Origin of the sequence: Halomonas sp. MES3-P3E (genome assembly GCF_002836035.1) — a bacterium.
In the GTDB taxonomy this organism is placed as follows: domain Bacteria; phylum Pseudomonadota; class Gammaproteobacteria; order Pseudomonadales; family Halomonadaceae; genus Vreelandella; species Vreelandella arctica.
Genome location: NZ_PJBT01000002.1, coordinates 56009 through 112786, shown reverse-complemented (window position 1 = coordinate 112786; position 56778 = coordinate 56009). Strand labels below are relative to the sequence as shown.

49 protein-coding genes and 2 pseudogenes (1 of these 51 running past the window's edge) are annotated in these 56778 nt (G+C 51.1%); 14 read left to right on the top strand and 37 right to left on the bottom strand.

Features of this window, described 5'->3' with window-relative positions:
* Positions 1–496 precede the first annotated feature (496 nt).
* From rfbB to CXF87_RS01015, 7 genes and pseudogenes are all read left to right on the top strand, one after another.
* Positions 497–1566: pseudogene (gene rfbB, locus CXF87_RS01040) on the top strand (dTDP-glucose 4,6-dehydratase).
* Positions 1563–2432, top strand: a pseudogene (rfbA, locus tag CXF87_RS01035) (glucose-1-phosphate thymidylyltransferase RfbA). The pseudogenes rfbB and rfbA overlap by 4 nt, the downstream one beginning before the upstream one ends.
* A gap of 41 nt (positions 2433–2473) precedes the next feature.
* Positions 2474–3568 carry a DegT/DnrJ/EryC1/StrS family aminotransferase gene (locus tag CXF87_RS01030; protein WP_101145122.1) on the top strand — a complete coding sequence of 365 codons (1095 nt, stop codon included), beginning with the start codon at positions 2474–2476 and terminating at the stop codon, positions 3566–3568.
* Between the two features lie 178 nt (positions 3569–3746).
* A complete protein-coding gene (locus tag CXF87_RS21705) occupies positions 3747–4049 on the top strand; it encodes a hypothetical protein (RefSeq protein WP_198555971.1) in 303 nt (100 codons plus the stop codon).
* Complete coding sequence (locus tag CXF87_RS22360) at positions 4046–4249, top strand: transposase (protein WP_198555970.1); 204 nt, start codon at positions 4046–4048, stop codon at positions 4247–4249. The genes CXF87_RS21705 and CXF87_RS22360 overlap by 4 nt, the downstream gene beginning before the upstream one ends.
* 13 nt (positions 4250–4262) lie before the next feature.
* On the top strand, positions 4263–5591 hold the full coding sequence (locus tag CXF87_RS01020; protein ID WP_101145121.1) for a polysaccharide pyruvyl transferase family protein: 1329 nt from the start codon (positions 4263–4265) through the stop codon (positions 5589–5591).
* Between the two features lie 2 nt (positions 5592–5593).
* Positions 5594–6334: a WbqC family protein gene (locus CXF87_RS01015; RefSeq protein WP_101145120.1), complete on the top strand. Its 741-nt coding sequence runs from the start codon at positions 5594–5596 to the stop codon at positions 6332–6334.
* A 271-nt stretch (positions 6335–6605) separates the two neighbouring features.
* Here CXF87_RS01015 and CXF87_RS01010 read toward each other — a convergent pair whose 3' ends face one another.
* Positions 6606–7094, bottom strand: coding sequence for a GNAT family N-acetyltransferase (locus CXF87_RS01010; protein WP_101145119.1), 489 nt, complete (start codon positions 7092–7094; stop codon positions 6606–6608).
* A 190-nt stretch (positions 7095–7284) separates the two neighbouring features.
* Between CXF87_RS01010 and CXF87_RS01005 the strand changes: the two genes are divergently transcribed.
* A complete protein-coding gene (locus CXF87_RS01005) occupies positions 7285–7527 on the top strand; it encodes a hypothetical protein (RefSeq protein ID WP_198555969.1) in 243 nt (80 codons plus the stop codon).
* Between the two features lie 544 nt (positions 7528–8071).
* Here CXF87_RS01005 and CXF87_RS01000 read toward each other — a convergent pair.
* The 14 genes from CXF87_RS01000 to CXF87_RS00935 all read right to left on the bottom strand — a co-directional run bounded on the left by CXF87_RS01000 (position 8072) and on the right by CXF87_RS00935 (position 30192).
* Entirely contained in the window at positions 8072–12829 is a 4758-nt protein-coding gene (locus CXF87_RS01000; protein WP_101145118.1) for an O-linked N-acetylglucosamine transferase family protein, read from the bottom strand.
* Positions 12830–13063: 234 nt separating this feature from the next.
* Entirely contained in the window at positions 13064–14242 is a 1179-nt protein-coding gene (locus CXF87_RS00995; RefSeq protein ID WP_101145117.1) for a FliC/FljB family flagellin, read from the bottom strand.
* 229 nt (positions 14243–14471) lie between these two features.
* A complete protein-coding gene (locus CXF87_RS00990; protein ID WP_157826448.1) occupies positions 14472–16529 on the bottom strand; it encodes a helicase C-terminal domain-containing protein in 2058 nt (685 codons plus the stop codon).
* A 137-nt stretch (positions 16530–16666) separates the two neighbouring features.
* Positions 16667–17260, bottom strand: a complete 594-nt coding sequence (locus tag CXF87_RS00985; protein WP_101145115.1) for a hypothetical protein — start codon at positions 17258–17260, stop codon at positions 16667–16669.
* A gap of 32 nt (positions 17261–17292) precedes the next feature.
* Positions 17293–18030, bottom strand: coding sequence for a hypothetical protein (locus tag CXF87_RS00980; RefSeq protein WP_157826447.1), 738 nt, complete (start codon positions 18028–18030; stop codon positions 17293–17295).
* 275 nt (positions 18031–18305) lie between these two features.
* A complete protein-coding gene (locus CXF87_RS00975; protein ID WP_101145113.1) occupies positions 18306–18971 on the bottom strand; it encodes a hypothetical protein in 666 nt (221 codons plus the stop codon).
* A 2-nt stretch (positions 18972–18973) separates the two neighbouring features.
* Positions 18974–20053 (bottom strand): hypothetical protein, encoded by a 1080-nt coding sequence (locus CXF87_RS00970; RefSeq protein WP_101145112.1) that lies wholly within the window; start codon positions 20051–20053, stop codon positions 18974–18976.
* 100 nt (positions 20054–20153) lie between these two features.
* Positions 20154–21578, bottom strand: a complete 1425-nt coding sequence (locus tag CXF87_RS00965) for an ATP-binding protein (RefSeq protein ID WP_198555968.1) — start codon at positions 21576–21578, stop codon at positions 20154–20156.
* 184 nt (positions 21579–21762) lie between these two features.
* Positions 21763–23835, bottom strand: a complete 2073-nt coding sequence (locus CXF87_RS00960; RefSeq protein WP_101145110.1) for a Mu transposase C-terminal domain-containing protein — start codon at positions 23833–23835, stop codon at positions 21763–21765.
* On the bottom strand, positions 23825–24637 hold the full coding sequence (locus tag CXF87_RS00955) for a TnsA endonuclease N-terminal domain-containing protein (protein ID WP_101145109.1): 813 nt from the start codon (positions 24635–24637) through the stop codon (positions 23825–23827). The genes CXF87_RS00960 and CXF87_RS00955 overlap by 11 nt, the downstream gene beginning before the upstream one ends.
* Positions 24638–24771: 134 nt before the next feature.
* Positions 24772–26613 (bottom strand): glutamine--fructose-6-phosphate transaminase (isomerizing), encoded by a 1842-nt coding sequence (gene glmS, locus CXF87_RS00950; RefSeq protein ID WP_101145108.1) that lies wholly within the window; start codon positions 26611–26613, stop codon positions 24772–24774.
* A gap of 195 nt (positions 26614–26808) precedes the next feature.
* Positions 26809–28179: a bifunctional UDP-N-acetylglucosamine diphosphorylase/glucosamine-1-phosphate N-acetyltransferase GlmU gene (gene glmU, locus CXF87_RS00945; RefSeq protein ID WP_101145107.1), complete on the bottom strand. Its 1371-nt coding sequence runs from the start codon at positions 28177–28179 to the stop codon at positions 26809–26811.
* A 1-nt stretch (position 28180) separates the two neighbouring features.
* The gene (locus tag CXF87_RS00940) at positions 28181–29272 is read right to left on the bottom strand and encodes an FAD:protein FMN transferase (RefSeq protein WP_101145106.1); all 1092 of its coding nucleotides are present in this window, start codon (positions 29270–29272) and stop codon (positions 28181–28183) included.
* A gap of 119 nt (positions 29273–29391) precedes the next feature.
* Positions 29392–30192: an undecaprenyl-diphosphate phosphatase gene (locus CXF87_RS00935; protein WP_101145105.1), complete on the bottom strand. Its 801-nt coding sequence runs from the start codon at positions 30190–30192 to the stop codon at positions 29392–29394.
* Positions 30193–30408: 216 nt separating this feature from the next.
* Between CXF87_RS00935 and CXF87_RS00930 the strand changes: the two genes are divergently transcribed.
* Positions 30409–31602, top strand: coding sequence for a cation diffusion facilitator family transporter (locus tag CXF87_RS00930; RefSeq protein WP_008959068.1), 1194 nt, complete (start codon positions 30409–30411; stop codon positions 31600–31602).
* Positions 31603–31623: 21 nt separating this feature from the next.
* On the opposite strand, the gene mgtE is transcribed toward CXF87_RS00930, so the two are convergent.
* From mgtE to argC, 19 genes are all read right to left on the bottom strand, one after another.
* The gene (gene mgtE, locus CXF87_RS00925) at positions 31624–33000 is read right to left on the bottom strand and encodes a magnesium transporter (protein WP_101145104.1); all 1377 of its coding nucleotides are present in this window, start codon (positions 32998–33000) and stop codon (positions 31624–31626) included.
* A 162-nt stretch (positions 33001–33162) separates the two neighbouring features.
* The gene (locus CXF87_RS00920) at positions 33163–33591 is read right to left on the bottom strand and encodes a F0F1 ATP synthase subunit epsilon (RefSeq protein WP_101145103.1); all 429 of its coding nucleotides are present in this window, start codon (positions 33589–33591) and stop codon (positions 33163–33165) included.
* Between the two features lie 24 nt (positions 33592–33615).
* Positions 33616–34995, bottom strand: coding sequence for a F0F1 ATP synthase subunit beta (gene atpD, locus CXF87_RS00915; RefSeq protein ID WP_101145102.1), 1380 nt, complete (start codon positions 34993–34995; stop codon positions 33616–33618).
* A 74-nt stretch (positions 34996–35069) separates the two neighbouring features.
* Complete coding sequence (atpG, locus tag CXF87_RS00910; RefSeq protein WP_101145101.1) at positions 35070–35957, bottom strand: F0F1 ATP synthase subunit gamma; 888 nt, start codon at positions 35955–35957, stop codon at positions 35070–35072.
* Positions 35958–36021: 64 nt separating this feature from the next.
* Positions 36022–37566 carry a F0F1 ATP synthase subunit alpha gene (gene atpA, locus CXF87_RS00905; RefSeq protein ID WP_101145100.1) on the bottom strand — a complete coding sequence of 515 codons (1545 nt, stop codon included), beginning with the start codon at positions 37564–37566 and terminating at the stop codon, positions 36022–36024.
* A gap of 16 nt (positions 37567–37582) precedes the next feature.
* Positions 37583–38119 carry a F0F1 ATP synthase subunit delta gene (locus CXF87_RS00900; RefSeq protein WP_101145099.1) on the bottom strand — a complete coding sequence of 179 codons (537 nt, stop codon included), beginning with the start codon at positions 38117–38119 and terminating at the stop codon, positions 37583–37585.
* 11 nt (positions 38120–38130) lie between these two features.
* Positions 38131–38601 (bottom strand): F0F1 ATP synthase subunit B, encoded by a 471-nt coding sequence (locus CXF87_RS00895; protein WP_022521052.1) that lies wholly within the window; start codon positions 38599–38601, stop codon positions 38131–38133.
* 76 nt (positions 38602–38677) lie between these two features.
* Entirely contained in the window at positions 38678–38905 is a 228-nt protein-coding gene (gene atpE, locus CXF87_RS00890) for a F0F1 ATP synthase subunit C (protein WP_022521051.1), read from the bottom strand.
* Positions 38906–38981: 76 nt separating this feature from the next.
* Complete coding sequence (gene atpB / locus CXF87_RS00885; RefSeq protein ID WP_101145098.1) at positions 38982–39809, bottom strand: F0F1 ATP synthase subunit A; 828 nt, start codon at positions 39807–39809, stop codon at positions 38982–38984.
* 33 nt (positions 39810–39842) lie between these two features.
* Positions 39843–40235, bottom strand: coding sequence for an ATP synthase subunit I (locus CXF87_RS00880; RefSeq protein ID WP_101145097.1), 393 nt, complete (start codon positions 40233–40235; stop codon positions 39843–39845).
* Positions 40236–40486: 251 nt separating this feature from the next.
* On the bottom strand, positions 40487–41416 hold the full coding sequence (locus tag CXF87_RS00875) for a ParB/RepB/Spo0J family partition protein (RefSeq protein ID WP_101145096.1): 930 nt from the start codon (positions 41414–41416) through the stop codon (positions 40487–40489).
* 61 nt (positions 41417–41477) lie between these two features.
* Positions 41478–42245, bottom strand: coding sequence for a ParA family protein (locus tag CXF87_RS00870; protein WP_101145095.1), 768 nt, complete (start codon positions 42243–42245; stop codon positions 41478–41480).
* Positions 42246–42272: 27 nt separating this feature from the next.
* Positions 42273–42932, bottom strand: coding sequence for a 16S rRNA (guanine(527)-N(7))-methyltransferase RsmG (rsmG, locus tag CXF87_RS00865; protein ID WP_101145094.1), 660 nt, complete (start codon positions 42930–42932; stop codon positions 42273–42275).
* Positions 42929–44833 (bottom strand): tRNA uridine-5-carboxymethylaminomethyl(34) synthesis enzyme MnmG, encoded by a 1905-nt coding sequence (gene mnmG / locus CXF87_RS00860; protein WP_101145093.1) that lies wholly within the window; start codon positions 44831–44833, stop codon positions 42929–42931. Before mnmG ends, rsmG begins: the two co-directional genes overlap by 4 nt.
* A gap of 591 nt (positions 44834–45424) precedes the next feature.
* Positions 45425–46183 (bottom strand): amino acid ABC transporter ATP-binding protein, encoded by a 759-nt coding sequence (locus CXF87_RS00855; RefSeq protein WP_008959083.1) that lies wholly within the window; start codon positions 46181–46183, stop codon positions 45425–45427.
* A gap of 23 nt (positions 46184–46206) precedes the next feature.
* Positions 46207–46878: an amino acid ABC transporter permease gene (locus CXF87_RS00850; protein WP_007112208.1), complete on the bottom strand. Its 672-nt coding sequence runs from the start codon at positions 46876–46878 to the stop codon at positions 46207–46209.
* Between the two features lie 118 nt (positions 46879–46996).
* Entirely contained in the window at positions 46997–47773 is a 777-nt protein-coding gene (locus CXF87_RS00845; protein WP_008959084.1) for a transporter substrate-binding domain-containing protein, read from the bottom strand.
* Positions 47774–47921: 148 nt separating this feature from the next.
* Positions 47922–48275 (bottom strand): iron-sulfur cluster insertion protein ErpA, encoded by a 354-nt coding sequence (erpA, locus tag CXF87_RS00840; RefSeq protein WP_008959085.1) that lies wholly within the window; start codon positions 48273–48275, stop codon positions 47922–47924.
* A gap of 126 nt (positions 48276–48401) precedes the next feature.
* Complete coding sequence (argC, locus tag CXF87_RS00835; RefSeq protein WP_101145092.1) at positions 48402–49436, bottom strand: N-acetyl-gamma-glutamyl-phosphate reductase; 1035 nt, start codon at positions 49434–49436, stop codon at positions 48402–48404.
* Between the two features lie 192 nt (positions 49437–49628).
* Between argC and CXF87_RS00830 the strand changes: the two genes are divergently transcribed.
* The 5 genes from CXF87_RS00830 to CXF87_RS00810 all read left to right on the top strand — a co-directional run bounded on the left by CXF87_RS00830 (position 49629) and on the right by CXF87_RS00810 (position 54488).
* The gene (locus CXF87_RS00830) at positions 49629–51470 is read left to right on the top strand and encodes a chloride channel protein (protein ID WP_101145091.1); all 1842 of its coding nucleotides are present in this window, start codon (positions 49629–49631) and stop codon (positions 51468–51470) included.
* Between the two features lie 18 nt (positions 51471–51488).
* Positions 51489–51920 (top strand): protoporphyrinogen oxidase HemJ, encoded by a 432-nt coding sequence (gene hemJ / locus CXF87_RS00825; RefSeq protein ID WP_101145090.1) that lies wholly within the window; start codon positions 51489–51491, stop codon positions 51918–51920.
* Complete coding sequence (thiD, locus tag CXF87_RS00820; RefSeq protein ID WP_101145089.1) at positions 51920–52729, top strand: bifunctional hydroxymethylpyrimidine kinase/phosphomethylpyrimidine kinase; 810 nt, start codon at positions 51920–51922, stop codon at positions 52727–52729. Before hemJ ends, thiD begins: the two co-directional genes overlap by 1 nt.
* A gap of 36 nt (positions 52730–52765) precedes the next feature.
* Positions 52766–54046 carry a glutamate-1-semialdehyde 2,1-aminomutase gene (gene hemL, locus CXF87_RS00815; protein WP_101145088.1) on the top strand — a complete coding sequence of 427 codons (1281 nt, stop codon included), beginning with the start codon at positions 52766–52768 and terminating at the stop codon, positions 54044–54046.
* 172 nt (positions 54047–54218) lie between these two features.
* Positions 54219–54488 (top strand): hypothetical protein, encoded by a 270-nt coding sequence (locus CXF87_RS00810; protein WP_232774480.1) that lies wholly within the window; start codon positions 54219–54221, stop codon positions 54486–54488.
* A gap of 70 nt (positions 54489–54558) precedes the next feature.
* On the opposite strand, the gene CXF87_RS00805 is transcribed toward CXF87_RS00810, so the two are convergent.
* The 3 genes from CXF87_RS00805 to CXF87_RS00795 all read right to left on the bottom strand — a co-directional run.
* Entirely contained in the window at positions 54559–55821 is a 1263-nt protein-coding gene (locus tag CXF87_RS00805; RefSeq protein ID WP_101145087.1) for a hypothetical protein, read from the bottom strand.
* A 60-nt stretch (positions 55822–55881) separates the two neighbouring features.
* Positions 55882–56418 carry a hypothetical protein gene (locus CXF87_RS00800; protein WP_101145086.1) on the bottom strand — a complete coding sequence of 179 codons (537 nt, stop codon included), beginning with the start codon at positions 56416–56418 and terminating at the stop codon, positions 55882–55884.
* 256 nt (positions 56419–56674) lie between these two features.
* Positions 56675–56778 carry the end of a CsgG/HfaB family protein gene (locus CXF87_RS00795; protein ID WP_101145085.1) on the bottom strand. 727 nt of this gene lie beyond the right edge of the window, so 104 of the gene's 831 nt are visible here — the last part of the coding sequence; its start codon lies off the right edge, out of view — the gene reads right to left on this strand; it ends in the stop codon at positions 56675–56677.

The following is a 56778-nucleotide window of genomic DNA, read 5'->3' as shown; positions in this document are numbered from 1 at the left end:
ATGTCTGAACGCCGGAAAGTGGTTAAAAAGTAGCCGATGTAAGTCGAGCCAGTAGGTGTTTAGCGGTGTTACAGCCTGAGTGCGGTACTGGCTGAGGTACTATGAGAAATCCAGGTTAGAAGTGCTTGAGTTTTTCCTGAGTATCGTCAACAAATGCCTGTAGCTCATCGATCACGTGTTACTGTTCATCGTTTTTCATACCGCCTCATCCATAAAAAAACCGACCTACAAAAGAAGTGAGACGGTGACTTTTTCCCCGCAATAAAAGTCGGCTACTGCAAACCCTGCTTTTGGAACTCTCTCAAAGACTGAGATTACCACTGATCTCCTCTGCTAACGTGTTGCTAATCACGCCGACGGTATTTCCGTTTTGATGTACTGTCGTGCAAGCTCGCTTTTCTCGCGATTAACTATAAAGTTTTACGGCAAGCTCATCCCACTTGAATGGCTTTTTTGCCATTTTAACAACACTTAAGCACCAGGGCACCTAAACAACATGGCCACATTGTTTGTAACTGGCGGCGCGGGGTTCATCGGTAGTGCCGTTGTGCGCTACATGCTGGAAAACACCGACTAACGCTTAATCAACATTGACAAGCTGACCTACGCAGCCAACCTCAGTGCGCTGGGCGATGCACTGAATAACGAGCGCCACCACTTGGCAAAGGTAGACATCTGTGACCAAACTGGGCTCAATGAACTGTTTGCTCAATACCAGCCTGATGCGGTTATGCACCTAACAGCTGAGAGCCATGTGGGCCGCTCTATTTGCGGCCCAGCCGACTTTATAGAAACAAATATTGTTGACACTTACACATTGTTAGAAGTAAGCAGCCACTACTGGCAAACATTAATGAGCAGCAAGCGGAATCGGTTTCGCTTCCACCATATCTCGACTGATGAGGCTTATGGTGATTTGGCGCCTGTCGACCCAGCTTTTACTGAAACAACGCCTTATGCACCAAGTTCGCCTTATTCCGCGAGCAAGGCGAGTTCAGACCATCTAGTCAAAGCTTGGCACCGCACCTATGGTTTACCCATACTGATTACGAATTGCTCAAATAACTACGGGCCATGGCAGCATCAAGAGAAACTGATTCCGTTAATGATTAACCGCGCGCTGGCGGGAAAAACCTTGCCAGTTTATGGCGATGGGCAACAACGACGAGACTGGCTGCATGTTGACGACCATGCTCGCGCGCTGCATCGAGTACTGACCCAAGGGCGCATAGGAAACACATACAACAATGGCGGCAACAACGAAAACAGCAACATTGAAGTTGTTCGAGAGTTATGCAGATTACTTGATGAGATAGCACCCCGTGCTGATGGCTCCTATTCAGAGCAAATCAGCTACGTAACAGACCGCCCGGGCACGATCAACGCTACGCTATCGATAACAGCAAAATCACACATGAACTTGGATGGAACCCATCGGAAAGCTTCAGCAGCGGGTTGTGCAAGACTGTTGTATGGGCCCTTGACATGAATAAGCACTCACCACTTAAAGAAGCAATCGCAGATGCCGATAACGATATTACAACGCATCCCGAAAGGCAGTTATGAAAGGCATTATCCTTGCAGGTGGCAGCGGCTCTCGGCTTTACCCCATCACCCTGGGTTTCTCCAAGCAGTTGCTGCCCATCTACGACAAGCCCATGATCTACTACCCGCTTTCCGTGCTGATGCTGGCGGGCATTCGGGATATCTTGATCATTACGACACCTGACGATCAAGCCAGCTTTCAGCGATTATTGGGTGATGGCAACCGCTTTGGCATCCACCTGAGCTATGCCGTACAGCAAAGCCCAGATGGCTTAGCGCAGGCGTTTATCATTGGGGAACGATTTATTGGGCGTGATAACGTATGCCTAGTGCTGGGCGATAACATTTTCTTTGGGCATAGCTTTACCCCTAAATTGCGCCAAGCCGTAAAACGCACAACCGGCGCCACCGTGTTTGGCTACCAGGTCAAAGACCCTGAACGTTTCGGCGTTGTAGCTTTCGGCGCAGATAAACGTGCAGTATCAATTGAAGAAAAGCCTACAAAACCGCGTTCAAACTACGCCGTTACCGGCCTGTATTTTTACGATAATAATGTGATGGACGTCGCCAAACAGGTTACGCCATCCGAACGGGGCGAACTGGAAATCACCAGCATCAACCAAGCCTATTTAGATCGCGGCAATTTACACGTGGAACTCTTGGGCCGAGGCTTCGCGTGGCTGGATACCGGCACCCACGAAAGCCTGCTAGAAGCCGCCCAATTTGTAGAAACGATAGAAAAACGCCAAGGCTACAAAATTGCCTGCCTTGAAGAAATTGCCTTCAACCAAAGCTGGCTAAGCTAAGAAACATTGGTCAGGCTCAGCAAGCCGTTAGAAAAAAGCGGTTATAGTGCTTATTTACGGCAACTTGCATACGATTTATAGGCAGCCGATGCCGCACTATTTCGCTCAATAAAAGGCACACAATGATTCCTGTCACCAAGCCTTACCTGCCTAACCGTGAAAAACTCAACCGCTATATAGATGGCATTTATGAGCGCGCCTGGCTCACCAACAACGGTGAATTAGTGCAAGAGCTGACCAAGCGCTTAGAAGCGTACTTAGGGGTAGAAAACCTGCTGCTTGTTGCTAACGGCACTCTGGCCTTGCAGATTGCCTACCGAGCGTTAGGCATTAGTGGCCGTGATGAAGCCACTGAAGCCATCACCACGCCGTTTACGTTTGTGGCAACCGCCAGTTCGTTAAAGTGGGAAGGCGTAACACCCGTATTTGCAGATATTGACCCAAACACCTGGTGCCTTAACCCAGCCAACATCGAACCAGCGATAACCCCGAACACCCGCGCTATCGTGCCCGTACATGTATTTGGCAACGCCTGCGATGTAGAAGCCATGGGTGCCATCGCCCAAAAGCACCGCCTAAAAGTCATCTATGATGCCTCTCATGCCTTTGGTGTTAACTACAAAGGCGAAAGCCTGCTCAAACACGGCGATGCTGCCACGCTTAGCTTTCACGCCACCAAGCTTTTCCATACCGGCGAAGGTGGTGCGGTTGTATTCAAACGCAAGGAAGACCTAGAGCGCGCCAAGAAAATGATCAACTTTGGCATCACAGGGCCGGAAACAATTGAAGCACTAGGCATCAACGCAAAGATGAATGAGTTGCAGGCAGCCATGGGGCTTTGCGTGCTGGATGAAATGGAAGAAAACTTGAAAGCCCGTGCCGCCGTATGGCACCGCTACGAGCAAGCACTGAACCAGACCCTACAACTGCAAGCTAAACCAAAAGGGCTGGAATACAACTACGCTTACTTCCCAATAGTACTTGAAAGCGAAGAGCAGGCGGTGAGAGCAGCGGCCACACTGAAAGAAAACGGCGTGCTGGCGAGACGGTATTTTTACCCGTCGTTGGAATCGGTGGCGTGTTTGGGCGCAGAAGCAGGTCAGCCGGTATCCAAAGAGATCGCCAGCCGGATACTTTGCCTACCGATCTACTCAGAGCTTATAACTGATAGTATTGATAAAACCGTAGGTATCGTGAAAGAGGTGACTAACGGATGAAAAGATACTATGAGCTTGCAAATAATTCTGTATAACTGGCTACGCCATCACAGGTCATTATCGGCGATGGAGCTTGTCACGTGATTAATTTTTAATAAACACTTAAGGAAGCTCTGTAAAAGTCACGGTCATCAGCGATAATACGGCTATCTTCAACTGCATAGGGTTCAGTGCTGCTATGGATCAACTCACCTTCTCCGAAGCCGAGTACCAGAACAAGAAGAGAAAGGCACGCCGCGAACCCTTTCTGGATCGGATGAGCAAGCTGATCCCTTGGTCGCAACTGGAGAAAAAGGTAGTCCGTTACTACCCCAAGGACGAGAGTGGGCGGCCTCCGAATCTGTTGTCTGCCATGCTGTGTGGAGGCAGTATTGTCGATACCACAATCATCTTTGCGCCTAGTTCCACCAAAAATAAAAAAGGCGAGCGCGAGCCGGAAATGCACCAGGCTAAAAAAGGTGGCCCTAGCACTTCGGCATGAAAATGCACATAGGTGTCGACAATAATTTTGGGTTGACTCACAGCATTGAGACCACGGCTGCCAATGTCCATGACATTGTGGCTACCGATAAACTCCTTCACAACGAAGAGCAACGCGTCTTCGGTGATGCTGGTTACCTTGATATTCAAAAACGAGACGAGCACAAGCACCGCAACGCGGTCTCTGTAAAATTAAGTTAAACGAGGTATAATAATGCGAATATTGCTTACCGGCCTAGTATCTGTGCACTGGGGACGAATTGAGAATGGAAATATTGGGAACTATTATATTACTGAAACAACCGTACGTGAATTACATCGAGTTTTTCCCAATGTGGAGATTTACACGACATTTCAGATGACGCGTGAGTTCTGTGATTGTGAAAAAGTAAACGTACTACCACTGGAATTGTATTATTCATGGAGCCCTTCAGATTTAGATCTCTGCCACAAGGAGCTCGGAATCGCAGAAGTTTACAACAAAACTGGCTACATTCCTGCAACCACACCTTACATTGAAGAGGTTTTAAAAAGCGATCTGGTTCTGGATTTTAGTGGGGAGATGTGGGGCGATTATGCAGAACCGGTAGGAAAAGACAGATTTCTTGTCGACTTGCTGAAAATTCGAGTGGCTCAACTGCTAGGTAAACCTACAGTATTGCTGGCAGGCTCACAAGGTCCATTTAAAGACGTGGAGCATTTGAAACCATTGATATCTGATGTTGTAAAAAATTTTACAGCGATACTTAACAGGGAATCAACTTCTGTAAGTGTTCTAAAAAACAATGGGTTCGACGTCAGTAATGTAGAGAGCTTTACAGATGTTGCCTTTCTATTTAAACCTGCAAAATATTTTGAAATTGAAGATATTTTACTGCGTGACAATATTATCAGCAAAGGTCGGGAGACGGTTGGTTTTATTTTGTGTGGTTTTAACATGTTACGAGGCCCATATGATGCAGACGACAGAGAAGATACTGAATTCGAACAATTTGCGGAAATTGTGGAGCATATTATAGAAAAATTCGGTGCCCGTGTTTTTTTGATGTCACACCAAAACGGTTTTGTTAAGACCCCAGACTTCCGCAAAATTAATGGCAGAGACTACCCTTATGCAAAACAACTGTATCAGCTTGTTGAAAAACGGGGTAAAGTTCAGATGGATGACGTGATACTGGCTCAAGGCCCATACGGACCGAAAGAGACAAAAGCTATTATCGCTCAATTCGACATGTTTATTTCAGGGAGAATTCACGCATTTACTGCAGCAGTATCTGAGTATGTGCCCACCGTGATAATAAATAGAGGGCACGGCGGAGTCTCGCATAGAAATATTGGATTTGCTCGTTCGGTTGGACTAGAAGAATATATTTCTGACCCATCCTCAGCAGAAGACATGAAGAAGAAAGTTGAACACTGCTGGAACAACAGATCCGCTTTAAAAAAACAGCTTCAAAAAAAAATGCCTGAAGTAAAAGAAAACGCGAGATCTATATTTGACAGACTTCAGCAAATTTATAAACTTTCTCAGGATAATCAATAATAATGAAGATTGGCATCATGCAGCCTTATTTCTTCCCTTACCTGGGATACTTCAGCCTTATTAAAAATGTCGATCTTTTTATTACGTTAGATGAGGTTAAATATATTCGACATGGCTGGGTTGATCGAAATAGAATATTGCACCCTGAAAAGGGGTGGCAATATATAAAAATTCCCGTGCGTAAACATTCTAGTGAAAAAAAAATACGTGATGTATTTATTAATAATGATCATGACTGGAAAAAACGAATTCTTGGACAAATCCAGCATTACAAAAAAAAATCCCCTCACTACGAGGCGGTTAATGAACTGGTTAAAGACATTTTTAATGACGAGTTCGAATCAATTGCTGAGTTAAACAATAAATCCTTACGAAAAGTTTGTGATTATTTGGGAATACAGACAAGAATAAATGTTTTTTCAGATATGGAATTAACAATTGCAGAGCCTAAGGCACCAGGCGAGTGGGCTTTAAATATATGCGCTGCCTTGCCAGATTCTTTTCCAAAGCAATATTGGAATCCTGTAGACGGTCGCAATCTATTTGATACTGTCCAATATTCATCGAAAAAAATTGAAATTAAGTTCTTTGATTTTTCTATTAGGCCCTACCCACAAAGCAGGCATAGCTTTGAAGAGCGTTTATCAATAATTGATGTGATGATGTTCAATGAGACTGAAGAGATAGAAAACATGTTGAATGACTACAGATTGATTCCTAGTTCTACTGTACTTGCCCAGTAACGGTGGACACCTCAAGAATGTAATACGCTACGGTAAGGTGAACCATGGCAAAATCGGCGACATCAGTGAAGAAAAATCCTATACCCATTACTCAGATGCTTACCGGCAAGAAGCGTTCGCACTCGCTGATGCCATTGGTGTTGCCGCAACGCCTCGTTGAGCTGGACATACATTCGAGTTAGCTTTATCAGTGGCGTTCTAAGACTCAGCAGCAACAAATACGTCGGAGCGAGAGCGGCTAATGGCAGAAGAAAATGCTCGTCAGCGACAATTAGCCCAAGCCAATGAGGAGCCCCAAGTCAGGGTAAATGTCGCTCTTACATAAATCATTCATCAAAAGACTCTTTTCCATAATGTTAGCTGAAAAGAAAGTGAAACCATGCTTCTGATAAAACTTTACTGACCTGACATTGCCATTATAAACTTGCAATCTTAACAGCAACATTTTTTTGTTTCTACATTCATCACAAACTTTTTCTAATAGATAACCTGCAGCTCCAGATCCATAATACGCAGAAAGAATCCCAAGTGAAGAAATATAAGCAATACTTCTTTCTTTATCGTTACAATAAAAGGCTACATGAGCAATATCTACACCACCTCGAACTACAAATAAGTTGCACGCTTTTTTAGAAAGCTTACAAGAATAATCGTCCAAACATACTCGCTCACTCAAAGGTGGCACAAACTCTTCATCAATTAGTTTTAAAAATTTATGTATACGATCTTTATTTGAATCTTCGTAACATTGATAGCACATTGCGCAACCTCAGCTTTTTAAAATTCTTTTACTCCATCATCACGAAAGAATATTATAATTACCTGGCCCTAGTTTGTCATAAATTTTTCTACAATTAAGTAAACATATCCAATGATGATGGGTGTTGATGCTACATGAACGCTTCGAATCATATACTGACACATTAGTCACTCAGTTAGGGCATGCAAACATGAACCCACTGGAATCCGTTGCTAGCCAGATTGCGTCCATCAACCGTTCAGTAGAGCAGGGAATTGCCGCGTTGCCAGAACACAAAAAACTAGTAGCTCAGTATGAAGACTTCTGCCAGCGCCCGGAGCACTATTACAACGAGATTAATAGCCGGTTGATTGAGCAGGAGGGGGTGAGTGCTGGGCAGTGCCGGAATATACCGGGGAAGCGAGTTTCTCCAATACCAATCGCTGGCGGTTGAAGGAATACTCTATTGAGGAGGCGTCGTCAGGCTTATGAAAATAAGTCCAGAATAAAATTCTGTCATATTGACTAAAGAAAAATTAATTATACAATAAAAATGGTCATTTTAATGAACATTAACATATCAAAAAGGAGTAAAAATGAATATCAAAACTGCAACACAAGAATATCTTGAAAAGACATACTGCCATCTTAAAAATATTGTACTACCTAACAACTAAGATAATTGGAATAACTTCTCTATCTCAAATCATCCTGATGAAATCGTTCCCTGGGAGAGAATTCAAAATGAGATAGTCAACACTATGAAAGCTATCGAAGATGAACTCAAAGCGCGAGGCTTTGGCCTACCACGCTGCTAAAAAACGTTACCCGCTCTAAAGCGAGCGGGTATTTAATAACTTCGAAGAGCTACTTTATTTGCATAATAGTCAGCTACAGTCACTGTGAACTACTTAACGCTAACACCTCGATGCTTTTAGGCGTGACCTCCCCTCTAAATTAACGCCATGAATGCGATGAGATTTCACTAAATAAGTCTTTTATTCTACCCGCTCAGCATACTCCTTCCACACGCGCTGCAGATCCTCGTTTTTCACTCCTTCTTTTATTTTGAACACCCCGGCTGTATCTGCTCGCTCTAGGGGGTCAAGGAAATTCAGTACACAATGATAAATGGGGCGATCCCAAAAATCATGAATAAAAATCCGAGCTTTGTGGGGGTTTGCGTGTTGTCTCAATATATGTTGGATAGAGGCGATAGTGCAGGCTACACGAAAGCGCCCATCCACAAGGATTAGGTCGAAAGCAATTTCATGTTGGTGAATCGCATTGCTATACCGTGAAAACAGCTCGCGATAGTCCATTGAGGCAGGGTATCCCCATTCACGTGTAGGACCGATATTAACCGCCTCCACTTTGCACCGCTCACCCAGCTCTTGTCTTAAAGAGCTCACCCATTTAGCATCACTTTCTACACCCTTTACTGTTAGGCCTTGCTTTATTGCCCAAACAGTGGAACCACCAGAACCAAACTCAAAATATTGTGTTGCATGCTGAAGCTGCTGTTTAAAAATTGCTCTCTCGGCAGCAGACATATGTGGAGCATCAGGTATCTTTGAATTTTTCAGACTCTTCAACACTGTAGGTTTATTAACTAGCTTCTGGCTAGACCTGCTTTCTAAATAGTCTTTACAAATAGTCAAAAAAGAAACTATAGGTGTTTCCCTATTTATTTCATCTATAATAAATTTGGCAGAAGCTCCTACCCTTTCACTTTCTTTTTTGTTTTTAGAAACAATCCCACCTAGTCCATCATAATCATCATAAAAAAGAATACTTTCCTTATAGCCGAAAGTTTCTGATAGTTTTTTGTTTTTGTTAGATAAAATAGCACAGCCTGCTGCTGCTGCGTTTCTAACACGCTCATGAATAGAATCGTGATAAGTAGGGCTTACATTTAGAATGTAGCGTGACTTTTTATATAGCTCTTCAAGAGTCGCTGTATTTTTTGTCCCAATAAACTGAAGATTCCCTGAATTTGCAATTTCTTTGGGTAGGCGGCTTTTTACTTTTTCATTTGCCAAGACCACCACATTATAATCACCAGCAATTTTTGCTATTAAACTCATCGCCTGAAGTCGTTTTCGACCTCGAACGATATCATCTATTTTCCCTAGCAGCTTTATCAATACAATGTCACGCTGACTCCACGGAGTACATGGCTGCCATTCTGCCCCAAAAACCTCTCGGTAACATTCTTTATAAAAATCCATAAGGGACTTTGAAAAATCATTATATTCTTCTACAACTCTAGCTACGAGAGTGTGGTAATTTTGGTTTATTTTTTTGGCTTCAGCTAACACTAATAAGTAATTACTTTCTGCTGCACAAGCATAATCTAAATTCATGGGGACAAGAATATCTATTTCACGCTTAGAGTGATCAACAGGTTCTTTCATAATTAAGGTTGGCGCTGGCTCTGATTCCCGAGCGCTAACACTCTTAATATCTGGCCGTAAAAATTTAACTTCATCGACTAAAGATTGTGACCCATATAAAAGGCCGTTTTTTGAAGCATTCGCGATACGGTTCATCATAAAATCAGTATAAGGATGGTCTGATATACAGGCAATTAAGGGTGTGCCCAGCACATCAAACAGGTTTTTTTTATCAATGCCATTGATGGATACATCAGCGTCATAGTACCTGTTGCTACCATAAAAAACGGCTTTCCCGGAAGAGGCAAGCTGCAGTATTTTTTCAACTGGAACTGGCTTTTGGCCATTTGCCCACGATACGTTAATGCCTAAACTTTTCATTTGCTGCAATAACGTGGCTTGTACTTTTTGAACAATACCGTGATTAGCCATATCTCCTGTCCCTAAAAAGATAAGCTCTCGGTCGCCAAGTGCCTCATTAAGTTTTTCAGCAGCTTTTCTGGTTTCATTAGGAACATGTTCCATAGAAGCGCTGATATTTTCTTGCGTAAAGTAGCTGCTACCCCCCACAGTATCTTCTTCTGAAATAACAATTTCTTTCCAATAATTCTCCTCTATACCTAGCCCCATGCTTTTCAGTACGGAGTAGGCCGCATCTCTCATTTCATACACCGTATGCAGCAGGAAGGAGAGTTTGGTGCGTTGGCTATCGCTTAACTCAGCCATGCGCTCGTAACTAGGCAAGAATAAAGCATCAGCACTTGTTAGCTCAGTGGCTTGGCGCTGCTCTTCAGGTACGCTTTCTGGTAGGTGGCTGCGGTGCTGTTCATTGTTGAAGCGGTAGAAGCGGAAACCGTGGCGGCTCATCCAGTGTTGTACTTCTGCTAAGTTGGGCTGTCGCTTATGAGTTGGCTGAAAAGCGATACGTACTTGAATGGTCAGCGTATCTTTTAGCGCCTTTTCACCGTTTTCCAGAATGGCCATGGTATCGCTGAGGTCATCTAGAATCAGCCAGTCTAGGCTACCTAGCCCTTCAATGCTGTCGAGCGCAATCGAGTTGATTGGCAATTTTGCCAATACCTTAATGTCTTGGGCATTAGCGACAAACTGCTGCTCTGGGCTAAATGGCTCCAATGTGCTGCTTAAGGCAGGGTTAAAGCAGGCGTAAAGCGTAGCTGGCTTGCCATCGCCAAGAACCGCGTGTGGAAAAATCTGAATATCGTCGCTGCCCTGGTACTGGTCAGAATTCTGAATACGGCTAGCGAAATCAAACGCCACAACGCCGAAGGCGTTGAGCTGACGTAACCTATGAATACTACCTTCGCTAATTAACTTACCTCCGTTGTCAATCGCAATGACCTTGCCTTCGAGCTGCCATCTGAACTCATCTTGTTCTTCCGCCAGTGGCTCGGCTTGGAGGATCTCGACCGCCCGGTCTGCGTCTTCGAACTGGGCCTGTCCCTCCTTATCCAGAGTCAACGCGGCAGGCATTTTGCCTTCAATATAACGCTGCCAGATGGCACGCATCGCAGTAGTGAAATGCTTGGCAAAGCGCGGGGCGTCGCAAACTGGTGACTGTAGGAGGACATCACGAAGATGAGAGCGAATTGTGCTCAGGCTATCCAAGTCACTGGCAAGCTCAATGACACGTTCGCGATATTCATCCCAACTACTAACGACGAGTTCAGGCATGCCAGCATTGACAAGATGAGTAGCTGAGTGCCGACCGGCAAAGGTCGGGCCAGGCAGTGTGACTACAGGCACCCCCATGAAAAAAGCTTCACAAGTAGTCAATCCACCGGAGTAGGGCCAGGGGTCGAGGGCAATATCTACCCGATTGTAGGCCTCCATCAACTCTTTGTGTGGTGAAGGGCCTTCGATAATCAGCCGGGTGGCCGGTATATCGTGGCTGGCCATTATATCGCGCACCCGTTGGCAAAGTACTTCACTACTGTACTGAAACCCCTTCAGAAACAGCTGCGAGCCAGGTAGTTGGTGCATGATCTCGGCCCATTCCGCTAGAACAACCTCGTTTAGCTTGGAGGGATTGTTAAAGCAGCCCAGCGTAATATAACCATTGCGTAGTGCCGGTAGTGCCTGTAATTCGGCTTGAACATCGCTGGGATCGTAGCAGATATAGTCATCAGGTAAGCGAATCAGTTTTTCAGTGTAATAAGGGTCTTCACCCTCGGGTGATTCAACACTGTCTGTTAATAGATAATCTATTGCACTAAGCCCTGTCGTATTAATCAACCCGCCTACCCATTTTACCAATAATGGTGCAGGCTGCATGGCTATTACGCGCATGCGACTGCCAGTGTTGTGGCCTGCCAAGTCGATCAAAATATCAATTTCATCGTCGCGAATTTGTTGCGCTAATGCTTCATCGGATAGATGTGATATTTCTAGCCATTGAGTAGTTGTTTTGCGAATACGCACAGTCAGTGGATCGACAGCATTGTTGGTACTATAGGCGTAAAGCGCTATTTCCTGTGTAGCGAGTTTTTCCAGCGCGGCGGTGATCATCCTACCGACGGGGTGACGGCGAAAACCGTCAGAAATCATACCGATGCGCAGCCTTTTGTTTGGAGCGCGATTATGGGGCTGAGGGCGTAATTGCGCCTGTGCAGGCCCATAGCGCTTCTCCCACTCACGGCATACGTCTAAAATAGTGTTGCGGCTAATAGAGGGATTGTAGTGCAGGGCTGTCAGCCGGTTGGAATAAGGCTTCGAGTCAACAGTGGTACGTTCGATGGACTGACGATAGAATCGATCAGCTTCGTCCAATAAGCCTAAGTCGCGGCGTAGATTAGCTGCATTGTTCCAATGGCTATAACTTTCAGGCTGCTTGTTTAGAAGCTCATCGAATACTTCAATGGCATCCTGATAGCGATGCAATCGATAGAGAACATTCCCCCGGTGAGATAGCATTCCAAGGTGCCGGGGCTGTATCGTCAGCGCCTGATCAATATGGTCAAGAGCTTGTTCGTTCTCTGCGCGGCCAAACCGTATCTTGGATAAAGATAAATGGGCCTGAGCGAAGCCAAAATCGAGTTCAATTGCCTGAGCAAGCAGGGCAATCGCTTGGATATCATCACCTTGGTTATGCACTACTCGAGCCAACATTTCCAATGCTTCAGGATCCTGCGGCGCCAATTTCAAGGCATGCTCGATCGGCTCGCGAGCTTCATCCCAACGTTTCTGGTTTAACCAATGCACCCCTAATGCTTTCCAGCCAGCAGGGTCATTAGGCGCTCTTTCAACACGCTTGCTGGCTTGCTTGAGGCTCAGCTCGCCATGCGCGGGAGAAGCGGCTGCATTAAATGACTTGCGGGGCGGGTTGCGGCGTGCCTTACTCATAGTGTGTCGCTCAAATATTGACGAATAGACATTAGGTTAACGGAATGCTGGCCAAGTAAAGCATGCAAAAGGTAGCCTTTATAAGGTGTTTTGAGAGGCTAAGTACGGCGATATCCGCAGGTTAATTAGGTAATGACCGGTTGGTGTTAAACGGTTTTAATTAGCTTTGATAATCACCGCCCATAAAAAAACAGGGCTTTCGCCCTGCTTGTGAAGCATCTTGCTATTAAATAATTAACCCAGCAGAGAAAGAACGTTTTGCGGGATCTGGTTGGCCTGAGCCAGCACGGAAGTACCGGCTTGCTGCAGGATCTGCGAGCGAGTCATATTGGCCACTTCTGTTGCGTAGTCGGCATCTTCGATGCGCGAACGGGCAGCGGAGAGGTTAGTTTCGTTGGTTTGCAGGTTCGTAATGGCAGACTCGAAACGGTTCTGCACAGCACCCAGTTCAGAGCGCAAACTGTCGACCTGACTCAGAGCACTATCCAAGGCTGCAAGTGGCTCTTCAGTCTCTACTTTCGTAGCATCTTCCGTCAAGTGGGATGCTTCTTTACCAACAGTATAGCTAAGCTCAGGAGCAGCTGCACCGGTACCAGGTTCTACTTGCAGCTCAGCCTCGTAGTAGCTTGTATTGCCGTCAGCGTCAGTGCCCTTGATAAATACGTTGCCATCTTTGTCAGTGAAAAGTCCGCTAGTTGAGCCACCCTCCAGAGCTGTTCCCGTCAAATCAGCGTCAATAGCAATAGCGCCAGTATCAACAGTTGTGCTACCAACGCCCGTCGCACCACCAGCGGCTGCAGTGTATGTAGTTCCATCTACTTCAAAGGTCTCATCCACAGCAGCGGTCACTGCTGCGCCGGTTCCTGCAGCGGTAGCGAGCTTAGCATTGACATTAAAATCAGCCAGATTCAGCTCTGCAATATTAGTTGCTTTGAAGTTAATATCGATAGTTTGACCATCTTTGGCGCCAACCTGAATGGTCATTTTATCGACACCATCAGCCAGTACTGCGGTACCGTTGAAATCGGTTTCGCGCGAAATACGGTTGATTTCCTCCATGCGCTGACCGATTTCGTCCTGAATTGAGTTCAAGTCGTCCTGGCTGTTGGTACCGTTCTGAGCCTGTACCGTTAATTCACGAACACGCTGCAGGTTGTCGTTAATCTGGTTAAGACCGCCTTCAGCGGTTTGCGCCGCAGAAATACCATCGTTGGCATTACGCTGCGCCGTAGAAAGACCCGTAATAGAGGCAGACATACGGTTAGCGATGGCCTGACCGGCCGCATCATCCTTGGCACTGTTAATGCGCAGGCCAGAGGACAGCCTTTCCATGCTTGTGGTTAAGTCGTTTTGGGACTTGCTTAGGTTTTGCTGGCCGATCATCGATGTGATGTTGGTATTGATCACTGACATGGTGTGATTCTCCTTGCTTGGACACTGGCCGTTAGGCCCGGTATTCGGCCACTGTGTGTGCCGTTATATTGATTAACGGCTCAGCGAGGAGAATCTTTAGGCTTATCATCAAAAATAATGTAAAAAATAGTAAAGATAACGTGGTTGCTGATTATTTTGGGCATACCCGCGTGAGTTGCAGACAGTACATTGTGACGAGTGCGCTCCGAAATGAGCCGTTTACAGAAGCTTATAAAAGTGCGGCGAGATCCTGCGCGATGGATGGAGCAGCATCTTTCTCCCCACCGGGCTCCTCCGCCTGTTGGTAGTCTGAGTAAAAACGCGCGGGAATGGCCCCTAGAAGTACCTGTTGTGTGTACACCCCATGGCAGGCAGGCGACCCCGAAGGCCGGGGTATACGCGGCTCCAACAGGGTTATCAAAACATCATCATCTGGATGACGAATCGCCCGCCCCAGCCCTTGGCGCAGCTTATGCAGTGTACGCACAGTGCTTTTACGCATTAGCGTTCCCTTGGCGATATGGGCGGCTTCTGAAGGGCTGACATCGCGATGAATCAGCATCTGTTCAACGAGGTGCTGTTCCACCTGGCTGACCATGGGACGGGGGTTACGCAATACCACCACATGCTGCCAGTACGCTTGGTTCCCTTCACGGTTGGGCGATAGCCCCTCCCACCCGGCGGGGGTGAGTAAAATCGAATCATTTTCTAGGCGGGCAACCAGCTCGTTTAACCCTGCACCTGCATAGTGGGCAACCAGCCTGTGTGAATGAGCAGCTGGCCACTCGGCCTCTAGCGCGGTGACATCCGCATAACTAGCACATAGCACCAAGGTGCGCCCTGGCTGGTCAGTTATATAAGGAAGTACCTGCTGGCAATACTGTGGGGCAAGCTGGTAACGGCCATCCGCTTGTTGCAATAGCGGATGTGGCAACCCACGCGGTAAACGAAAACGTAAGGTGCCAAACTGCTGGGCCTGAAAGCTACGCTGTAGCCCGCTGCGTGGATGAGTGACTGGTAGCTGTAAGCGGCTACGCATATAGCGAAAATGCGGTGTTTCACCTGGCGCATGGTCAAGGTCTGACAGTGTCGCGGAGGTCATCAACGTGACCCGCTTTTTAGCACCGGCTTTTAAACTAGAGGCGGCGCTAGGGGCGTGGGCAACTACCCCTGGCAACCCGCGCACCGGGGAATAATCCAACACTAAGTAGCGGCTAGCTTCACGTAAGCGAAGGGCGATGCTCTCTACGCCCTGGCGTAAATGCTGCCACTCCTGCCATAGTGCTGGCGTATGGCTTGGCTCGCGCAAGCGCAGTTTTAATAACGCTTTCACAGCGCTTTGCAGGGCCTCGCCTTGGTAAGGCGTTAAACTGTGGGCACGGCCCGCCCGCTCACGGTCGGTCATGTTATCCAGCAAGGTTTGCCACTGCTTAGCAACGCGATGCTGCTTTAGCTGATTAAGTAAATAAGTGGTGGATTGCAACGATACGCGGTTACTTAGTAGTTCTTCAGCAATTTCCGGGTAGTGCTCGGCTTCATCCAGTAGTAAGGCATAGGGCGCTTCTGCATGAGTGATTTTCCCTTGGGTAACCAGGTCTACCGCTAACAGTGCGTGGTTAATAATGAGCACATCGCTTTGTTGTGCGGCCTGCTGCTGTGTCTCTAGGGTTTCCGGTAAGGGGTCGTTGGGCCGCAGGGCAATATCGGCTAACTGCCAGCCATCAGGTAACAGCGCAGCATCCAGATCAAGCAGGCAACCATCGCTTTTCAGCCCCCAACGCGCTAAACGGCGGTACGTGTCGGGTAATCGAGTGCTTTCCGCTGCGGCGTCTAAACTCGGCACACCCAAAAGAAGCGCTAATCGTTCAGGATTCAGGTAATTATCCCGGCCCATGCGCAGTGCAAAACTAAGTTGCGGCAACTGGGCATGAGTTAAGTAGTCACGCACGATAGCGAGGTTATCTGGCTGGAGCAGCTGCCGCTGCAATGCCCTGGAGTGGGTAGAGATCAATGCTCGGCGCGCTGCCTGCTTACCGCCCATTAGCTTGCCTTTGGCAACCCAATCGGCTAGGGCTAACTGGTAAGCGAGTGACTTCCCGATCCCGGTATCACCCTCTACAAAGTGCAGCTTTCCTTTCTGAGCTAGGCCATCCAAAAGTGCTTCGGCATACGCTATTTGCACCGGGTTACGCTGAAAGCCTGGGCGTTTAGGCAGTATGTCGCTGAGGTAGTGGAGTACCGGATGCATAGAGGCGTTATCTGGGTAGGAGAGCGAATGCCCCAGCAAAACTGGGGCACTGTTTCCGCAAAGGGAATTCCCGCAAAGGCGAGAGTTTCAAACGTTCCATCGAAGTCTGCAATTCATTGCAAACACTTCCGCTGAGGCGGAACGGCGTAATGATAGCAATAATTGTGAGCTACACCCTAACAGGGGCAAAGCATACCCATGCCGTAAGTACGTAGGCGAGACACCCCTTGAAACCATGCAGTGGCCGCCAGTGACGTATCAATTACGGTTGCTTCAGCGCAAACCCTGACTACTGGGTGTTGCACTGATGATTTATGCTGCTGAGGCCAACGCCCCAATGGATAAAAGCTAACGCTACCAACATTTATTGCCCACCCTTGGCGCTGCATGCGCTCAATAATGAGGCTGGCCCACCGTTCACGCGGTGCCGGTATATGCTGGCTACGGGGCAGCCTTTCGCCGCTGGACGATAACCGCGTGGCGACGGTAGGCACCCAGTGCCACTCCAGCTGCAGCGTGGTTCCTTCATTAAGTGTCAGTACACGCTTTTCTGCATGGGGAAAATCACGCGCTGAGCGCACGCTAAACAGGTGTTGCTCTTGGGTTAACCACTGGGCACGAAAAATAAACGGTCGCTCGCGCTGGGGGTAGTGGGTATCACCTGAAAAGAGGTGCCACGCAGTGCGGTGGTAATCATTGAGTGTGACTGGGCGCTCTGACGTGTTTCCAGGGTGGCATAGCGCGCTGGCTTCGTAGTAATGCACCTGCATAGCGTGGGATTTATCCCCTCTCGTCTGTCGGGTTAAAACAGCTTGCCCTGTTCAGGCTCAGCGTGCGCGCCTTCAGTCGATGGCTTGGATGACACCGGCGGCTGTATTGATGACTGAGCTGATAAAAACGTAGCTGATGAAGATTGGGTCTTCGTGTGGCAGTAAGGCAACAGCTTGTCCAAATGTGGCATTACCCATCCCAATACGGCAGGTAGTTTCAAGCGGTCGTAGGGATCTGTTGGAATCGCCTGCAAAAGCGCGGCGGGGTCTGGCACGTTAACCAACCACTGGGCAAACGCTTTGTCATCACGCTGACCTTTGGCTGCATCAAGAATCGGTTTCCAGAAGGCAAAGCGGCCTGCTTGGCTGGCCAACCCCTGATCACTCATCACTTGGGCTGTGGTGATTATCGCGTGTAAGTCCAATACGCTGGCACCGTTCTCACTGTTACACCAGAGTTCATGCAGCGATGTGGTGGGCATCAGTTGGCGCATTAGGCCATCCACTTTACGCCCCCAGTTTTCGATGTAAATAAAGCCGTCTTCAATCGGGTCAAGCACCCCCTGTATTAATAGGCTGATCAAACGCTCAAATGGCTTTTCAATGCTTAAGCGTCCTTGCTGGCCCCACTCGCCGTCTCGGTATTTTTCAAACAATTTGGGTGGCAGGGTCAGGTATAGCTCTGCTTCTGGCGTAATAATGCCGCCCGACCCCACCAGCATGCCCAACTTGCCGTAAATAGGGGTTAGGGTCTTCCCTGTAACGTTCATGCGTTCTAAGCCGAGTATGTCCTGGCTAGGTATGCGCGGGGTGTAGCAGGTTAAACAGACGTATTCTGCCTCACCACATTTACCATAGTGGTATTCAACAGCTTTAAAAGGTGCTTCGACCTCTGCCCACCTTCGATCACAACACGCGCAGTTGAGAGTGGTAGGCGTCAGCGTTGCTGCAAAGCTCCCACGCCTTAACGCGCTCGTTGCTTGGTAAAGAAGTTGGTAGCCCCTGTGCTGAGGCCGCACTGGGGCAGGTGCAGCGCCGTATACCGTCATTGCATTACCTCACGCAGAATGCGCGGTGGCCGATAAACCGGCTCATCGCTGCCCGCTGGCGTCAGGCGTAGGCAGTCTGCCTGGGGTGTATAAGGCATACCGGTATGCATTTCGGGTGCACGCCAGCTACGTTGCCGCCACCGCTCTTCATGATCTGGAAAGGTGCTCATAATACTGACCGCCCCCTGCCCACGTGTATAAGCAATGCCGATATGTGGTATCTCACTCAACAGGTCAGTACAGGCGCTTGGATCACCCTCTGCATAAAATATTAAGTACGGGCATAGCCGCCCTTTGTGGAGGGTGAGTTTCGGTGCCCAATCACCACCATCAAAGCGCAGCGGTGCACGAACGTTGCGCGCCGCTAATAAAGGCAGCTTATATAGGTGGGCCACCATGCCTACCTCATGCGCCTCCAGACCAAACTGCGGGGTTACCCCAAAAATCAGCTGCGAAGCGCGAAAAGCCCCCTGCTCATGGTCATAAGTAAGCGGCAGCGAAGGGGGGTGTTCCCAGTCTAAGGCGCGGCGGCAAGCCGCTTCGTGTAATAAGGTGTCTAAACGCGGCACTACTCGAGGCAGTATCAGCGGCGTATGTAATTGCAGGATGAGCTTAAAGGGCTGCATTAAAGCTGGGTCGCCCCCTTGCGATGGCACTGCCATGGCTAGCGCTGTTTCCAACGTTGGCGAGCTTCTTGGCGGCTGAATAGAGTGAAATCGTAGCTAGGCAGCGTCACTTTAAAGGCCTGCCACGCCTGTTCCAATGGCTCCCCTTCTAATGTCATTCCCATGTCGTCTAGCCTCACCATGCCTATCGCCTCTGCTTGACGCTCACCCGGCGAACGCTGCATCACTTGCCACTCAGCGCTAATGGCTCCGAAACCATTGGCTAAGTGGCCCCCTAGGCGGGGGTGGTGAGAAAATTCAGCAAGGCAATGCAGCAAGAGACCCAGTATTTCCGGCGACCCTTCTATGAGTTTTAAGCGGCTTTGCAGCTGGCTACCCGGCGCAATAGCTTCATAACCTGGCAACGGGTGCTTAATCGATTCTTCAGAACCTTCACGCTGTTTGCGGATCGCTTTCTCTTGGGCTTCCAGTTCTCGGGTCTGCTTTGCAAAGGCTTGCCTAGCCGCCACATCATCAGTTTTACGCGCGTCGACTTTGATGAGGCGAATTTGTTCTCGCACCTCTTCAATTTCCGCCATGCTTTCTTGGGTACTTCGCATTTGGCCCATCAACGCCGCTTGCTCGTCAGCGCTCAAGTAGGTCACCAAGCGTGGATCATGCTCAAATTGATCATGACGCACCCCTTGCCCTGCCGTTATAAGATTGCTCGTACTGGTGAGCAGTGGCCCTACTTCTAAATAGCCTGCCAGCTTCCAACGGCCAAATAGGCTCATGAAAGGGTTCGTTTGACGCAAAAACGCTTCCGCACGTGGGTCGTAATTGCGCCCCATCGCTTCGTTATTAACATCTCGCGAGACATCAATGCCTTCGCCCAGCATATACATCTGCGCTCGGTTGAAAACGAGGTCTAACGGCTGGTCTTTAAGGCTGGCAAGTTCGCGTATTAGCATATTCAGGCCTGCTTTACGCAGCGGCCCTCTTAACGTGCCGCCGTTAAGAAACACTTGGCCGTGGGGAGTGCGGGGCAGCCTTTCGTCCATCCCAAAGTAGCTGACGTTGAGCGGAGCTTCAGCCGTAATATGGCCGGAAAGCTGATAGGCCAGCGGGGTCGTGTTCATAATGGCGGAGCATTCCTGTTATCAGCAAATCAAAAAGCCGCATGATGACATAAACAACCATGCAGATTGAAATTGTCTGGTTTGAGAGGTAAGTAGCCGTTTACAAGTAGGCTAAGAAATCAATGATAACTCCCTTCTTTTTGAAGTGTTGGTAGCTCTTTTCGGCGTCATTTTGGCGCATTAAACGAAGATCATTCTCGGTGTAGCGGGGTTGCAAGGCTTTTACCTTGGCTTTGTCGCTTGCAGGCGCTTTTTTCTCTGCGTTCCCTTTTTGAGGATCTTCAAGACGCTTCACATGCTCAACCAATGTCCAGATATCAGCGTCTGGGTTTTCTTCAATGGCTTGGGAGGCAATAGCGGGGATGATATCTTCCCCTATGCCAAAATTGGCCAAGATCGATGAGAGGCGTTGGAACGTAGAGGGCTCTTTTGCTTCCTCGCTTGCTCTCTCTTCCTCGACCGTTAGCGCTTCAGGCATGGCAAGAGGAGCGGTTGCTTTTAAGCGAATTGCCTCAATGGGAACGTCAAGATCCGCATATTCCTTAATACGTTCTGGATTTTCGCTTCTTAGCGCCATCACCATAGGGTGAATCAGCGAAAGCTCTTCGTTATAGGTTTTTATTACCAGCTCTTCACTGAGTATCGGTGTTTTCATGGCAGTGACCGCGCGGGTTTGGCTGAGGTAAAACAGCGCCACGGCGATATGAGCGATTCCTTGTGTCAAATCCCAAAAAAGCTCGTTCATATCTTCGCTATACGGCGTAGGGGACGACAGCCATTGGAGTTTCCACAAACGTTTGAAAAAATGCTTCCACTCGCTTGGTGCGTTACCTTGCTGTACACACGAGAACCGCTCCCAATCTAAACTCCCAAACTGGGAGGCGCGACGGGCTGATCGCATCGTGGGCTTAAATAAATCGAGTGCTTTTGGTGTCCCGATAAAGAGCACCGGTACCTTAATGACGTTCGTCAAAGTAACGAAGAAATTCAATATTTTGTCGGCACCACCTGAGCGCGACTTTTCCAGGTGCTGTACTTCGTCCAGCACCAACAGCCCGAGCGAATGCAAAGCAGCCACCCTGGCGATATCGGCCAGCATTCTTTCCGCTGACGAGCTGGATTTGAAATACAGACGTTCGTAATCAGTATCTAGCGCATCATCTACCGCACGGAAAAAGTGCGTGCATAGACTCTTTACCGACCCATCATGTGGGCACTCAACTTTCAGCCATACCAGTTGCGTATGTTGGTATTGTGGGTGGTAAAGCGCTTGGTCATAGTGCTTGAGTATTGCCTCAATGGCTGTTGACTTTCCGGTCCCCGAGCACCCAATGACCGAGCTCGTTAAAGCAGCACTGCCTGCGTTGCGCAGAATGGCATTAAAGTCCGTGCGCCCTACATCATTTAGGTTGCGCTGATATTCGATGCCCGCAATATTGCGACCTAGATAGCCACGCCTCAACATCCCTGACACTAATTGCTCTAACTGCAAATGTGATTTCGTCGGGTGCAGAAACTGATCCAATATCCGCATCATCGCATGGCGGCGAATATGCGGTGGCAGCGTTTTTTCTGCCTCAGGAATATTGGGCGTTAGCGACAACATTTCGGCGGTCGCTTGTGGTGAATTGATGGGTGGGAGCGCAGTAATGAGGGGATGGCCTTCATAATCTAGGATTTCGGCTTCTCGGTATTGTGCGTTCACGAGCCTAGTCATCATCATCCTCCAAGAAAGGAATGAGGCTTGGGTAATCCAAACTCTCTTCCGGTGCTTCCTTCGGTTTTAAAGTGACCACATCTGCAGGCTTTTTACGGTGAACGTGCTTATCGCTTTTACGCTGAGAACGCTCATTTTCTTTTGCTTTAGAACGATTATCCTTAATGCCAGCCAAACGTTGAGAGTTAGGGAGGTCTTGCTGGGATGCCTTATTATTTTTCTTGGCTTCAGCAACTATTTTCTCAATATTTTCAATTAGATCAGGCTTTTCAAAGGCTGCTCGCTGCCTAGCTTTGGCTTCTGTTTTTCGGCTTTCTTTTAGTTTTCTACCTGCCTCTAAAAAGCTCATATCCCGATAACGTCGACTGCGATCTGAAAGCTCACATGCCCAGTAGCTATCAAACCGTTCATCGGGCCGAAGATATACCGTGTTGGTGCGCCGAGGATCGAACGCGATGGTGACTGTTTCAGGTCGCGTCTGACGTATACGGTCAAACCAGCCCTCTGCAAGCGCTTCCTGGCACGTATATACCAACCCTTTAAACGTGATGCCTACTTCTGAAATAGTGCCCGTTTCATACGGCAGCAGGTTAATCCACGTGAGCTTCTCATCGCATACGCGTAGTTTGCCTGTTCTGTGCTGAATGCCCCATTGCCAGAGGCTAACAGGCGTTGCAGGCAGGCTAGCTGGCATATCCGGTGCAAAATCGTACCCTGATACTGGGTTCACGTTGTTGTAATAGATGACCAAATTGATCATTAACTTCGTGAAGGAAGACGGACTCAGAGTCGCGTCTAGCTCATAGCGCTTTCCGATTCGCTTTTTGCCATTTTCTGCCTCAACAATACCCGGCGTATAGGGTCTAAACTCTGCTTGAGTCGTGTTGAAGTGTCGCTCGCATATCCCTTTATCATCCCCTCTGTAGGCGCGCGAGTTGCTCAGTTGGATGCCAAATCGGTTTACCAATACATCTGCTTGACGATAGAGCAGCTCGCCTCGGTCAGCCATAATACCTGCTGGAATACCGATACTTGGCCAAACGTTAAGGTCAATTTCAATACCATACTTGCGACAGAAATCTTGTTTATTCGTAAAGGCATTGGCCAGCGCCATCATAGCCGAGACCCAAGAGGCGTTTTCTAAGCCGATATAAAGCCCCACTACCATTCGGCTAAAAACATCTTTCACGAAGTAGATGGTCGGCCGCCCAATAATTTCGTTGGGATCTTGATCAGATACGAGGTAAATATCGCCGATGGTGGCATCGATTTCGTAGCGGGCACCTGGACCGAAATTCATATTCCCCGAGGTACTCAGCAGTGGACGCATATCCTTTTGATACACCCGCTTGGGTATCTTTTTGTATGCCGCTTCACCGGGGCGATAGTTTTGACTGTAAAAATACCGAAACTGGGCAAGCGTCGGCACCATCGAAGGTTCTGCATTAGGGTAGCGGGCTTTATAAAGCCCGATAGCCTTGTCCTTCGCTGCTTTTAGCGGAAGCTTTGGGTTGGTCAAATAAAAGCCATCTATCACCGCTTTAAAAATTTCAGCTATTTCATCGGTTACTGGCACCCCTTCGCCTGGAGTCACCGTACGTTTACGCCCAAGCTTTTGCTTAACGTCGCGGCGCGGTTTTCCTTTACCACCGCAGCGATTGTAATCAGGTGCCAGCGAATTGGGTGCCATGCCTCGTTGCCAGTAGCGGCGAAGCGTACGAGTGATATACAGCCGACTTTTGGTGGTACTCTCTAGTCGCTGTTTTATTAATTGGTTTCTTTTCTTTTTATCGAACAAGTCACGGTAACGATCCAGAAGTGGCACCATAACTTCCCACGCTTCGTCTCGCTTCTCTGCAGCCAAGCTACCAACAGGAACATCCGGCAACGGGTATGGGTCGTCAATGCGCTCATACTCTAGCGCCTTTAACTGTTCTTCTTCTATGGGAAAGGGCCACGCATTGGCGTCATCGATGTCAATCAACATCAATTCACTGATCTGTTCTCGCACTACGCGAAAGCGGCATTTTGTGCTGGGATCCGTGTAAACAAGGTTAAGATGCATTGAACACCTCATTGGCCTGCGCTTTTTCGCTTACGGCTAAATCCTTGCATTGCCAGCTATGAAAAGGCTGATCAAACGGTGCTTTGATGAAGCGTTGGGCGACAGCGTAACGAAAAATACTGAGATGGAAGCCAGGCTCAACGCTATATTGATCGTCTAGCTTTGCACATAACTGGGACACCTTGGCTTGCGGATGCGGCTGAATACGCCTGATGAGGTCGTCGACTTCGCTCAGTGATAGCTGATAGTGGTCAGCCACATCCTCACCTACATAGGGCTGAATCCATTTTAAATTTTCACGCATCCCATCGGTAACTTCACGCTCAGTAAACAAGTGCCACGCGACGCCCCGGCATTCCCAGTAGCTCTTCTCAATCTGCAAGAGTTCTATGGTTCGCTGCTCACTCAGCTTTGATACCGGTTTTATCGCAATCGCTATTTTTTTCCCGTCTGCAAAATCGACCAGCAGATCAGTCGAGACAACCATGAGGTAACCACGCTGCTGGGGATGCTTGATGCCCAGCTGCCGACAAATTTCTAAGGTGTCATCAACAGGAAGAGGGAATTGTTCGCGAAGGTCTGTCGTTTGATCCAACTGATCGAACATAAGAAACGCATCGCGCTCTATACCCGACAGCAGGTGGTGAGTGCGACCTACCGTAGCGCTTCTGATACGGACACTCTCTCCGCTGCTGCTTATTTCGTGGATTTTAATAAACGGTTCGTATTCTTTCCCTGAACCACGCCCACGTGTCTTCAGTTTTTTCTTCTGCTTAGGCTCAACGGACTTACTCGTATCCATAGAAAGGCCTCCCTATGCATGAAGCATATCAGGAGGCCAATTTTTAACAAACTTTATTATTTCTTATCAGACTTTATTGTTTTTTATCAAACTTTATTCGTCTCCGACACTAAGTGTAATGTTTGGCGACGTTATCACTCCACCGTCACGCTTTTGGCTAGGTTACGCGGCTGGTCAACATCAGTACCTTTAAGCACGGCGACGTGGTAGCTGAGTAGCTGTAACGGCAGCGTATACAGTAGCGGCGCCAGTGCTTCATGCACGTGAGGCAGCGTTAGCACACGAATATCTTCCTGGGCATCAATGCCCACGCTTTCATCGGCAAATACAAACAGTTGGCCACCGCGGGCGCGGACTTCTTGAAGGTTGGATTTTAGCTTTTCGAGTAGGTCGTCGTTGGGGGCGACCGAGATCACCGGCATTTCGCTGTCCACCAGCGCCAGCGGGCCGTGCTTAAGTTCGCCTGCCGGATACGCTTCGGCATGAATATAAGAGATCTCTTTGAGCTTCAGCGCCCCTTCCAGGGCGATCGGGTAGTGGGCGCCGCGCCCTAAAAAGAGCGCATGGTGTTTTTCAGCAAATGCTTGGGAAAGCGCTTCGATCTGGCTGTCTAGCGCCAGCACTCGTTGGCACACCTCGGGCAGCGTGCGTAGAGCGGCGATGATATCTGGGTATTCGGCCTGCCCTTTTGCTTTGCTCACGGAAAGCGTCAGCAGCATTAACGCCACAAGCTGAGTCGTAAAGGCTTTGGTGGAGGCCACACCAATTTCAGGGCCTGCGCGTGTCATCAGGGTAATGTCCGACTCACGCACCAATGAGCTGCCGGGCACGTTACAGATTGCCAACGACCCGACATAGTTCAGCGTTTTCCCAAAACGCAGCGCCGCCAGTGTATCCGCGGTTTCACCTGACTGGGAGAGGCTGACAAACAACGTACCTTCGGGCACGACTGGGTGGCGGTAACGGTACTCAGAGGCCACTTCGACCTGAACCGGTACTCCGGCGTAACGCTCTAGCCAGTAACGCGCCACCAGCCCGGCGTGGTAGCTGGTGCCGCAGGCGATGATATGCACTTGGCGGGTACGCTGGAAAAGCGCCAGAGCATCAGGGCCAAAGCTCTCCACTAACACACTTTGAGCGCTCAGCCGCCCTTCTAATACTGCCTCGATCACCTTCGGCTGTTCGAAAATTTCCTTAAGCATGTAATGGCGATATTCGCCTTTGCTGGCAGCCCCATCACCGTGTTCAAAGGTCTGGATAGGACGCTCAACGTGGTTACCGTGACGATCTACAATGCGAATAAAGCCCTGCTCACGCAGTTCAACCAGATCGCCCTCTTCAAGATAAATGAAGCGGTCCGTCACCGGCAGCAGTGCCAGCGGGTCGGAGGCTAAAAAGGCTTCATTAATGCCCACGCCAACGACCAGCGGGCTGCCCTGGCGGGCGCCGACGACCACACCGGGTTCTTTTGCGCTCATCACGCCCAAGGCGTAAGCGCCACCTAAGCCGTTAACGATCTGTTGCGTCGCGTCAAACAGGGAGAGGCCATCGTTCAGCTTTTCGGAGAGTAAGTGGGCAATTACTTCGGTGTCGGTTTCGGAGTTAAACGTGTAGCCGCTGCGCTGCAAGTTATCTTTTATATTCTCGTAGTTTTCAATAATCCCGTTATGCACCACCGCCACTTGGTTTTCATCAATGTGGGAGCCGCTATGATGCGGATGGGCATTAGCTTCAGAGGGTTTGCCGTGGGTTGCCCAGCGGGTGTGTGCAATGCCCGAAAAACCCGGTAGCGCGGAAGCTTCCAATTGCGCAGCGAGCGCCGCCACTTTTCCGAGCGCCCGGCGACGGGTCAGCACGCCATCGCTAAACACCGTCATACCGGCCGAATCATAGCCGCGATATTCCAGGCGTTTTAGTCCTTCTAATAGAATTTCTTGGACGTTGCGCTGGGCAACGGCGGCAACAATGCCACACATAATCACTCTCCTAGGTTATTAACCAGAGCACTTTTAACCAGAGCCTTTCCGCTCGCCAGCTTTTTCTTACAAACCCTACTCAACCAATCTGCAGAACGGTAAAACAACGGCCATTGATTATGAATACGGCTTTTTAATGATTCTTAGCACTATTTTAAAACCAATTTAATCGCCATTTTACGAATTAATAACGAATTATGGCTCTGTACGCTTGCTGGGGCGCAGCCAGTCGATTTTTTCTAGCTGGCGACCACGCGTGACGGCTAAGGCGTAATCGGTAACGTCTTTAGCAATTGTCGACCCTGCCCCTACGGTAGCGCCTTTGCCTACCGAAACAGGCGCGACCAAGGCTGTGTTCGAGCCAATAAAGGCATTATCACCAATCTCTGTATGGTGTTTGTTGGCACCGTCGTAGTTGCAGGTAATCGTGCCCGCACCAACGTTCACATCCCGGCCTAAGCGTGCGTCACCTACATAGCTTAGGTGATTAATCTTACTACCCTCACCGACATCGGCATTTTTGGTTTCAACAAAATTGCCCACCTTGGCTTTTACCGCCAACCGTGTCCCGGGGCGTAGCCGCGCAAAGGGGCCGATCTGGTTCAAGCCCGCTGCCACGGTGCCCTCTATCACACTATGGGTGTCTACCACGCTTTCGGCACCAATGGTGCTATTTTTAATCACGCAGTAAGGGCCAATACGCACACCCTCACCCAGTTCAACGTCGCCTTCAAAAACGCAGCCCACATCAATAAAGACATCATGGCCGCAGGTTAAACGCCCGCGCACATCCAAGCGTGCGGGGTCGGCAAGCGCCACGCCCTCTGCCATCAGCTTATCGGCAAGCTGCTGCTGATAAGCACGTTCCAGGCGGGCCATTTGTGCGCGATTATTAACGCCTTCCACTTCAACCGCAGTGGCTGGCTGGGCCGTGCAGACCTTGATGCCTTCGTCGGCGGCCATGGCGATCACATCGGTCAGGTAGTACTCGCCCTGGGCATTCTCGGCGGAAAGCTGGGGTAACCAGCGTTTTAGCTGAGCGCTGGTCATAGCCATAATACCGGTATTGCATTCACTAATTGCAAGCTGTGAGTTGTTGGCATCTTTTTGTTCGACAATCGCCACAGCATGGCCCGCGTCGTTGCGCACAATCCGGCCATAGCCCGTTGGGTCATCCAGCGTCACCGTCAACAGCCCGATGTGCTGTTCATCCACTTGGGCCAACAGCTCCCTCAGTGAATCACGCTGTAACAGGGGGACATCGCCATAGAGGATAAGCACCTTGCCGCTACCGAGCTGCTCAAGCGCTTGAGCCACCGCGTGACCGGTGCCTTTCTGTTCGGCCTGCACCGCAAACTGCACCGCAGTGTCGGCCAGCGCCTCGCGCAGCTGTTCCGCACCATGGCCGATGACGACATGGGTACGATCAGGCTGCAGCCCGGAGGCAGTATCCAATACATGCTGCACCATTGGCTTACCCGCCAAGGTATGCAGTACTTTAGGGGTTTGAGAACGCATACGCGTGCCTTTACCCGCGGCGAGAATGACGATATCCAGTTCATGCATGTTATTCACCTGTTACGGGTTGGTTGGTGGGCGTCGGAGTAGGGAGTTGTTCAATACCCAGCTCATCAACCAGTGATTCACCGAAATAATTAACAAATTCAGGCGTAGCAATGCTGCGCCACTGCTCACCCTCGCGAACGAGCAGAAGTACTTTTAGGTTATTCTCGATGGCCATTTGCATAGCGTCTTGCTCGCCGACGACTAATAGTGCCGTCGCCCAAGCATCCGCCCAAGCGTTAGAGGGGTGGAAGACTGACACCGACGCTAATTGGTGAGTGACGGGTCGGCCTGTGCGCGGGTCAATGGTGTGCGAGAAGCGCTCACCCTCTACCTCAAAATAGTTGCGATAGTCACCCGAGGTAGCGACTGACATGCTTTCTAGCGGAATAATATGTTGTGCACGCTGCTGGCCATCTTCGGGGACTTCAATGCCAATCCGCCACGGAGTCTGCTCGTCTTCATCGCGTACGCCACGGGCGATCAGGTCGCCACCTAAATTGACTAAGTAGTGCTCAATACCCTGTTGATCCAAATATGTGGCCACTCGGTCCGTGGCATGGCCTTTGGCCACACCGGAAAGATCGACAAACACATCGCGAGTACGCCTTGCCTGCATATTTTGGCTATCAAGCTCTACTGCATCAAAACCCACTCGGGCAAGTTGCTCGGCCAGCAACTCATCAGCAGGTACCTCTTCAGGCCGGGACCCGGGGCCGAAGCTCCATAAATTAACCAGGTCACCCACCGTAATATCAAAGGCACCGTGGCTAGCTTCAGCCACCGACTGGCTGATGGCCAACACTTCAATCAGTTCGTTGGAGAGTGGTTGCCACTCGTCTACAGGCGCCTCGTTAAAGGCGATTAGTTCGGAATCGTCACGGTAGGTGGACATCGCCTGATCAACGCTCTCAAGCTCCGCTTTGAAACCCTCTTCCAGTGCAAGAGACTCGCCCTGAGTGAGCGGATCCATAATGGTGACTTGATAAAAAGTGCCAAAAATATTGCCGTCAAAACGGACGGGGGATTCCAGCGGACGATCACTCTCGGAACAGCCAGGCAGTACCAGCAGAGCACCCAACAATACGCCTAACACTCCTAATTCCCTTCCCCACCTACCCGACCTTTCTACCAACTCAGTTTTGCCAGACTTTTTCTTATCAGACCTGTTCATAGCTGCCTTGCCCTGGAAATAAAACTCTAAAAATTAAGCTGTTAAAAATAAAAGAACCACAGCAGCCAAGCGCCAAACAATACGCGATAAATAACAAACGGCTGCATCCCCAATTTTTTGATGATGACTAGGAAGTAGTGGATACACAGGTACGCGCTGACCCCGGACAGGAACGTACCCACTAGCATCGCTAACCAATCAATCGACTCCGATGCGTTAAAAAGGCCTATGGCTTCCAAGCCACCGGCCAACACAATCACCGGAATCGACAGCAAAAAAGAGAAACGTGAGGCGCCTTCCCGGCTCATTCCCACCATTAAAGCCGCCGTAATAGTAATGCCCGAGCGCGACGTGCCAGGAATTAGCGCCAGCGCCTGGGCACCGCCAATAATCAGCACATCCTTCAAACGCAGTTGATATTCGCTGCGCGTTCCCCCTTTTCGCCAATCGGCATACCCCAACAATAGACCGAAACCAATTAAACTGAAGCCAATTATCAGTGTAGAGCGCATATAGTGAGAAATAACATCGTGCAGTACTAAACCAATAATACCCACGGGGATCGTGGCTAATGTCACCCAAAAGGCGAGCCGTGCGTCATCGTTCACGCCTTTACCGCGCATAGCAGCTAGGCTGCTGGTCATCATCTGCCAAATTTCGTGGCGAAAATAAAGTATTACCGCGGAGAGGCTGCCCAAATGCAGCGCTACATCAAAGGCTAAGCCTTGATCTTCCCATTCTGTCAGCACAGGCACCAAAATCAGGTGGGCAGAGCTTGAAACGGGTAGAAATTCAGAAATTCCCTGAACAACCGCTAACACCACCACCTGGAGCCAATCCATAAATAATCCTGTGTAGAGTCACAATTTGATGGTTTTCAATGGCGCTTAAGGATACACATCCACCAATTCTTTGTCCGCCATTGCCTTGCTGATATTAACCGCTACAACCACTGAAAAGTGCTGTTTCACCATCCAAAGGCAGTGGACGCTATAGAGGATATAAGGAGTGCGCTACAATGGGCATCTATTGAATGCGTGCTTCCTTGCAAGGTACCCATGACTCAGACCGTTGAAACGCCAGTGGTTCACGATCAAGCGCGACTTAGCCAAGAAGCCAAGCGTGTCACCTACATCGGTGCATGGCTGGACGCCCTGTTGAGTGTCGTTAAAGTCACCATTGGTTTTATGGTCGGCTCAGCGGCGTTGATCGCCGACGGCATTCACTCCCTATCAGATTTAGTCACCGATGGTTTTGTCCTGGCAGCCATTCATTACGGCCGCCAGGAGCCCGATAAAGACCACCACTACGGCCACGGCCGAATCGAAACCCTGACCACCCTATTGCTGGGAAGTGTGCTGATCTTCGTGGCGGGCGGTATTGCCTGGTCGAGCCTGGATCGCCTGTTTAGCGGTACTGCCGTTAACGCGCCTGGTATGCTGGCGATTGTCATCACGGTGATTGCGCTGCTCAGTAAGGAGTGGATTTTTCGCTACACCATGCGAGTGGCTAAGCGGGTAAAGTCAAAATTGCTCGAAGCCAATGCCTGGCACTCGCGCAGCGATGCCTTATCCACCGCCGTGGTGCTGGTAGCCCTGGTAGGCGCTCAGTTTGGCTTGGGCTGGCTGGATGCTGTCGCTGCCATCATCGTCGGTTTATTAGTGGGTAAGGTAGGGTTGGACTTGCTGTGGGAGTCGGCCCGCGAGCTGGTCGATACCGCGCTGCCGGTAGATGTTCAGGATCAGATGCACGATGTGGCCTGCAGCGTTCCGGGTGTGGATAGCGTTCATGATCTGCGTACTCGCCAGTCGGCGGGCTGGGTCATGGTTGATCTACACGTGGTGGTAGGACCCAAAATCACCGTCTCCGAAGCGCATGAGATCGGTAACGAAGTCAGCCGCCGCCTGCGCCACGAATTCCCTGCGTTAACCGATGTGATCTTCCACGTTGACCCCGAAGACGACGCCGGTGCGGGCGATCCCAGCCGCCTTCCCGGCCTTCCGCTGCGACCTGAAGTAGAGGCTGCGCTAGATGCCCGCTGGTATAAGCACCCAGTCTGGCGAACGCTAAACGAGCTGCAGTTGCACTACCTGGACGATAAGGTCTCGGTATCGCTGATTATTGCTGATGCAGTGCATCAACCGCCTCAGTGCCTCGCTAGCCAGTTGAAGGCGCTGGCTAGCGATATCGAGTGGCTGGGTCATGTGGAAGTGCTGTTTATTACCCGCGCAGCCAGCAGCTCCATGCGTTAACCCTAGAACCTTTCTCCACCATTAAGACAGCAGCAGCGTGGCAATACTGAAGTAAATCACCACCCCCGAGGCGTCGATCAAGGTGGTCACCAGTGGCGCCGAAGCTGTGGCCGGGTCGACCTTGAAGCGCTCGAGAACAAAGGGCAGACACATGCCCAGCAGGCTGCCGAACAGCACGATGGTGACCATGCTAAAGGCCACTACCATGGCCAACGCTTCGCCCCCGCGCATAATGCCAATCGGCGTGACTGCAATCGCCATGGTGATACCCAGCGAGCCCGCCACCAGCAGTTCGCGGCCCAGTAGTTTGCCCCAGTCTTTTACCCCGACATCACCGGTCGCCATACCGCGCACCATCAACGTGGCAGCCTGCGCCCCCGCGTTACCGCCACTGCCGATCAACAGCGGTAAAAAGAACACCAACGCCACCTGGGCGGCAATGGTCTCTTCAAAATAGGCAATCCCGGCCCCCGAAAAAAGATTGGCAAACACCAATAGAACCAGCCAGAACACGCGTTTACGGTAAAGGCTCCAGAGCTTCACACGGCTCACACCATCTTCCAACTGGCCGATCGACATCCCCTTGTGGAAATCCTCCGTTGCTTCGGATTCAGCCACATCCATGGCGTCATCGTGGGTCACGATGCCAACCATCCGGCCGTCCGCATCGATCACCGGCAGCGCTAACAGGTCGTACTTTGCCACAATTCGGGCAACATCTTCCTGAGCATTATCAACGCGGGTGCTGATAACATCCTTGATCATGATGTCATCCACAATGGCGCCTGGGCGTGCCACCATCAGTTGGCGTAACGACATAGTACCGATCAAATGCCCATCACTATCGAGGATATAGAGCTGATAGACCGTTTCTGCATCCGGGGCGGTCTGACGTACCCGCATCATCGCTTGCGACACCGTCATGCCACTGGCTATGGACACATAGTCAGAGGTCATGATGGCGCCTGCGGTACCCTCTTCGTAGCTGGCAAGCCGCTTTAGGTCTTCCCGCTCGCGGTGAGCCATGCGACGCAGCAATGCTTCACGCCGGTCTTCACTGAGTAGATTAAATAGGTCGGCACGTTCGTCCGAGCCCATCTCTTCGAGCAGCTTGAGTACTTGGCTGTCGTCCAGCTTCCCGACTACCTCAAGCTGGCTCTCACCGGGCAAATAGCCCAACACATTGGCAGCCCGTTCGGCAGAGAGAATATCCAGCAGAGCGAGCGCCGCAGGTAGCTCTTCGTCATCCTCGATCATCTCTTCGAGCACTTCACCGATATCCGCTGAGCGGGTTTCGGCCAAACGCAAAGAGAGCACCGATTTACTAGGCACTTCCTTGGCCAACTCGTCGAGTAGTTCGGCTTTTAATTGCTGTAGGCTTTCATCGTTAAGCGCCATGGCTCTCCCCTTCACACTGACAAACGTCGTGCTGCCGACTTAATCCATTACCTAACTCATCATACTTACTTATATTACTATCCTTACTACCCAACAAAAAAACGCCCCTTAAACCCTGATAACGGGCTTAAGGGGCGCTGTACCACGCCAAATGCGTGGGTATTAGCCTTTACCCGCCTTTTTACGCAGCTGCTGAATCGTTCGCAGCTGAGCAACGGCTTCGGCAAGTTCAGCGGCCGCTCGAGTATAATCAAGCTCCGATGACTTATCGTTAAAGGCTTTCAGCGCTTGCTGACGCGCTTCTTCGGCAGCAGCCTCATTGAGGTCGCTGGCCCGTGATGCGGCATCAGCCAGTATCGTTACCACGTCCGGCTGAACTTCCATGAAACCGCCAGTGACGTAGAAGTTCTCTTCTGCGCCACCATCATAGATCACGCGGATCGGGCCCGGCTGAAGCTCGGTCAGCAGCGGAGCGTGACCCGGCAAAATGCCCAGGTCACCCATCATTCCGGAAGCAATCACCTGCTCAACAGTACCTGAGAAGATGGATGCTTCAGCGCTGACGATATTGCAAGTAAAGCTATTCGCCATAGCGAATCCCCCTCATGGACGGGATTACTTCTTCATCTGGTTGGCTTTCTCGACGGCTTCGTCGATTGAACCGACCATGTAGAAGGCCTGTTCCGGCAATTCGTCGTATTCGCCAGCGAGAATGCCCTGGAAGCCACTAATCGTGTCTTTCAGTGAGACATACTTACCTGGTGAACCGGTAAATACTTCGGCCACGAAGAACGGCTGCGACAAGAAGCGCTGGATTTTACGCGCTCGGGATACGGCTAGCTTGTCTTCATCAGACAACTCATCCATACCCAGAATGGCGATGATATCCTTAAGCTCTTTATAGCGCTGAAGAACGTTCTGCACACCGCGAGCGGTCGCATAGTGCTCTTCACCGACAACCAACGGATCCAGCTGGCGCGACGTGGAGTCAAGCGGATCGATCGCCGGGTAAATACCCAATTCAGCGATAGAACGCGCCAATACCACGGTAGCATCCAAGTGGGAGAAGGTGGTCGCCGGCGACGGATCGGTCAAGTCATCCGCGGGCACGTAAACGGCCTGTACGGAAGTGATTGAACCGGTTTTCGTCGAGGTAATACGCTCCTGCAGAACGCCCATCTCTTCAGCCAGCGTCGGCTGATAACCTACCGCTGATGGCATACGACCCAACAGTGCCGATACTTCGGTACCTGCCAGGGTGTAGCGGTAGATGTTATCGACGAACAGCAGAACATCGCGGCCTTCATCACGGAATTTCTCAGCGATGGTCAGGCCCGTCAGCGCCACGCGCAGACGGTTACCCGGCGGCTCATTCATCTGACCGTAAACCAGCGATACCTTATCGATAACGTTGGATTCGGTCATTTCGTGATAGAAGTCATTACCCTCACGCGTACGCTCACCCACACCGGCGAATACAGAGTAGCCGCTGTGCTCGGTGGCGATGTTGCGGATAAGCTCCATCATGTTAACGGTTTTACCCACACCGGCGCCGCCGAACAGGCCAACTTTACCGCCTTTAGCGAACGGGCAGACCAAGTCGATAACCTTGATACCGGTTTCCAGCAGCTCGTTAGAGGCTGCCTGGTCGGCATAGCTCGGTGCTTTACGGTGAATAGGCATACGCTCTTGCTCACCGATCGGTCCCGCTTCGTCGATCGGCTCGCCGAGTACGTTCATAATACGGCCCAGCGTTTCCTTACCTACCGGTACGGAAATCGCGGCACCTGTGCTGGTCGTTGCCATGCCACGCTTCAAGCCCTCAGTGGAGCCCATGGCGATGGTGCGCACCACGCCGTCGCCCAGCTGCTGCTGGACTTCGAGGATGGTCTCAACATCGGAGACCTTCAGCGCGTCGTAGACCTTGGGCACAGAGTCCCGCGGAAACTCTACGTCAATCACCGCGCCGATGATTTGTACGATACGTCCGCTCATCTTGGTTCCTCTCTAAAACCTGCAAATGAAACCTGTCTGCCGGGAGCCGCTTAAAAGAGTCGGCTCCCTAGGCGTTATACGGCAGCAGCGCCGCCGACGATCTCAGAAATTTCCTGGGTAATGGCAGCCTGACGGGCCTTGTTATAAACCATCTCCAGATCGTCGATCAGGCCGCCTGCGTTGTCGGTGGCACTTTTCATAGCGATCATTCGAGCGGCTTGTTCACAAGCGCCATTTTCCACTACCGCCTGATACACCTGCGATTCGATGAAACGAACCAACAGGCTATCGAGCAACGCCTTGGCATCCGGTTCATACAGGTAGTCCCAGCTTCCGGGACGGGCGTTTTCGTCGTCTTGCTCAGCGTCTGCGCCCATATCGGGCGACAGGGGAAGAAGCTGACGAACCACTGGCTTTTGCGTCATGGTATTCACAAACTCGTTGTGCACCACGTACAGCCGGTCGAGACGTCCTTCATCGTACGCTTCAAGCATGACCTTAATACTGCCAATCAAGCCTTCTACCGTCGGGGCTTCACCTAATCCACTTTTCGCTGCGACCAAATTGCCACCGTAGTTACGGAAAAAGGTGCTGGCTTTAGCACCCAGGGCACAAAAATCCTGCTCTGCGCCCTGCTTTTTCCACTCGCTGGCCTGTTTGAGTAATGCTTTGAAAAGATTATGGTTCAAGCCACCACACAGACCACGGTCAGTGGAAACCACAATGTAACCAACGCGCTTAACCTCGCTACGCTCGACCATATAGTCGTGCGTGTACTCAGGGTTCGCGTTGGCTAGGTGGCCAACCACGTTACGGATCTGCTTAGCGTAAGGCTGACTAGCTCTCATCAGATCTTGCGCTTTACGCATTTTCGATGCAGCCACCATTTCCATGGCGCTGGTGATCTTTTGCGTATTTTTAATGCTCCCGATCTGGGTGCGTATCTCTTTTGCAGCTGCCATAGCGATCTACCTTTCGTTCGTGGCTCTCAGAAAGCATGCAAACCCGCCCGCAGGCGGCTAGACATTACCAGCTCTGAGTCGCCTTGAACTTCTCGAGACCCGACTTCAAGCTGTCTTGAATCTCACCGTTGTAGTCGCCGCTCTGGTTGATCTTGTCGAGTAGATCAGCGTGTTCAGACTTCATGTAGTCGTGCAGCGCACGCTCAAAGTCCAACACCTTGTTCACTTCGACATCATCCAGGAAGCCTTCGTTGGCGGCATACAGAGACAGCGCCATTTCAGCTATCGACATCGGCGAGTACTGGTTCTGCTTCATCAGCTCAGTCACACGCTGACCGTGCTCAAGCTGCTTACGCGTGGCTTCATCAAGATCAGACGCGAACTGAGAGAACGCCGCCAGCTCACGGTACTGAGCCAACGCTAGACGAACACTACCGCCGAGCTTTTTGATGATCTTGGTTTGCGCCGAACCACCGACACGAGAAACCGACAGACCTGCGTTAATCGCCGGACGAATACCGGAGTTAAACAGGTTGGTTTCCAGGAAGATCTGACCATCAGTAATCGAGATTACGTTGGTCGGTACGAACGCAGAAACGTCGCCACCCTGGGTTTCGATGATAGGCAGTGCGGTTAAGGAACCGGTTTTGCCTTTCACTTCACCGTTGGTGAACTTCTCAACGTAGTCGACGTTAACCCGCGCAGCACGCTCAAGTAGACGTGAGTGGAGATAGAAAACGTCACCAGGATAAGCTTCACGGCCCGGCGGACGACGCAGCAGCAGCGATACCTGACGGTACGCAACGGCCTGCTTGGAAAGGTCGTCATACACGATGAGTGAGTTTTCGCCGCGATCGCGGAAGTACTCGCCCATGGTGCAACCCGCATAAGGTGCCAGGAACTGCATCGGCGCCGGGTCGGCAGCGCCCGCAGCCACGACGATGGTGTGTTCCATCGCGCCGTGCTGTTCGAGTTTGCGCACCACGTTGGCAATGGTCGACTGCTTCTGACCAATCGCCACGTAGACACAGGTCACGCCTTTGCCTTTCTGGTTGATGATCGCATCAATGGCAATGGCGGACTTACCAATCTGGCGGTCACCGATGATCAGCTCACGCTGACCACGGCCGATCGGCACCATGGCGTCAATGGATTTGAGACCGGTTTGGATCGGCTCATCAACAGACTGACGGGTAATAACGCCCGGCGCCACTTTCTCGACGGCGTCGGTCATTTTAGCGTTAATATCGCCTTTGCCATCGATGGGATTACCCAGCGCGTCGACAACACGGCCAATCAGCTCGGGGCCTACCGGCACTTCGAGAATACGACCGGTACATTTGGCGGTCATGCCTTCTTCGAGCTGCAAGTAGTCACCCAGCACGACGGCACCAACGGAGTCGCGCTCCAGGTTGAGTACCATGCCAAAGATGCTGTTGGGGAATTCGATCATTTCACCAAACATCGCGTCTTCGAGGCCGTGAATTTTCACGATACCGTCGGAAACAGTGACGATGGTGCCCTGATTATGGGCTTCAGATGCGACGTCAAGCTTTTCAATTCGCTGCTTGATGATGTCGCTGATCTCGGAAGGATTCAGTTGCTGCATGCCATGTCCCTCAGACTCAAGCGGTTAGCGCGTCAGAAAGACGGTTCAATCGACCACGGACCGACCCGTCAATAACGGTATCGCCAGCACGTAGGATGACACCGCCAATCAGCGACTTGTCCACTTGAGTAGTAATAGAGATTTCGCGATTCAGACGTTTTTTAAGCGCGTTCGCTAGCTTCGTTTCTTGCTCGCTATCTAGCTGATAAGCAGAAGTGACATTCACTTCAACCCGCTGCTCGTGTTCAGCACGCAGGTGCTCGAACTGTTCAGCAATCGATGCCAGCGCCATCAGGCGACTTTGGTCAGCCAGGACAGTCAAAAACCGCTGTAAAGCGTCATCTTGTTGCTCAGGAATCAGCTCAACAAGCAGCGACACTTTTTGGTCGCTGTCTAGTTTTGGACTGCTTAACCGATGGCGAACGTTAACGTCTGCTACCGCAAAGCTTAAAAAACTCAGCGCTTGTGACCAGCTATCAAGCGCCTCATGATCACGCGCGTATTCAAACGCTGCCTTAGCGTAAGGACGAGCGACGGTCAGTAGTTCCGCCATGATTCACCTCCTTACAGTTCAGCAGCAAGCTCATCAAGTAACTTGCGATGGGCTTGTTCGTCGACCGACGCTTCAAGAACACGCTCGGCACCCATAACGGCGAGATAAGAGACCTGGGCACGAAGTTCATCTTTAGCGCGATTCACTTCTTGCTCAATCTCGGAACGTGCGCTCGCTACAAGGCGTTCGCCTTCGGCGCGGGCCTGTTCGCGGGCTTCTTCAACTATCTGGGCAGAGCGCTTATTGGCCTGCTCAAGAATTTGAGAAGCTTGCTCCTTGCTTTCACGCAGCGTTTGTTCCGCCCGCTCTTGAGCAAGCTCAAGGTCGCGGTTAGCGCGGCTGGCTGCGTCCAAGCCATCAGCAATTTTTTTCTGACGCTCATGAAGCGCGTTGCTGATCGGAGGCCACACATACTTTAAGCAAAACCAGACAAAGATCGCGAAGGCGATCGTCTGCCCGATTAGCGTCATGTTGATATTCACAGGAATGTACCTCTGACAAGTTCGTGGCGACCGGAGTGAAACAAAACCGAGCGTTTAACGCTCGGCTGAGCTGTCATTAACCGGCAACAACGAAGATCAGGTACATTGCGATACCAACACCTATCATCGGAACCGCATCCAACAGACCTGCCATTAGGAAGGTTTTGGTTTGCAGTTGGTCGCCTAGTTCTGGCTGACGCGCTGTAGATTCAAGCAGCTTACCGCCCAAAATAGCGAAGCCAATGCCGGTACCTAGAGCGCCGAGACCGATCATGATGGAAGCGGCAATGTAGATAAGTTCCATGGTAATGCTCCTAGTTTTTCAAGTTTAAGGTCGAGGGTTGAGGTTAAGGGTTAATGTGTTGCAAGCATTGCTCGGGTTAGTGATGTTCGTGTGCAGCGCTTAGATACACCACGGATAGCACTGTAAAGATGAAGGCCTGAAGTACGACGATTAGGATATGGAAGATCGCCCACGGTACATCCAGCACCCAGATAGCCCAGAAGGGCAGCATAGCGATCAGAATGAAGATCACTTCCCCGGCGAACATGTTGCCGAAAAGACGCATTGCCAAGCTGAACGGTTTCACCAGCAGAGCAACGATTTCAAGAAGCAGGTTGAAGGGAATTAAGGCCCAGTGATTGAATGGGGTCAGTGACAGCTCTTTGGCAAAGCCACCCACGCCTTTCACTTTAAAGCTGTAGTAGAGGATTAACCCGAAGACGCCTAATGCTAACCCTAGCGTAGCGTTCACATCGGTGGTGGGCACAATTTTCATGTAGTCCACGCCTAGCTTACTGAACAGCACCGGGAAGTAATCGACCGGGATAATTTTTAGCGTGTTCATGAACAGAATCCACACGAACAGCGTCAGGGCCAGTGGCGCGATAAGCGGATTATGGCCTTTGAAGGTCCCTTTGATCATGCCTTCAACGAATTCGACGACCATTTCTACTGCGTTTTGCAGGCCGCCGGGGACACCAGTAGTGGCCATTTTTCCCGCTTTGCGGAAAATCCAGATAAACAGCAGCCCCATGGCAATTGACCAGCCCATGGTGTCTAAGTGAATGGCCCAAAAGCCCATTTCACTGGCTTCTTCCGCCGAATGCGCCAGCGACCAGCCATTAACAGGGTGGTTACCAAACGTCAGGTTCTGCAAGTGGTGCTGGATATAGTAAGTCGTCGAGACTTCGTTTCCTGCGGCCATGGATGTGTCACCTCAATTTAATTGTGCAATTTTCTAGGCATTGACGTTTTTTGGCATTAACCAAGGCGTAAGCCAATGCGTTAGAACAACCGCAACATAAGCATAAAAAAAGAAAGTAGGGTTTGAAGGGGGCGCTGCCACGAACACTGCAACAAACAGTGCCACCGTCAAACCAAACTTGCCTGCTTCGGCGCGAAACAAGCGCATCGCTGCCTGTGAAGGCCTAACCGCGCGCAAAACACCCATTCGTTTGATGAAGAAAGCATGCGGGAGCAAGGCTACCAGCGCTCCTTTAAATACCGATGACATGCCTTCAACGTCTTCCACCCAATAGGCTGCCAGCATGCCGCAAAGGGCCATCGAGAGTTGCACGATCGTAAGCCGAAGGATGTAGGCTTTTCGCCGCTGGGTTTCGTATCGCTGCATAGCTCTCTATATGGGCTCTCTGTAAGAGCTCTCTCAACGGGCGCTTAGCAATAGCGCTTTGAACCAATACCCAGCCCTAAAAAAATCGGCATACTTCAACAAACACAGGCAACCTGCACAAATCTTGCGCGATTATAGGGAAGCGCTATCACACCTTCAACCGAAGTCGCACCGATTTTGTACGTTAAGGGGTCGATTTGCGACCAAAGAGGGAAAACGTGGTCACTTCTTACGCGATGTTTGATAGCCTGCTATTTAATATGATTTAAGATACCGTCTAATTCTTCCAAGCTTGTATAGCGTATCGTTAATTTACCTTTGCCTTTTTGACCATGATCAATAGAGACGGGCGCGCCAAGTAACTCGCCAAGATGGGTTTCCAATTTTGCCACATCAGGCTGTTTGTTTGGACGGCTAGGCATTTTGATGGGAGCTTGGCTGGTCTGCACTTTTTTCACCAGCGCTTCAGTTGCCCGAACGGTCATGTCGTTATTGACCACTTCATGGGCCACTTGCCGCTGCTGGGCACTATTTAACGTTAGCAATGCCCGCGCATGGCCCATATCCAAATCGCCACGTTCAAGCAGGGTTTGTACTTCGGGATCTAGCGCCAGCAGGCGCAACAAATTAGCCACTTGAGTGCGCGACTTCCCCACTGCGTCGGCTATTTGCTGCTGAGTAAGCTCGAACTCTTCACCAAGGCGCTTGAGTGCCATGGCTTCTTCAATAGCGTTTAGATTTTCACGCTGAATGTTTTCGATTAACGCCAGCGCCAAGGCGACTTCATCGCTGACATCGCGAATAACGGCCGGAATAACGTCCAGCTCAGCCAGCTGTGCGGCACGCCAGCGGCGCTCACCGGCAATAATTTCGTAGCGGTCGACGCCGATCGGGCGCACCACGATAGGCTGCATAACGCCCTGGGCGCGAATGGAATCTGCCAGCTCTTCTAACGCTTCAGGCTGAATATCGCGGCGCGGCTGATATTTACCCCGCGTTAGTTGTCCTAACGGGAGGCGCTCAAGGCGATCTTCGCTAACATCTTCAGCCGCGGCGCTACGCGCGGCGTCAGAAAGCTCCAACGGGGTGCCGCTACCTGCAAGTTCTAGGCTGTCACGGCGACGGGCACCGGCACCAATCAGAGCATCCAGGCCACGTCCCAGCGCGGGTTTACGCGTCATTCGCTTTCCCTCATTTTTTCAGCGCCCCTTTTTTGAATTGAAGAGTTGAAGTGAAGAGTGGTTATAGTGAAAGACGACGAATCATCTCTTTCGCCAACACACGATAGGCCTGGCTACCCCGGGAGAACCGGGCATATTGCGTCACGGGTAACCCGTGACTTGGTGCTTCGGCAACTTTTACGTTGCGGGGTATGGTGGTTTTTAACAGCATGTCGCCAAAGTAGTCACGCAGTTGCTTATCCACTTCCCGCGTTAAGCTGGTGCGCTTGTCGTACATGGTGCGCAAAATGCCTGCAATCGCTAGGTCAGGATTCACATTTTGCTTAATCTGTTCAACGGTATCGAGCAGTGCTGACAACCCTTCCAGGGCATAGAATTCACACTGTAGAGGGATCAATACGCTATCAGAAGCCGTTAACGCATTCACGGTGAGCATGTTCAACGAGGGTGGGCAGTCAATAAGCACCACATCGTATTCACTGGAGACCGAGGCAAGCGCGGTGGTTAAGCAGCTTTCACTTTTCTCGCGATCCAATAGCTCGACTTCGGCGGCAGTGAGATCACCGTTACCCGGCAGAACGTCATACTTTACCGCCAGGTCTTTAACGATGGTCTCAGCGGCCGTTGCTTCACCTAGCAGTACATCCAGCACGCTTTTGTCGAGCTCGTATTTATCGATGCCGCTGCCCATGCTGGCATGGCCTTGAGGGTCAAGATCCACCAGCAGCACGCGACGATCGAGTCCAGCGAGGCTAGCCGCCAGGTTAACGGCTGAGGTGGTCTTGCCCACACCGCCTTTTTGGTTGGTCAGGGCAATGATCTGGCTCACTTACTCAACTCCTTCCTGGGGTCAGAATCAACATTCAGCTTTCAAGATTAATAACTGCCGCTGGGCCGTTTCAAAAGGCACTTCCAGCAGGTGACGCTTATGTAAACAAATACCGGGGGGCAATTCGCGTAACTCATCGTCAGCGCCCGGTCCTTTCATGGCCAGCCATTGACCATCGGCACTCGGTAACTGGCGAGTCAAGGTGACAAAATCCACCAAGCTGGCAAACGCTCTCGAAATCACCTGGTCAAACGTGGCGGCTTGAAACTGCTCTACCCGCGCCTGAACAGGCGTTACGTTTTTAAGACCAAGCTCCATCACCGCTTGGCGCTGAAAACGGACTTTTTTGCCATTGCTGTCCAGCAACGTGACGTCTAATTGGGGGGCCAAAATAGCCAACACTAAACCGGGTAAACCTGGGCCCGCCCCCACATCCAACAGCCGCGGCCCTTGCACATAAGGCAGTACTACGGCGCTGTCCAGCACATGGCGCGACACCATTTCGTCCACATCGCGCACCGCTGTGAGGTTATAAGCCCGGTTCCACTTGTGCAACAGTGCCAATAAGCCTAGCAGTTGCTCGCGCTGATGGTCGTCAACGCTGATAGCCAACTGGCTAAGCCCTTGGTCGAGACGTGGCGCAACGCTTGCAGGCAGAGTTTTTAACAGTGGGTTCAACGAACTCATCCGTTAACCACCTCTGCCGCTGCGACTAACCGGCGCTTTTTCAGATGCACCAGCAAAATAGACACAGCCGCTGGCGTGACACCCGAGATACGCGCCGCATGAGCAAGCGTTTCCGGCCGTGCTTCAGCCAGCTTTTGGCGAATTTCGATGGATAGCCCCTCTATTTTCAAATAATCCAGCTCGGCAGGCAGCACCGTTCCTTCATGGCGTTTTAGCTTGTCAATCTCATCCTGCTGACGGTCAATATAGCCTTGATACTTGGCCTGGATTTGCACCTGTTCGGCAACCGCTGGATCGGTAACCAGCGTGCCTTCGATGCCGGGTAGATTGGCCAAATCGCTATAGTTAAGTTCTGGGCGCTTGAGCAAGTCGCTCAGGCGATATTCGCGCGTGAGCGCCGCACCGGTAGTTTCCGCCACCTGTGCCGCAGCCGGGCTACCTGGCTGGATCCAAATGGTATCCAGACGCGCACTCTCTTGCTCAATGGCTTCGCGCTTTTGACTAAACGCGGCCCAGCGTTCGTCATTGACGAGGCCTAATTCGCGGCCAGCTTCGGTTAAGCGCAAATCTGCATTGTCTTCACGCAGCAGCAAGCGGTATTCCGCACGGGAAGTGAACATGCGGTACGGCTCTTTGGTACCCATGGTGATCAGGTCGTCGACCAGTACGCCGAGATAGGCTTCATCGCGGCGGGGATACCAGGCGTCCAGCTCTTGAGCACGGCGTGCGGCATTCAAACCCGCTAGCAAACCTTGAGCGCCAGCTTCTTCGTAACCGGTAGTGCCGTTAATCTGACCAGCGAAAAACAGGTTGTGGATAAATTTTGTTTCCAGCGAGTGTTTTAAGTCTCGCGGATCAAAAAAGTCGTACTCGATAGCATAGCCAGGCCGGGTGATATGGGCATTTTCCAGGCCCTTGATCGTACGCACGACTTGAATCTGCACGTCAAACGGCAGCGAGGTCGAGATACCGTTGGGGTAAAGCTCGTGGGTATCCAGGCCTTCGGGTTCGATGAACACCTGATGGCTGGATTTATCGGCAAAGCGATGAACCTTGTCTTCGATCGATGGGCAATAACGCGGCCCAATTCCTTCGATCACACCGGAGTACATCGGCGAGCGATCAAGATTCGCCAGAATCAGATCGTGGGTTTGCTGATTGGTGTGAGCAATGTGGCAACTCACCTGCCGAGGGTGCATTTCCAGTGACCCCATGTAGGACATGACCGGTGTGGGGCTGTCGCCGGGTTGTTCTTCCAACTGGGAAAAATCCACGGTTTTGGCATTAATACGCGGCGGTGTGCCGGTTTTCAGCCGATCAACGCGAAACGGTAGCGCACGCAGCCGCTCGGCCAGAGCGTTGGAGGGTGGATCGCCTGCTCGGCCACCCTTGCTTTGATCCAAGCCAATGTGAATCACGCCACCCAAAAATGTGCCGGTACACAGCACGACACTTTCAGCATGGAAGCGAATACCGGTTTCCGTGACAACGCCGCGCACGGTGTCGTTATCCACAATGAGATCACCAGCAGCCTGCTGGAAGATCGTCAAGTTGGACTGGTTTTCCAGCATACCGCGGATAGCGGACTTATAGCGGATGCGGTCAGCCTGGGCACGGGTTGCCCGAACGGCAGGCCCTTTGCGGGCATTGAGCACGCGAAACTGGATGCCACCTAAATCCGTGGCAAGCCCCATGGCGCCGCCCAGCGCATCGATTTCCTTAACCAAATGGCTTTTGCCGATGCCGCCAATCGCGGGGTTACACGACATTTGGCCCAGGGTTTCGATGTTGTGGGTGAGCAGCAGGGTCTGACAGCCCATACGAGCAGAGGCCAATGCGGCTTCAGTTCCCGCATGGCCACCGCCGATGACAATCACGTCAAAGCGGTCGGGATAATTCAAGAGGCACCTCGTCTTGCGCCTTTCGGCACGGATGATGTGGCCAGTGCAGTTCTCAGACATGGCCACCTTAGATCAATGAGCCGGCAAGTATAAACCCCCTGTGGGTAACCGTCAGGTTTTTCCACACCCCAAATCACCAACCCTTCGTTATTAATAACAACATAAATATAAAATAAGAGAAGTTCTGTAAATGTTGTAATTACTAGTGTGGACAATTTCTGTGTATAAGCGACTTATCCTTAATATTTTCATGTGCTTATATTGTTGACTTCTACATGTTTGAAGGCGGGAGTGCCTGGGTAGAAGGGGTGTTAAGCCTGTGGATGGAATAGCGCTTTATCCACAGAGTTAATTAAGCACGGCTTATCCACCGGCCAGTACCTGGGTTGTTACCGCACCTGTGAACAACCTCCGATTGATGTGGAGCTAACGCTAAGCGACGTACATGGTAGGCCTTACGGAGATAAAACCGATCAATGTAAAAAAAGTTTATCCACAGGCAAAAAAATGGCCTGTCGTGTCGACAGGCCAGTAAAAAAGCGCAATTCAGAGCAAATTAGCGGTTATTTTAACGCGTAAAAAGGGCTCAATTTAATGTTTGAGTACGCGAGCAAGGAAGGATTGAGTACGTTCGTGTTGAGGAGAATCGAACAGTTTTTCAGGGTGGCCCTGCTCGGTAATCTCGCCTTTATGGATAAAAATCACCCGGTCGGCGACCTCGCGGGCAAAGCCCATTTCATGGGTGACAATCACCATGGTCATGCCCTCTTTGGCCAGCTCGCGCATTGCATCCAGCACTTCACCGATCATTTCCGGGTCAAGCGCCGATGTGGGCTCGTCAAACAGCATCAGGCGGGGTTCCATCGCCAGGGCGCGGGCGAGTGCGACGCGCTGCTGTTGGCCGCCTGAGAGCTGGCTGGGGTACTTGTCGGCCTGGTCGGCGATACCTACCCGGTCAAGCAAGCGTTTGGCGTTGCTGACTGCGTCGTCACGGCTTAAACCACGCACTTTCATCGGCGCCAGAGTGACATTATCGATCACGCTGAGATGGGGAAAGAGATTGAATTGCTGAAACACCATACCCACTTCGGTACGGATGGTTTGCAGCGCTTTAGTGCTCTTGCCGTGCGGTAATAGTTCGTTGCTGTCGACCACCAGACTGCCGGACTGAAACTCTTCCAAGCCGTTAATGCAGCGAATTAGTGTGGATTTGCCTGAGCCACTGGCACCGATAATCACCACCACTTCACCAGGCACAATCGTCAGATCAATATCGTTGAGTACGTGCAGACTGCCAAAGTGTTTATTGAGCTGCTGCATACGCACAATTGGTTGCGTTGTGTTGCTCATTGTCTCGCTCATTGCGCGTGTCCTTATTGTCCGGCCAGGCCTCTGCGCTCGAGTTGACGCAGGATGATGGAGAGGGTCCAGGTGATTGCCAAGTACATCAGGGCGACCATGAAGTAGACCTCAAGCGCCGTAAAGGTGGTGGCGATATAGATCTGCCCCTGACGCACTAGCTCACCGACGCCTATCACTGAAAACAGTGAGGTGTCTTTGATGCTGATGATGCCCTGGTTACCGAGGGGAGGAATCATGCGCCGAAACGCCTGGGGCCAGATAACGTAGCGAAATGCTTGAGTGCGGGAGAGCCCTAGGGAGAGTGATGCTTCACCCTGGCCGCGTTCAATTGATTGCACACCGCCGCGCACAATTTCTGAAATGTAAGCACCGGAATTAACCGCGATCGCAGCAATACCGGCGACCAGCGCGTTAATTGGGCTACCTAATAGTTGCGGCAAGCCGTAAAAAATAAACAGTACTTGTACCAGGATAGGCGTGCCGCGAAATACTTCGACGTAAACGATGGCTGGCCAGCGTAGCCAACGCAGGCGGCTAATACGTAATAGGCCAAAGAATATTCCGATAAAGAATCCGATGGCGAGACCGCCAAACGAGATAAGCAGCGTCCAGGGAATACCCGGCAGCAGGTAAGGGATCGACCCAAACGCTGCCGACCAATCAAACTGAAAATTGACGTCCACGCGTAGACTCCTGAAACAAAAAAGCAGATGACAAAAAACACATGAGAAATGCAGCAGGGCCGGGGGTTGTGGCCACCCGGCCCTGTAACAGCGTTACGCTAATAGAGAGCTTTTATACTCACTCTTCGCTAGGCGCTTCACCAAACCACTTGGTGTAGATCTCATCGTAGGTGCCATCTTCGCGCATGGCGGCCAGCGCTTCGTTAGTCGGCTCTACCCACTCACTGCCTTTGTGGAACACGATGCCGTACTGCTGACCTTCATACAGAGGGCCAACAACCTTGGTACGGCCTTCACCGCGAGTTTGCGAGAAGTAAGAGACGTTAGGGGCATCATAGAGCACGGCGTCGACGTTGCGGCCTAGCAGCGCCATGTACATGTCGGCAGTACCTGGGAAGGGGGTGATTTCAGCATCTTCGCCGAGTTCTTGCTGAAGGTAGTCATAACTGGTGGAACCAATTTTGGTACCGACGGCGAGGTCTTGGAGGTCTTCTAGTGTCTCGACGCTGTCGTTATCGGCGCGGACAATGATGCGTAAACCTGAATCGTAGTAGGGGTCGGAGAAGTCAACGACTTCAGAGCGCTCGTCAGTGATGGTGGTACCGGCGATGGCTATCTCTTGACTACCCGTTTGCACGGCGGGAATGATGCCGGAGAATTCCATGGTCGTCAGGTTGACTTCAAAGCCTGCACGTTCGGCGACTTCGTTGATGATATCCATATCGAAGCCGACCATTTCGCCGGTCTCTTGATCCATCATTTCAAACGGCACAAAGCTTGGGTCAGTGGCCACGTTCACCGATGGCATTTGGGCCATGGCGGCAGTGGCGCTGCCCAATCCCAGTGCGAGTGCAAGCGTTGTTTTGGTTAGGCTGAGTGGTAGTGCAACTTTCATAAGTTTCCCCGTGCTTTATGTGGCTAGTAGCGGGTTTCCGAGCAATGTATGGCGCTCGAATACCCTTTTTAGCCGTTATTGACCTATCAACCTTGGCGAGAAACCGTCAGGGCGTCAAGTCACGGGGAGCGTCGTGGGCCAACGCTGTTTAGACCATAAAGGAAGCGCCGCAGCCGCAGGTGGTGGTGGCATTGGGATTTTGAACGCGAAAACGCGCGCCCGCTAAGCCTTCTTCGTAGTCGACCGTGGAGCCCACCAGATACTGGTAAGAGAGGGGGTCGACGACCAGCGCGGCCTCACCGAACTCAATCACAGTATCATCGTCGGCGACATTGTCAGCAAAGTCGAAGCCGTATTGAAAACCCGAACAGCCGCCGCCGGTCACGTAGACCCGCAGTTTGAGTGATGGGTTATTTTCTTCTGCAATCAGTGCGTTAATACGTTTGCGTGCACTATCAGAGAGCAGTAATGGAGTAGGAACAAAGGCTTCTGCACCGCTCATGGGTACCTCCCGCGAGCTTAAAGAACGAATAAATCGGCATTGGGGGGTGATTATGGGTAATTCCCAGCAAATTGGTCAACTATTGCTGAGAATGAGTTGTCTCTGCCTGCTGGTTTTGTGAGGTGTTTAAGGCATCACTGCTGGTGCGGTAAGCCCAGTGTTCTCGTCAAAGCCGAACATCAGGTTGAGGTTTTGTATCGCTTGGCCCGAGGCGCCTTTGACCAGGTTATCAATCACCGATAGTACGACGACGGTGTTGCCATTGCCGGGGCGATGGACTGCTAGGCGGCAGGTATTGATGCCTTTGACGCTGCGCGTCTCTGGGTGACTTCCAGCAGGCATCACATCGACAAAGGGTTCGTTAGCGTAGCGCTGCTCAAATAGAGCCTGCAGATCGCCGGGCTCAGTGGTGAGCTGGCCGTAAAGTGTGGCGTGAATGCCGCGGATCATCGGCGTTAAGTGGGGCACAAAGGTTAAACCCACCGTGGATTGCTGAATATCCCTAAGCCCTTGGCTAATTTCGGGTAGATGGCGGTGGCCCGAGGCGCCGTAGGCTTTCATCGACTCGCTGGCTTCAGCGAGCAGTGACCCTACTTTTGCGCCACGGCCTGCCCCGGTAACCCCGGATTTACAGTCAGCAATCAGTTGGCTTGGGTCGATCAGACCTGCTTCCAACAGCGGTAGATAGCCTAATTGAACGGCCGTGGGGTAGCAGCCGGGCACGGCAATTAAGCGTGCGTTTTTGATTTTTTCCCGATGCATTTCCGGTAGGCCGTATACCGCCTCTTGCAACAATTCCGGCGCGCCGTGGGCCTGGTCGTACCAACGGCTCCATTCATCGGCATCGCGCAGCCGGAAGTCGGCCGAGAGATCAATCACCCGCGTGCCGCTATCGAGAAGCTCGCCCGCCAGGGCGTGGGCAACACCGTGGGGCGTAGCAAAGAACACCGCGTCCATGGCGCCCAGCAGTTTGGCATCCGGCTCGCTAAAGGCCAGCGTATCGTAATGGCCGCGCAGGTTGGGATACATATCGCTTACCTTGACGCCAGTTTCCGAGCGCGAAGTAATCGCGGCCACCTCAACATGAGGGTGCTGGGCGAGTAGCCGCAATAACTCAACGCCGGTGTAACCGGTACCGCCAACAATGCCGACCTTAATCACAAATCACTCCTTGCGAGCTTCGCAAAACATTTTCAGAACAGGTATTTCATCACAGTTTGCACCACCAGCGATGACAACACGCGGTGTTATCAGCCTAAGCGGATTGCTGCGGGCTGTCGAAGTGTATCGGGCTATGATACACAAGAGGATTAAGAGATAAGAACACTAAGACCAAAAACAAGGCAGATTGCTGTGGCGCGTTTTTCCCGATCGGATTTTACGTTAGAAAGTTTTCGTCGTCAGTTGGCCAACGTCGACGCCTTGCCGCAACTCTGCTTGCTGGGCCTTGTCTCGGGGATTATTACCGGCGCGGTGATGGTGGCGTTTCGGCTGCTACTGGAAGCAGGGGCCACGTTCTATATGACGGAGGGTGACCCAGAGGCGTTTGAAAATATGATGCCCTGGTTACGTGCGCTGCTACCCATGCTGGCGGTGACGCTAGTGGGCGTGCTGTTGTATCGGCAAAAACCGGCAGCGCGCAAGCTGGGTGTAGGCCATGTGATTGAGCGTCTCACCTATCACCAAGGGCGTTTTCCGCTGCGTAACTGGTTGAACCAGTGGTGGGTCGGGGTGGTCGTGGTGTTAGGTGGCCTCTCTGCGGGTCGTGAGGGGCCGGCGATTCACTTGGGGGCAGCAGCGGCCAGTGGTCTCGGTCAGCAGATGCGCTTACCCAACAATAGCCTGAGAGTACTTGTGGCTTGCGGAACCGCAGCCGCCATTTCTGCTTCCTTTAATACGCCGATTGCCGGGGTGATCTTCGCCATGGAAGTGGTGATGATGGAGTATACCTTGATGAGCTTTATGCCCGTCATCCTAGCCTCCACCATGGGCGCGATGGTGGCGCAGTTGGCTTACGGTAATGAACCCGCATTTCGCATTCCCGAAGTGGCCCTGGGGTCGTTGATCAATCTTCCGTGGATCGTGCTGACGGGGTTGGTGATTGGCTTGCTAGCGGGGCTGTTTATCCATATTTCCCGCAGTCAGCGAATTATGGACTGGCCGCTTTGGGTACGTCTTGGATTGGTCGGCGTGGCGACTGGCGCCGTTGCCTGGTGGTTCCCCCAGGTGCAGGGCATCGGTTATGACAGCGTGGCGGCAGCGCTCAATAATCAGTTGGAAATTAAAGTACTGCTGGCGCTGATGATTGCCAAACTACTGCTAACGGCGCTGACCGTTGCTGGCGGTGTACCCATCGGCATTATTGGCCCGGTGCTGGTGGTGGGAGCGGCTACAGGCGCGCTGTTTGGTATGCTGGGGGGCTGGATGTGGCCAGACAAAGCCGCTGACCCGGGGATTTACGCCATGCTAGGTATGGCGGCAATGATGGGGGCCGTTCTGCAAGCTCCTCTTGCGGCGCTGATGGCGCTTTTGGAGTTAACCCATACGCCGAGTATCATGCTCCCTGGAATGCTGGCGGTGGTGGTTGCGTGTTTGACGTCACGGCAGTTAACTGGCTGTGAAGGGTTCTTTATCAGCACGGTGCGTTATGGGCTGCATCCACTTCAGCAGCCGTTGATGCAAGCGCTCTCACGGGTTTCGGTGCCAGCGGTGATGGAGCGGCAACTGGTGCGTACCGAGCGGATGATTACCCCTGATCAGGCACGCCACCTGCTGGAAACAAACCCGGTGTGGTTGGTGATTGAGCGCTCCAGCGAGGAAAAACCGGTGCTGGCGCTCAAAGCCGCTGAACTGGCGCGGTGGTTACTTGAACACGATGAAGCGCTGCAGGGTAAAGAACCGCCCGAGGATGAATTGATTGATCTGCTGGAAATTCCTGGGCAGCGTTTGGAGCTTGCGCCGATTGGCTTGCAAGCAACGCTTTCCGAAGCATTCTTGAAGCTGCAGGATAACGCGCTGGGGGCACTCTATGTGGTACACGGTTACCGCCCTAAACAGCAGCGTATTTCAGGTATTATCACCCGTGGCGCCATTGAGCGTTATTATCACTATACAGATCCCCGTGGCGCTGACACTCGCGATAATTATCTACGAGAGCATGATTTACGAGCGAATGAGCCACGCGAAAAGGATTGACCATTTTAAGGAGCAACAATGTACCTATGGGTGAAGGCTATTCACTTGATGGCAGTGGTGACGTGGTTCGCCGCACTGTTTTATTTACCCCGCTTGTATGTGTATCACGCCACCGCGCGAGATAACGGTGATGGCCAAGCAATGGCGTATTTCAAAACCATGGAACGCAAGCTTTACCGTGGAATCATGACGCCATCGATGATTGCGGTACTGCTGTTTGGTGGCTGGATGCTCTATTTAGTGCCCGAATGGTTTAGCCAGGGTTGGATGCACGTCAAGTTGGCGTTGGTGGTTTTGCTCATTGGCTATCATCATGTTTGTTTGATTTATTTAAAGCAGTTTGCCCAGGATCGTTGCACCAAAGGCCATGTGTTTTTCCGCTGGTTTAACGAAGCGCCGGTGATTGCGCTAGTGGCGATTATACTATTAGCCGTTGTGAAGCCCTTTTGATGCGCCAACCACTTCCGCCTGTCGTATTGGTATTAGCGGGACACGACCCCACCGGCGGCGCAGGCTTAGTGGCTGATAGCGAAGCCATTGCCGCTTGTGGTGGCTGGGCGGTAACGATCCCTACTGCGCTGACGGTTCAAAATTGCCACAATGTGACGCGTGTGATTCCCGCTGATCCTACCGCGATGCGCCAAATGGCCGAGGTACTTGGCGAGATGCAAGTGGCGGCGATTAAAATTGGCTTGCTCGCCGATGAAGCTACCTTGCGTGCAGCGGAACAAATTATCCGCCGCTTTCCAGGCATTCCTGTGGTGGCGGACCCGGTATTTAAGGCTGGTGGTGGAACTGAGTTATCCACACCCGGTTTACGTCGGCTGTTCATCGATCGCTTGCTACCGCTTGTGGATATCTTAACGCCCAATCGTGCTGAGCTTTGTCAACTGACACCAGACATCGTCACCCCTTTTGATGATACGGCACGTGCGGTGGCGTTGATGTCACAGGGCTGCCAAGCAATTCTAGTGACGGCCACTGACGATCCGCTGCCCGGTAATGATCAGCAAGTCGTGCACACCCTGCACTCACCCGATACCACTCGCCAGTGGCAGTGGCCACGTTTGCCTGAACTGTTTCATGGCTCTGGCTGTACGCTAGCCTCAGCCATTGCGGCTCGTCTTGCTGTTGGTGAGCGCTTACCAACAGCGTGTGAACAGGCGCAGCACTTTACCTGGCAGAGCCTGTCACAAGGCTTTCAGCCGCCGAGTGGCCAGTGTTTGCCCAGCCGTTTTTCACGGCCTGTTCGTTTTTAATCCTATCTTCTATCTGCCATTGACCGAGAGGATGCCATGACCACATCAGCTGAATTGTTTGATCTTGCCAGTCGCCATATCCCAGGCGGCGTAAACTCTCCCGTCCGGGCATTTAAAGGGCTCCACCGCCCGCCGGTCTTTATAGAGCGTGCCCAGGGCGCGTTTCTATTCGATGTCGAAGGCAATCGGTACGTGGATTATGTGGGGTCCTGGGGACCAATGATTACCGGGCACGCTGACCAGGATGTATTGGCAGCCGTGCGGGCGCGATTAGATAACGGCCTGTCATTCGGTACGCCTACCGCGGTTGAAACCACCATGGCAGATTTGATCTGCGAGATGATTCCTTCCATGGATATGGTGCGCATGACCAGTTCGGGCACCGAAGCCACCATGTCGGCGATACGCCTGGCGCGCGGCACCACCGGCCGCGATAAGATCGTAAAGTTTGAAGGGAACTACCATGGCCACTCTGATTCGCTGTTGGTAAAAGCCGGTTCTGGGGCACTTACCCACGGTGAGCCTAGCTCGCCGGGCGTGCCCGCGTCGCTGGCTGAACACACCATTACTCTCTCGTTTAACGACCCTGAAGGGGTAGAGGCGTGTTTTAACGAGATTGGCGATCAAATTGCCTGCATTATCGTCGAGCCCGTTGCTGGTAATATGAACTGCATTCCCCCGCAACCAGGTTTTTTGGAAACGTTGCGCCGGGTATGTAACGAGTACGACAGCGTGCTGATTTTTGACGAAGTGATGACCGGTTTTCGAGTGGCATTGGGGGGCGCTCAAGCCCACTACGGTATCGTGCCCGACCTAACCTGCTTGGGTAAAATTGTCGGTGGTGGCATGCCGGTAGGTGCCTTTGGTGGCAAGCGCGAGATAATGCAAAATATTTCTCCCCTGGGGCCGGTTTACCAGGCGGGGACATTGTCGGGTAACCCGCTGGCCATGGCCGCAGGCATTGCACTACTGACCAAGCTACAGGTACCGGGCTTTCACGATGCGCTGACACAGCGGGTCAATACGCTTTGTACGGGGCTTCAGGAGCGTGCCAATGCGGCACGCGTGCCGATGATGACGCAGTCGGCGGGGGGCATGTTTGGGCTCTTTTTCACCTCTCAAAGCCGTGTGGATAACTTTGCCCAAGCCACCGCCTGTAACCCGGATGCCTTCCGCCGCTTCTTTGGCGCAATGCTTGATCACGGCGTTTACCTGGCGCCTTCTGCTTTTGAGGCGGGCTTTATGTCCAGCGCTCATACACCCGAGGATATTCAGCTAACGCTGGATGCCGCGGAGAAAGCCTTTGCCGTTATGTAACGGTGAGTAACTAAAAGTCCGCTATACTGCAAGAGCCGCTCATTTTGAGCGGCTCTTGGCTTAGATGAGACTTACAATCATGATGCGACCAACAGTTTGGCGATATGTGATCTGCGTAGCGGGGCTGATAGCCTGCTTTCCGCTCGCTGCACAGTCGCTTCAGGAGCAGGACATGACCCAGATCCATATCACCATGAGCGGTTCGCCGGGGGCTGAGTTTTCAGCCGAGTGGCGGATTACCCACGAAGGCGACACCATCGAGTACCCTGAAACCCGAGGCACAGTACCCGCTGAGTTCACTTTCGAAGGCACAGCGCTAGAAGGTACGGTAAAGTTGTTAAGTGACGATGAACGGCTAGAAGTGGATATACAAAAGGGCAGCAACCGGACGCGCTCTTCTACCCAGGGCAAGGGAGGGACGTTGACGGTATCGATTCGTTAATAAAAAAACCGCCCCTGAAAAGAGGCGGTCTACTGTATTATTCTGAACCTAATCAGTTAGAGTTTAAAGGTTAGTTCTGAATGGTTGAAGCGCGGTTACCTGCGCCATTTTGGACGACAGTAGCATTGCCCATTGTTGAACCGAGCTGTGTAATCGTTGAAACATTGTTATAGCCGCTGGTTGGGTAGTGATTCTGATATACATCAGCAGAATGCGTGCCGCCGCCAGTCTGCATAATATACGACTCGTTGAATTCTACTTCAGCAGTACCGCTTCCGGTCTGTTCAACCTTTGCATACTGATTATTACCATTCTGGATTACCCAGGAGATGTCACCACCACCGCTTTGATCTACGTCTGCTTCGTTTTGACGACCAGTTTGAACAATATCAGATTTACCATAATCGCCCGACTGAATGACATCAGCCTCGTTGAAATCCCCTACTGATTGAGATATGTAAGAGTCGTTGTATTCTCCGCTCTGTTCAACATTGGCATCGTTGTAATCACTAGTTCCAGAAACACCCTGACGGATATAGGAACCGTTGTATGCGCCAGTGTCCCACAGCTTGGCCACGTTATTATCACTCTGTTGCCAGATTTGGCTCATGCCGCTGGTGCCGTCTTGAGCTACAACAGCCAAGTTGCCGTCCCACTGTTGACGAACAAAGCTTTGACTATCCATAAGGGTTTGTGTAACAAAGGCGTTATTATTCTGAGCGCCACCTGGGTTTGTACCTTGTTCTACGATTGAGCGATGGTTATCACCCGTTTGAGTTACTTCAGCACCATTGCTATCGGCCCCGAGCTGATCAATGCGCGACAGATTTCCGTTACCTGTCTGGTAGACTTTGGCAATAGCACCATAGCTTAGATCTTGGCTAATATCTGAGCGGTTTTCGTTACCACTTTGTACAACTTCAGCCTCCAAGGCATCCCCTTGCTGCTGCTTGTTTTGATCCACTGAGGAATCGTTATCCGTACCGTTGATCTGAACAACACTTGCAGAGTTACCGATAGAAGGCCCTCCGCTTTGTGTTTCCTGTTCAATTAAACTTTTATTTTCGCCAAAGGCAGTACTTCCACCCATGCTACTAAGTTCGCTACCAAAACTTTGGCCGTTGGTAGTAGCTTGGAATGTAATGCGTGCAGGTAAACCACCCACCCATGTAGCGTTGTCAAAATTGCTATTCTTATTATCGACACCGTAGCTAGGAGGAGACGATTCAGCACCAATATAATCCAGGTTGTTGGGAGATGTAACAGTTTGTGCCATAGCCATGTTGCTAGATAATGCAATGGCAGCGCCGAGTGCGGTTAGTTGCAGTTTCATGGTGTTTCCCCTGTTTTTGATCAACTTGCTTTGGTTGTTTACTGAGAGGCAGGTGGCGACTCAGTAGGTATCGATAGTGACCGGTCGTGCGTTGCCCGAGTAGTTTTGTTGCTGGACACTTACACCGCGTAGGCCACTGCCCGATTGTGAAATCGTCACGTCTCCGCTGAAACCCAGTTGGTAGATATCAGCTTGGAATGAAAGACTGTTTCCTTGTTGGGAAATATTAGCGTTATGGTTGTTTCCCACTTGCCATATCACCCCAACGTTATTGCCATTGGACTGAGAAATATTTGCTAGGTTGTTATTGCCGCGCTGATAAATTTTTGAGAAATTAGCAAATTGATAGCTAGCTGAGCGCGACTGGATGACGCTAGCTTGATTATAATTACCTTGTTGCTCAATAATGCTAATGTTGCCTTGAAGAGATAAAGTATTTATTTTTGTTGTATACTGATTGACTCTTGATTGACTTATGCTTATTTCAGCTTCTGAGACAGCCGCATTACTTATTAACAAACCCGCTGTGATTAACAGAGCTAAGTAGCGTTTGGCACTTGTTTTGCTAATTGCTGGTTTGTGGCTTGAAGGTATCATGTCTCTTCCTTTTTGAAACTTTTTGTGTCTTTTTGTTTCATGTGTTTAGTGTGGACTATATGGAAAAAAGCGCCATAATGATTTTTGTTATTGTTGTGATTAGATTTTTAGTGTTTTTTTGTCTAAATGGGTTAAAAAAATGATAACCAATAAATTAGATGTTTTATATTTTAGCGTTATTTAAAATATGAAAAGGCCACTCTATGAGCGGCCCTTAAATCTTTCCTTATTTTTTATAGTGTTCCCTTATAAGTAGTTACAGCATCGGGATAGGGGCATTCAAATAGTCATTCAATATTGACTCTTGAATGCTAGTCCCCGGTGCTAGGTTCCACAGCCGATTTTCAATGCCTCTAGCTA

What these genes read in the sequence shown, in the direction of transcription:
- CXF87_RS00805 (WP_101145087.1), bottom strand. Translation starts at nt 55,821, where the DNA reads ATGAAACTGCAACTAACCGCACTCGGCGCTGCCATTGCATTATCTAGC.
- atpE (WP_022521051.1), bottom strand. Translation starts at nt 38,905, where the DNA reads ATGGAACTTATCTACATTGCCGCTTCCATCATGATCGGTCTCGGCGCT.
- CXF87_RS00855 (WP_008959083.1), bottom strand. Translation starts at nt 46,183, where the DNA reads ATGAGCAACACAACGCAACCAATTGTGCGTATGCAGCAGCTCAATAAA.
- CXF87_RS00880 (WP_101145097.1), bottom strand. Translation starts at nt 40,235, where the DNA reads ATGCAGCGATACGAAACCCAGCGGCGAAAAGCCTACATCCTTCGGCTT.
- CXF87_RS00995 (WP_101145117.1), bottom strand. Translation starts at nt 14,242, where the DNA reads ATGTCAGTGATCAATACCAACATCACATCGATGATCGGCCAGCAAAAC.
- CXF87_RS00875 (WP_101145096.1), bottom strand. Translation starts at nt 41,416, where the DNA reads ATGACGCGTAAACCCGCGCTGGGACGTGGCCTGGATGCTCTGATTGGT.
- CXF87_RS01020 (WP_101145121.1), top strand. Translation starts at nt 4,263, where the DNA reads ATGCGAATATTGCTTACCGGCCTAGTATCTGTGCACTGGGGACGAATT.
- CXF87_RS00900 (WP_101145099.1), bottom strand. Translation starts at nt 38,119, where the DNA reads ATGGCGGAACTACTGACCGTCGCTCGTCCTTACGCTAAGGCAGCGTTT.
- CXF87_RS00800 (WP_101145086.1), bottom strand. Translation starts at nt 56,418, where the DNA reads ATGATACCTTCAAGCCACAAACCAGCAATTAGCAAAACAAGTGCCAAA.
- CXF87_RS00930 (WP_008959068.1), top strand. Translation starts at nt 30,409, where the DNA reads ATGACTCAGACCGTTGAAACGCCAGTGGTTCACGATCAAGCGCGACTT.
- erpA (WP_008959085.1), bottom strand. Translation starts at nt 48,275, where the DNA reads ATGAGCGGTGCAGAAGCCTTTGTTCCTACTCCATTACTGCTCTCTGAT.
- CXF87_RS01030 (WP_101145122.1), top strand. Translation starts at nt 2,474, where the DNA reads ATGATTCCTGTCACCAAGCCTTACCTGCCTAACCGTGAAAAACTCAAC.
- hemJ (WP_101145090.1), top strand. Translation starts at nt 51,489, where the DNA reads ATGTACCTATGGGTGAAGGCTATTCACTTGATGGCAGTGGTGACGTGG.
- glmU (WP_101145107.1), bottom strand. Translation starts at nt 28,179, where the DNA reads ATGCATGAACTGGATATCGTCATTCTCGCCGCGGGTAAAGGCACGCGT.
- CXF87_RS01010 (WP_101145119.1), bottom strand. Translation starts at nt 7,094, where the DNA reads ATGTGCTATCAATGTTACGAAGATTCAAATAAAGATCGTATACATAAA.
- CXF87_RS00935 (WP_101145105.1), bottom strand. Translation starts at nt 30,192, where the DNA reads ATGGATTGGCTCCAGGTGGTGGTGTTAGCGGTTGTTCAGGGAATTTCT.
- rsmG (WP_101145094.1), bottom strand. Translation starts at nt 42,932, where the DNA reads ATGAGTTCGTTGAACCCACTGTTAAAAACTCTGCCTGCAAGCGTTGCG.
- CXF87_RS00980 (WP_157826447.1), bottom strand. Translation starts at nt 18,030, where the DNA reads ATGAACGTTACAGGGAAGACCCTAACCCCTATTTACGGCAAGTTGGGC.
- CXF87_RS00970 (WP_101145112.1), bottom strand. Translation starts at nt 20,053, where the DNA reads ATGAACACGACCCCGCTGGCCTATCAGCTTTCCGGCCATATTACGGCT.
- CXF87_RS01000 (WP_101145118.1), bottom strand. Translation starts at nt 12,829, where the DNA reads ATGAGTAAGGCACGCCGCAACCCGCCCCGCAAGTCATTTAATGCAGCC.
- CXF87_RS22360 (WP_198555970.1), top strand. Translation starts at nt 4,046, where the DNA reads ATGAAAATGCACATAGGTGTCGACAATAATTTTGGGTTGACTCACAGC.
- CXF87_RS00845 (WP_008959084.1), bottom strand. Translation starts at nt 47,773, where the DNA reads ATGAAAGTTGCACTACCACTCAGCCTAACCAAAACAACGCTTGCACTC.
- mgtE (WP_101145104.1), bottom strand. Translation starts at nt 33,000, where the DNA reads ATGGCGCTTAACGATGAAAGCCTACAGCAATTAAAAGCCGAACTACTC.
- atpA (WP_101145100.1), bottom strand. Translation starts at nt 37,566, where the DNA reads ATGCAGCAACTGAATCCTTCCGAGATCAGCGACATCATCAAGCAGCGA.
- CXF87_RS00975 (WP_101145113.1), bottom strand. Translation starts at nt 18,971, where the DNA reads ATGGCAGTGCCATCGCAAGGGGGCGACCCAGCTTTAATGCAGCCCTTT.
- CXF87_RS00920 (WP_101145103.1), bottom strand. Translation starts at nt 33,591, where the DNA reads ATGGCGAATAGCTTTACTTGCAATATCGTCAGCGCTGAAGCATCCATC.
- glmS (WP_101145108.1), bottom strand. Translation starts at nt 26,613, where the DNA reads ATGTGTGGCATTGTTGCCGCCGTTGCCCAGCGCAACGTCCAAGAAATT.
- CXF87_RS00955 (WP_101145109.1), bottom strand. Translation starts at nt 24,637, where the DNA reads ATGGATACGAGTAAGTCCGTTGAGCCTAAGCAGAAGAAAAAACTGAAG.
- thiD (WP_101145089.1), top strand. Translation starts at nt 51,920, where the DNA reads ATGCGCCAACCACTTCCGCCTGTCGTATTGGTATTAGCGGGACACGAC.
- atpD (WP_101145102.1), bottom strand. Translation starts at nt 34,995, where the DNA reads ATGAGCGGACGTATCGTACAAATCATCGGCGCGGTGATTGACGTAGAG.
- atpG (WP_101145101.1), bottom strand. Translation starts at nt 35,957, where the DNA reads ATGGCAGCTGCAAAAGAGATACGCACCCAGATCGGGAGCATTAAAAAT.
- hemL (WP_101145088.1), top strand. Translation starts at nt 52,766, where the DNA reads ATGACCACATCAGCTGAATTGTTTGATCTTGCCAGTCGCCATATCCCA.
- CXF87_RS00960 (WP_101145110.1), bottom strand. Translation starts at nt 23,835, where the DNA reads ATGCATCTTAACCTTGTTTACACGGATCCCAGCACAAAATGCCGCTTT.
- CXF87_RS01005 (WP_198555969.1), top strand. Translation starts at nt 7,285, where the DNA reads ATGAACCCACTGGAATCCGTTGCTAGCCAGATTGCGTCCATCAACCGT.
- CXF87_RS00810 (WP_232774480.1), top strand. Translation starts at nt 54,219, where the DNA reads ATGACCCAGATCCATATCACCATGAGCGGTTCGCCGGGGGCTGAGTTT.
- CXF87_RS01015 (WP_101145120.1), top strand. Translation starts at nt 5,594, where the DNA reads ATGAAGATTGGCATCATGCAGCCTTATTTCTTCCCTTACCTGGGATAC.
- CXF87_RS00985 (WP_101145115.1), bottom strand. Translation starts at nt 17,260, where the DNA reads ATGCAGGTGCATTACTACGAAGCCAGCGCGCTATGCCACCCTGGAAAC.
- atpB (WP_101145098.1), bottom strand. Translation starts at nt 39,809, where the DNA reads ATGGCCGCAGGAAACGAAGTCTCGACGACTTACTATATCCAGCACCAC.
- CXF87_RS21705 (WP_198555971.1), top strand. Translation starts at nt 3,747, where the DNA reads ATGGATCAACTCACCTTCTCCGAAGCCGAGTACCAGAACAAGAAGAGA.